Here is a 57,671-nt window from a genome sequence, read left to right on the forward strand (position 1 = left end):
TCTTTTGGGATGTACTGACCAGGGTGCAGCAGCTAACATTTAACTAAATAGCCATTTTTAAAAAATCGAACTCGCACCAAGGGGCAAGTCTGCCCAAAAATCGGTTTTCTCGCAAGACTCGTTTCAAATCGTCTCTAACTAGGCTATTTTTTCGATCTCAATTTCCCTTAGCGTTATAAATTTCATTAAATTCTCAAAGTTTTAGATTGCGGTGAATAATTCAGGTTAATAAATATGTTCATGAAAACTGGGGTACAAAGAAAATTGCCAATCACCTTAATAAAATTGGGAAACATACGAAAAACAATAAAGATTTTACTCAATCAACCGTAAACATCATCCTAAAAAATCCTATATACAAAGGATATATTCGATTTAACCAGTAATAAATTGGAAAAAGGCTAATAAAAGGTACAAACCCTAATCACATATTAGTTAAAGGAGTTCACAAACCAATTATTGATGAAGAAACTTGGGATAAAGCCGAGGCATTAATAGAGACGGGGGACAGTCACCTCGTCCCACCATTTTTCTGAAAAAAATAAGGAAAGATTCAGAGTTTGATCGTTCTTTCCTATTTTATGTCACCTCAATTGATCAAGAAAAACTACTGATACTTTAGAGCTGGTTGATATACGACATCGAAGTAGACAGAACGGTTTTATTGTACTAGCTAACTTTATTGAATTACGATCACAACTTTCCGCTTTATCATCATTTATGATACGGTTCACCGTGGTGGTCTAAGAGGCAAAAAATATTGACGTGGGATACTTTTCTCACGTCTTTTATTTGTCCATCCTTAAATTTTTCGCCTTTAAGTGCTAATAAAGAAAATAATGTGGACTTCATTTATAATAATAGGTAGATGAGTAATAGTCGAAATAATAATGCAACTAAATTGGACAGCTGTCCGTATACCTATTTGATGCAACTGCAATTTACCCAAAATTATAAAACAAACTACGTGAGGGTGACTTTGAGATGGATTTAATAAATAGTATTATCGCTGGTATTATTGCTACAGCTATTTTAGGGGGCGGTGTCGCATACAAAGTTATTTCAAAGAAGAGAAATAGCGGAATCATTCAAAGAGAAGGGACGAATCAAGTCGCACTCCAACGTTCCAAAAATAATTCTATTAATATTGGAGGTGATTCCGCTGATAAAGAAAACGGAAGTAAATCAAAGTAATGGACTTAATCAAATTGCAATCAGTAATTCGAACAACAATCAAGTAACAATCATCAATAGTATAAAAGATCATATTTCATATTTAATTAGAAGCGGAAAAAGGCAGGAGGCGGCCGATGAATTCGCAAAGGTAATTAAACAAATGGGGGAAATACATCCGCTTCATCCTCTATATACCTATAAACCTATTGAATTAGGTTCGAAAATTGTTTTTCAACATCAGCCACTTAATGCGGAAATAGCAAAGCAATATCCTATTAAGTATAGGGGAAGACTTTCAATTATTGATAAGGACATGAAATCGGGAGAAACCATTAATGATTTTTTAAGCCGAAAGCATTTTAGACAAGAAAAGATTCAAATAGATGTAAAATACATCGAGACATGGATTGGCAAGGAAAAAGTAATAGACCCACTTTCGTTTGAACAAAATGCCATCAAAGAAGGGAAATGGTACATGCTACCAGCACCCTTACCTCCCCCAATTAAAGCAAAATTAGTGGCCACAGGGCTTGAAAATAACGTCATTATCGACTACCTGGAATTAAGAACAACTAACATTAATCAGGAGGAAAACATTGGTGTAATCAGCAATGAACATCAAAAAAATTCCCCTGTAGTTTTTTCCCTTACACTTAAAAACTTTTTCAACAATGATCTCACTAATAACAGATTTGACATCGACATGAAATTTAAGATTAGAGAGGACTTTGAAAGAACCGTTATGGCGGAAATAATCTTCCTAAACTTTATAAAATGTACTATCAATAACAGTAGTATGATATTATCTGACTTGGAAAGTGGAGTTAATTTTTTCGAAGCCCAGCCTTCTGCTTCAGACACCGACTACGATATTGAAAGCATTGATGAAAGACTATCATTGCTAAATAACTTACGATCAATAGAACATTACTTTGGAGTGAAATTTCATCTCCCCGATAATATGGCAGATGAAGATTTTGTGAACCTTGAAATTTTAAGAGCAATCATGGAAGATAAGGAAGTCGTGACAGGGATTGGCGATTTAAGTGCTACTTTTAATGGTGTAGATGGATTAAAAAGATTAATTGATGATGCCGAAGAAAAGTCAATTAAAATTACTGCAGGTTCATCCAATCAATTAAATATCAATCTTTTCGGAGCGGAAATTAATAATATTAATATGGCATACACAGTAGAAGATATAAAAATAAAGAATCCAGAAAGAATTAGGGAAAAAATTAGATTATTTGATGAGGGTGAGGTTATTAAAGTCGATTTTATTCCTGGTGAAAAAAACAGATTATCGACCCGCTACAGTGTAAATTTGAAAACTTGATAATCAAGATAAAAGTTTCAAAACTACCAAAGCGGAGTGGCTATCCACAAGGTCTAAATTGACCTTAAGGATAGCCATTTTCAATTATCCAGTCCGTTTTTCTTAATAAACTTCTCAAAATCATTAGGTATTGGTTGTTGTATATAATACTGATTAAATTTATCTTCATCCCTGTTCCCTCGATTTGAACTATTCGGTTTCTCCGAATAGTTGATTGTTCATCGAGTTCCCACTCACTATAAATATTCTTAAACGGAATGATTCCACAAGGTCTATCTATAATATAACATCGAAATCGACAAGGAGGTGTACACATGAACAAAGACAGCTTCACTACAATGAGTAGCAAGGAACGGGTTGCAATCGTAAATGATCTTCTAAGTAAGGATGGCTTTGATTTACAAAAGGTGGCGGATACACTTAAACTGAATTACTCTACCTTTACAAAACTAATGCAGGAAGATGATTATGTATTTATTAAACGAGATAACCAGTATTACAAATTTATTCGGGATGAAAACCAAATTATAAGTGTTACTGCCCCCAAGGATCCCGAATTGGACTATATTAAGCAAAACTTCTTAGCCCTAAAATCATTAATTGAGCAATCTAAAAATAACAACGACTTCATTTTGGACAAGCGAATTTTCCAATCTCCTAAATTTGCAACGAAGAACTTCCGTATGTCGGACGAGTTGTATAAACAATTTGTCAAAACTTGCAAAGAGCATTTTCCCCAATACAAGCTACAAGATATAATCGCCCAGTTACTTTTCAACTTCAATGAAAAATACTCCAAAAACAATGGTTGAAATATTTAAAGGCAGTTCCAAAAGTTCAATGCTTATGGAAACTGCCTTTTCATTATTCACAATGTCGGTAAGAGTATCTTATTGGGTGGGTCATTTACTTCCAAAAAGAATTCTTTTGCAACCACTTATCACAACCACAGGAGGAGGGGGCATTTCAAAGGCTTTTACGTAACCTTTAGAAATTTGTTTACAACCTTCTTCCATTCAAATTTTTTTATAAGTTGTAAAAACCCTTTCTTTTACCCGCTCCCCTCCCTTGTGGTTGTACTTCAGATGTTACGACGAATCTTTATTCCCTTGAAAATGATCCGTTTGCTATTGGATTCTTCGGTTCTTAGTAGTTGTTTTGGATAATCATTTTGAAGCGATTTGTTGAATTTTGTTTGTGAGATGGGTTGTAATCCATTCTCAAGGCACATTTGCTTGTAATATTGATAAAGTTGGCGACTATATTCAAATTGCTCTGGGATAAGTTCGCAATGCTCTTCTACAAACCAAATGACGTTATTTGACTGTTTGCGATAGTCGGCGAGCAATGCCTTATTCGATTCGCTTTTCGTAAATTGAAATTTGTTTTTAATAAGACGATGAAGTCCTTCCAAAGCCCATTGAATGATTCCATCCAGCTCGTCTTGGAATTTTTGCAATAGAAAAGGATCTATTTCTGTTTCAGGCACTTGTCTTAAAAATGGGAGAATAATCAAACGGCGGTAAAAGCCGTCTGTTCGGTCAACATAATTGGAAGGTAATTCATTACAGGAGAAGACGAGTCTTGCTTTGTTTGAAAAAGAAAAGGGAGTGCCGAACTTTTCTTCTGCAACAATGGAATCTCCACTTACAAGTGTCTTGAAAACGCCTGTATCTTGAATGGATTTATTGGGGAGGTCAGCGTAGATATTTGCAAGTTTTCCAAGAAGAAGGCTTGCTTTAAATCGTTGGGATAGGTCTTGTAATGCCACGTTGCTAATCTGACTTTTCCCTAATATTTGCTCAATCACCTTTAGGAATGTTGATTTTCCACTACGTCCTGGTCCATACAAAATGAATGCCTTTTCGGCGGCCACGCTCGGAATTAACAAATAACCTACCGTCTGAGGAATTGAGGGATTCTTGGATAAACTTTTTGAATTGATGGCAAGTTGCAGATGGGTCGTATTGTGCGTTCACTTGAACGGCGGTATAAAAAAGAGGTGAGTGGGGAAGGAGAGTCTTATTATTCAAATCGTACACGCCATTTTTGAAGTTGATCATATTCGTCAAGTTGGGATTATCCATGAAATCCCCTTCATAAGCAATGCGGGTTTTCCATTGCTCCAAAGTATCCTGGATGTGATGGGTCTTGCTATGCTCATCTAACAAGTTTTCTTGTATGAGGCTTTTCACCTTGAGCAAAGGCATTTCCTTGTATACGCCATGTTCGTATTTAAAAAACCGTTCACTCGAATAAATGAAATTTGCGGTTTCAGCTAAGTGCTTTGCTAAAACTCCAGGTTTGAACCTCATTGATGTTTGTGTTTGCTCATACCACGCTGGTAAATCCTTTTTTGCATCTTTATTATCTACTTGCTTAGGTTTCGGAGTGGTTCGTACCTCATTTGCCGTAAAAACTACAGATGTCCCTTCTATTGCCTTATTAATCACTACTTCCCCGTAAGTTGAACCATCTGCATAGTGAATCTGATCCCACTTCTTCCGAAACAACCCAGATTGGCGGAACATTCGATCCATCTCATTAGCATCTTTCGCTGTGTAAAAAGCTAATGCATTACATAGGGCTAAGTCAGCCTCACTTTGCGAGGAATGATAGTTTTCCCAGTGTCCATCATACAAACTTCTTAACCGTTCACCTCCTTTACTTGAGAACATGATGTCTAATAATTGATCTTTCATCAGTGTATGGCTCGCTTTTTTATTTTTTGCTTCTGTTCTCATATGATTACCATCCACCTTTTTCATTAGATATTTTTCGCAAAGAGCCTGCAATTCTTTTTGGCAGTCAAAAAGAATTGCAGCGGAGCTTATTTGATTACCTGTGACTGTAAAATAGCGTTTCTTATCATATATTTCGATTCCTAACTCCGAGTTTTTAGAAGAACTTTCTGGCTTTCTTCCATTTGTAATCACATGAATTCCTTTTCCGCTCGGAGAAAACTCAATATACGCTTTTCCCTCAAACATTGAAATGACTTCTTGTGCAAGTGAGGAGAAATTACCTCTCTCGTCAACACAATAATCTAAGTCAATTCCAACGCAAGGATCAGATCCCGTAAAAACAAACCCAATTCCTGAAACATGCTCATTACCATTTCTTATTTCTTGGACTACTTCGTCAAAAGTGTACCAATTCTCCTTATTATTTATATTAATTGCCTTGCCATTTGAAGGATACACAGGAACTTTTGTCATCCTTTCACCTTTTGGGATTGACTTATAGCAAACCCATTGTTTTGTTTGTTTCAGTTCTAATGGTACTTTGTTGTACATAATAATACCTCCTTCCAAAATTGCTCACTTTAGTTATATCAGCTTGTCAACTACTTGAGAATGCAATTTCGGTTCGAGGGTGTTCGAGCATCTTTACATAAAAAAATTGTCTTACAATCGAATAACCGACTTGTAAGACAATCTTATATGAGAACTTGTTTTCAATTTTCTTTTCTAATGAAACGGGAATGATTAGTCTTCTAATATTTTATCAAAAATTTTCCCAACATAATCTCTATCCTCTCTCTGGAAGAATACATTTACTTCTTCAAAATGTTCTCTATCTCCCCAATGAGAAACTTCATTATACGATGTTCCAGCAATAATAAAAGAATTTAATATTATACTGTCATCATATTCTGTTAGGTTATATTCTATATCCTTAATGGTATGGGAAAGTTGAATTTTCCGATCATCTAATCCCCTTAGATTTCTAATCCCCTTAGGATCAATAAAGGTAATATACTGTTTCCTATCATAAACTAACCACATAATAAAATCTGGGTAAAAGTTACTTGCTTCAAAGAAACCAATTCCTGCCTTACTTTTATTACGTAATAGATAAAGCTCTTTATCGCTAAAGAATGATTCATTGCTCTTGAAGTATTCTTTTAAATCACAGACAAAGTTACGTTCTCCTTCATTTAAGTGAACAGGAGAAACTTCAATTTCGGTAGCGTTCTTCTTTATATAAATCAATGGATTATACAGATGTTCCCCAAAATCAAATGGCTCAAAATTAGCATGTTTAAATTTTTGAAAATCTATATCTTGTACTTTTCCACTTTCGAGCAATTCCTTTAATTGATTCAGTTTACTTATCAAAGAATCATTCTCTTCTGGCTTGTTAATAGTGAATACATATTTGTCTTCCTTGATAAAGTTCGCATCGTCTTCTGTTAATACGTAATAATTCAAATGAGGGAATTCCCATTCAGCCTTCTTATGCTTATAAAAGAAATCACAGTATTTCTTTAGTAACACGATTGCAATGTCTTGCCATTTTTTAAAGTTGCTAAAATCCGTAAATTCAAGTTCTTCCTTTGGAATTAACAGAGTGTACCAATCGGGATTCCTAAGTAGCTCCAGAATACCCTGCTTTGTAATATTAAGATTGTGCCACGATTTTAAATTCTTATAGCGTTGCAGTTCAAAGAAAATTTCATCAGCATTAATAAACGCAAGATGTTCCTCTTCTAATTTTCCTTGGTACATCGAACCAAAATCATTTGAAGTTCCCGAAGATGACTGTACCTGAATTTTTGGATACCAGTCAACAATTATTCTGTTGCTTATCTCTTCCAGAGTTGATAAATTCGGTTTGGGTCCTTGCTTCTTAAAATCCAATCCATCTTTAATCTTAAGGGTACGGAGCTTACTTAGATCCACATCTTTATTTCGGATAACAGGGAGTTCAATGAATTCCTGCTCTTCATCAATTTCAAGGTCTTCTTCTTTTAGGTACTCCTCAAATTGCTTCATATAGTCCGCTCTTATACCAAAAATATTAAGCGTTTCAAGAATATCAATATATTTTGGTATTGCTATCTCTGGTCTCTCTATTTTTATGAACTTACTTCTCTTTAAGCTGAACTCATATCCTTTTAAACGTACCCCTCTTCCGAATAGCTGAATAATCTCAGCACCTTCCGATTGCCCTACATTTAAAAGTCCCATCGTGCTAACACGCCAACTACTCCAGCCTTCTGTAAATTTCTTAGAACCAATTAGCACATTTATGTTTGAATTAGGGGAATTGATGTTCTGAAATAGTGATTGAGAAAATTCTTTTTCAGCAGTGATTAAACCATTTTCATCGCACAGCTTTACGAGTTTTTTATCATCTCCAACATTGATTACACCAAAATATGAATTTTCACCAACTCGAACACCAATCTCACCAGTTACACCTTTTAAATTCTCTACGTGCAGTTCTGCTCCAGGGGTATTGGAATTAAACACAGTTTTTAAAACATCCTTGAATACTTCTTCCGTACTGCTTGTCTGATTATTAATTAAGTATTTGAAAGAATCCTTAAAGATTTCTCTCCCCTTATTATCAAGCAATCCTGGACTTCCACCAAGCAACCGTTTTATTCGTTCAACACTTCTTTTCTCATTTTTTACAAAGTCAGAAAAGAATTTTAACACATCAACAACATCTGAAGCCTCTGTGTTTTTCTTCCCTTTTAGGACACTTGCCCCGACAAAGATAATTAAAGGATTATCCAATAAAAATGCAGAGAAATCCTTCTTTCGGTCTTCAAATAGCTTCTTTTGTTGATAAAACGTTAGCAAACATGCAGTAAGATAAAGTTGACGAACGTCTTCATTGCTATCATCTTGCAGGTTTAAGATATTATAATCTTTACCATATCCGTCACCATGAAAGTAGCGGTAGGAATAATCAAATAAAATACATTTAGCGTATTCTTGTATAAGTTCATTTTTACCAGATGCCTTCATAGCCTGTCCAAAGGTCGCTGAGTATTCAAAAGAGAAACCTGTTTCACTTAATTTATCCCGTTTCTCTTTCCAGACAAGCCCTGAAGCCCCTTTGTGACCCTCGTCAACCAGAACAAGGTTATTCCCTTCAAAAGAATCTATGGCTACGGTTTTGTCACCTTCTTGATCATCTATCTTGTGAATATCTATTATTTCAATTGTCGTTTCAGCTAATCTTAATAGCCCACCTTCCGACTTATCAAAAAGTTCAGCTTTTAAACCAGAGATTTTAAACTCTTCAAGATGTTGATTAGATAATCTCTCATTAGGCGTAAGGAGAATAACCTTATTAAGTTCATTCTCCTTACCTGATGCCTTTAAATAATGCAGATATTGAAGGATATTCACGTGCATAATGAGAGTCTTTCCTGACCCAGTAGCATTCCAAAATGCCAACTTTTTCAAATCTGAATTCTGATATAATTCAACTTTATCTGCATCTACCTTATCCCCATTGAACTTGTCAACATATTCATTTAGCGATTGAAGCAACTTCTCTCGTTCGTTAAAGTATTTATCAAGATATAACTCAGAAAAGAGGAGAGAAAGGTATTGAAAATACTTCCATGTGAAGCCCAAATCCCTTTTTTCAGAAATACGCTTTGTATGTGCTACGATATTATTGTCGTAATTTAACAGTTTATCTGGGCTTATTTTCACTTTATCCTTCCATTCATCGAGAAGGAAGTGATAAAAGTTGGTATTGTTATCCTCTGACAAACTTTCATATCTTGGCTTCTTCAATTCCTTCCCGATTTCTTCAAACTTTTCTATACCTAATAGAGAAAGAAAGTGCTGATTCAAAATCAATCGCTTATTAAATTTTAATTGAGGTGCTTTAGCCTTTTTTCCCTTTTTTGCTTTTGTTTCCATTTCAACACCCCCTTACACATCCTGTACGTCAAACATTAGCTTCTTAAATTCCTCTTCGATTAAAACAACCTTCCATCTTTCTTCATCCAATTTAAGATTTTGAAGGTTATTATCACCGTTCACATAAATACGATTAAATTCAAAATCTTGGGTGCTGTACTTTTTCTTTAGAAAATAAGCATCGAGGGCTGCATTATCCTTAACAATATCATCTGTTAAAGAACGCCATATAACAAGAATTTTCTCACCGTCTAAAGTTCTTCCCTCAATTTCTTTAAAAACATACTCTCCTTCTTTAGAAGAACTTAACTTAACTGCTCCTGGAACGTTACTATTTTTATCTTCTATAGCATTGTAGCGTTCTTTTCTTTCATTCCTAATGACTTCGATCCCTAATAGATAATTAAACGTCTCAACCAAGTCCAATGTAGTCACTTGAGTTTCCAATCCATTAGCAATTTTCATTTTATATTCAAATGGATTTTGAAACATATCTATATTCAAGAGAGACGTGCTATTCTCTGTTTCATTATTAAGCATATAGGAAAGCATATACTGCTCTCTTATATCAGGATTCTTTTCGAGTAACGATAACTGCTGGTCTGTTAAACGAATTTCAAGGTTATTTAATGCATCCTCATAGGATTCAAGCCTAATGTACTTAAAGATATGACTTACACCTTCTCTTGTAACTGGTTTTCCATCCTTCCAGTCTTTAGAATAAACTGCTTTCTGTACTCTTGGTTTAGTTGCTGTATCAAAATGTTTTCCCATTTCAACAAGGATATATTTTCGATTTCCTTCATCTTGTCTGTTTAGATTTATTGTAGCATGTGCTGTAGTACCTGAACCTGCAAAGTAATCTAAAATCAGTGCATTATTTCTTCCGTATGTTTGAGCCCATAAAGCTGTTTCAAGAGCATTAATTGACTTAGGATAATCAAAATTGTCTCCTAAGCCCATATCCCTCAGAAGATTTGACCCATGTGTTCCTGAATTGAATTTACTGTCAGTCCAATTGCTGAATAACACTTCTCTTTTTTGCTCATGATTTATTGTTTGATATACTGTACCTCTTTCAGAGATTACTAACTCTCCATTCTTAGCTCTTTCTCTTCCAGTAAGGTAACTTGACCTCCAAACTCTTTCCTCACCCTTTGAGTTTATTGGATATATTCTAACTAATCCATCTTCGGTATTTCCTATTGGGTATTCCTCATTTAAAGGCACAGGGTCCTCTACATCAACTATTTTATTTGTTTTAGGGTCTAACAATAAGGCATAGAAACTTTTCCATCTTCCATAACGATAATTATTTTCTGCTGTTCCACTTCTCATAAAACTACGGTCTTCTTGATAACTCTCCAATGGTTCTCCATGAAATGGAGGACAATTTGGCGGACTTAATAAAATATAATATTCATGTGTTCTTGATAATCTACCACCTGCACCTTGGGGATGATGATTTATTACTACTACGTTTCTTTCAAGATTTGGAAAAAAGGTATCTAATAGACCCGCTAAATTTACAAATTCGTAATCATCAATCGCCAAGCCAAATGAAAATTGGTTCTTCCAAAAAGTTGGTACTATTCTGGCTGTATTTGCAATCAAAGAAAGCCACGAAGAATGTTTAAATTGATTTTTATATAATATTTCTGAATGGGCTGTATTGTATGGAGGGTCAATATATACAGCGTCTACTTGTCTTTCATATCTTGTTCTTAGAAGATTAAGTGCCTGAAAATTATCACTATTTATCAATAGCCCATTTACTTTTTCATCTAAATTATCAATACTGGCTATAAGTTGCTCCTTAAAATCATTACTAAAAAACGATGTATCTAAAACTAAATAAGGGTTTTGTTTTAAGAACTCAACTGTCAAGGGTTCTGTATAACCAACTCTGGTTAAATCGTCTTTTATATCTTTGATATGGAATAACTCGACCCATTCTTGACGTTGCATATCATTATTTAAAATCTCAGGATAAAATTCCTCGTCTATATTATCCAAGGTTATACAATAGTTTGTTTCAACAACAAATTTTCTCTTAAGCCAAAGTTTCTTTTGAAAATCCTCTATTTGTTTAAGGAAGCTGATTATTTTACTCCCTATCTTCTTAATAACTTTAACTTTTGAAATATACTGTTCAATTCTCAATTCATTTTCAGTCTCTAAATCATCTAAAAACATTACTTCATTTTTAATATAAAAATCCAATTCTCTTGTCAAAAAACTTCCAAGGTCTCTATGGATAAAATAATCAAAGGTATTACGTGATGTATAATCCTCCAAATACTTTTCAATTAAGTTCCTTTTAGGATTTTTCTCTGTCGGTGCAATCGCTAATAAAGTTTGGAATTGTTTTAAGTCCATATTATTGTTAATGGACTGTGTAATTATCTCTACAGCCTGAATATTTAAGTCCTTTTGCTTGTCCTCATGAATTACATACTTAAAATGAATAAAAAGTTCTCCATTTTCAATAACTAAAGGTTCATCTTGTTCAATAATAAATCGTCTTTCTTTTCCTTTTTGAACCTTGTTATTATCTTTTTCCGTTTCAGCATCAACCAATTTAAAATGAACCTTTTTATCATCAGGAGTAGTAAAGGAATAATCCCTAAAATATTCTGCTGTTTTGATATAGTATTGGTCAGCATTTGCCCAATGCAGCTTTACTTCTTCTCCCTCATAAGGCATTGCATATACGTCTTTCTTGTACCTTCTTAAAGATATAAAATCTCCTCCACTGTAATAGCGTCTAAAAAAGTTTGCCAGGTGAGAGTAAACTTCATTTTCTGCAGAAGCCACATTTAACCCGTTATCAAGTTTAGATTTTAGAGCAACATATTTAGAGCTACTTTCCAATGCAACACCAGCATCTTCTAATTTTTCCGTAAGCTCTTTGAGTTCTTTCTCAACGCCTTTTTGCTCCACTGAAATATATTTTTCAAGTTCCGATTTCACTTGTGGAAGTAAGTCTTCATTTAAAAACTTTTCAATTTCATTCCTTTTATAATTCATAATTCTATAAATACCGAAATCTAAATCGGATTGGTCTAATTGAAACATTTCCTTCAATATTGCTATCAATTTTTGATAACTTTCATTCACAATAATCCCTCCTAAAAACTAAACAACTTCCCATTGTACCATAAAAAGGTCTTCCTTATCCGTATTTTGATGTAATCTGGATTCAAGTTCCTGGATTAGCTCGTCTCGTTTTTCAAGCACTTCATCTTCCACTTGGAAAATCTTCTTACGCATGGTTCTCTTCTTCTTTTCAAGTTCGCTGATTTGCACTTGAATCTGGTGCTGTTCCTCCGTATTTGTCGCCAGTCTTGCTTTCCTTGTCAATTCTCGAATGTTTCGCTTAATATCATTAAGCTCTTGTTCAGAAGCCAGAATTAAGTCATCTGCCCACTTTTGTAATCTATCCTGCTCTTCTCTAAAATATCTATTATTGTTTTCCATCACCATGCTGACTGTTGCCTCTGTATATCTTCCTACTTCTTTTAACAACTTTTTCTTATGAATTTCTTCAATATTATTTAATGGTATTGTATTGGCTTTACACTGAAACAGTTTTTCACACTGTTCTTGGTCAAGCATCTCCCCATCAAGCGTATATCCGCTAAATAACAAGTATTCACTTTTTTCAAAGGACTCAATCGTCAACTTAGAAAGAATAATATAGCCACTCTTCCCTTTTAATGATTCCACTAAAGAAATTTTTACTGGATGATTCGTTATATCAAATTTCAACTTGGCAGGGGGGGTTGATATTGAAATAGCCCTATCAATTACATACTCACCCAATGGATGTGATAAACGATATAGATTTGCTCCCTCAGTATTTTTCCGTTCCTTTGAGATCATTTCGTATTTCCCGACAGCTATTTGGTCGTTGATTTTACTATTTAAACGGAAACTCAAATGGTCATTATCAAACTGTGCATCATTATTCAAAATAAATCTTGTTACGTTCCAAAACATATTTTCGTATTTATTTAAGTGATCTTTAGTATGCTGTAGATTGAATTTCAATCGGTCATGGACATCTAAATCGAAATTTTCCAACAGTTTTTCTCTTGTCTTATCCATTTTTTGTTTTATTTTATCTTCCATCTCTTGTTGGAGTTGTTGGAAAGCATCTTCTATTTCTTCAGGACTTCTACAAGTTTGATATATATTCAAGATTCTTCTTTCAAAATCCACTCCAGATTCAACAGAGCCTAATACTTCGTCTGAACTACCCAAAACCCCTTCAAAAAGTCTAAATTTTTCATTCAGTAGTTCGTACACCCTTATATCAGCTTGATTTCGCTGATTGATAAAGTTTATTACAACAACATCATGTTTTTGTCCATAACGGTGACACCGCCCGATACGTTGCTCTATCCGTTGTGGATTCCAAGGCAGATCATAATTAATAAGAAGGGAGCAGAATTGCAAATTAACCCCTTCTGATGCCGATTCTGTGGCTATCATTATTTCAGCTTCATCTCGAAAGTATTCAATAAGTGCGTTTCTCTTATCAGCAATTTTTGACCCACTGATTCTGCCATTATCCTGGTTCTTCTCGACCCACTGTTTATATATCTCGGTTGATTCTTTATCAGAATTTGTTCCATTAAACAAAACTATTTTTCCTCTATATCCATTAGATTCCAAGAACTCTTTCAGGTACTCTTGTGTTCGCTTTGATTCCGTAAATATGAGTGCTTTTTTATTTGCACCTAAATCTCTCATTCTATTGAAACCAATGGTTAAAGCCTTTAATAATGCCTCTGATTTTGTATCAACTTGTATTTCACTTGCCATACGTATAAAACTATCAATTTCTAAAATCTCTTGATTAATTTTTTCTATATTAACTTTGTACTCTTCATTTTCTACAACTTCATGGTCGTCTCTATCTTCTTCAAGTTCATCTTCTGTCTGCTGTATAATTTCTAATTCATCTTCATCAACCATTTCTTCAAATAAAAGATTACCTGTCGTTAATCCTTCTTTTATATCTACTAATCTCTTTTTAATCGTATGTAATGTTTGAAGGACAGCACTTGTAGATGACGCAAGTAATTTTCTTAAGATAAGTGTGGTTAAGACTCTTTGACTCTTTGGGATTGCATACGTTCCTTCTGTTTGAAGAAAATCAGAAATTGCCTTATATAGTTCTTGTTCTTTATCACTTGATGTAAAAGGTTGAGTTAAGGCATGTCTTTCAGTGTAATTGATATATTCAAGAACATCTTTTCTAAGTGTTCTTTTTACAAATCCATTTAACCTCTCTTTCAATTCTTCTATATTCCCATCATTTACATAATTAGTCCTAAATGCTCTTAAGTCTCCAAAAATACGGTCATCAATTATTGTAGATAAACCATAAAGTTCCAACAGAGAATTTTGAAGTGGGGTTGCTGTTAATAATAGTTTCTTTTTATCTTCAACAGCCCATTTTATTCCTTGTCCAATTCGGTTACTTTTTCGATAAGCATTTCTTAGCTTATGTGCTTCATCTATTACAGCTAAATCCCAATTAACTGCTTTTATATCATTCTTTCTACGATTGGCAAAGTTAAAAGAAGTAATGACAACACAAGACTGGTTAAAAGGATTACCATTGCCTTTTCTAAGCTCTTCATTATAATTTTTTGTTTCCAATATAATACTCGGTAGATTAAACTTCTCTTGTAGTTCCAAACTCCACTGTTTTCGTAATGAAGAAGGACATATAACCATAAGCCTTCTTTTTCTTTCTGCCCAATATTGACATAGAACCAGACCAGCCTCTATCGTCTTACCGAGTCCGACTTCATCCGCCAATATAACTCCTTTTGATAATGGAGATTTAAAAGCAAATAGAGCAGCATCAACCTGGTGCGGATTTATATCTACTGACGCATTAAACAAAGACATAGAAAGTTTATCAATATCATTTGAAGCGGATCGGTTTATTAACTTATTAGCAAAATATTTTGTATGGTAGGCTGTATTCACAACGCATCCCTCAATTTAAAAATTTTATAGTTACATCGTTTATTAAAATATCCCTTATACAAAATAGTATCACACTTACCATACTTAACGACTTGCAATTTTCCTACATATAGACATTAAGGATACGGAACAAATTAACCCGTATCCTTATTACATTACTTCTTTCAACTACGTTATAGCCTCACCAACTTGTTTCAATTCCTCAAGCATGGTATAGCCTGTCCATTCGGAAACCAAAATTTCTTGGATAATAAGAAGTATAGCGTCATTAGCATCTGATGTTAACGTCTTCATTTTGTATAGAAATTCATTGGATAGAATATTTCTTCCATTGTTACAGTCCTTTTATCCTTCTTTAGTTCGTTGCTTATTAACTCAATCACATTAATTTCTGAAGCTTCTCCCATTTTGACAAAGATCGGGAAACTTGGTCTTTTTCTTTTTCGAGTACAAAGGAAGAGTTCTAAGTCTACAATGTTTCTACCAAGAAACTCCCACTGAACCTATTTGGCGAATAATCCAATATTTTTAAAATTGCAAATTGAATTGCTTCTATACCTTTTTATTCCTGCCCACGTGTAACCTTAATATCTTTTCCACCATATAAGTATGGACTAAAGAATTGAATAAACAGCTCAAATATCTCAGCAATTTTTTCAAACGTTCCCTTATACGTTTCCAATGGTTGAAAATAAACACCGATTCTCCGATTTTCAAACTGAATTTGCGGATGCACTTTCTGACGAATGGTTTGTTCCATCTTCGTAAATTCCTCATAATCATCTTCTCTCGATGAATCAAAATACAGCTCTACAAATGCTAATGATTTTGCATTTTTGACTGAAGTGCGATAAGAGATATTGCTCCGACCTGAACCGACCGTCAGCACATGATCATGGAGATTTGCTTTTTTCCGATAGTGGAAGTTTAAGTAATACGGCATCCTCTTATTCAGTACGGACAAAAGCATTTTCTTAACATCATCTGATCTGGAGAAATCATAAATTGGAGGTTCAATCGGTACGCTTCCGCAATGGGTTTTGTGTAAATTTATCAGTTTATATTCCACCTGCAAAAGATTGTCTATGTCATTTAAAACGGGCATCTTGTTATACACATCAAGTTTATACAGTTGATTTAAACTATGTAGTTCTTTCAATGCTTCTTCAGAAATAGTGAGTGCGTAGAAGTCGATGTACTGTTTATTGTGCTTTGCCATCCAATCCTCTAACTCTTGCAATAACGCTTTGTCGAAAGAATGAGCAACCCAAATAATGACGGATTCATGGTATCTATTCATCATGGTTTGTATTCGACGCAGATATTTTTTATTGGCTTTAGTCAATTGAATCTCCATGTAAATACCCAATCTTCGTATAAGGTTTACTGCTGACAGATCAATATTGCTATTTGCATGACGCTGTTCTAACACAATATTCGATAATTCAAAGTCTAAAAGTTCTTTCCAACCTTTGTAATAGTCTTTTAAGTAAATGGCGAAAATGGCTTCCTTGTTACTTCCCTTTTTACTCATTTCAACATTCCTCCTATTATCGACGAATATTTTTGTCATTTATTTTTTACAAAAAAAGCACCCACCATTTCTTCTCTGGTAAGTGCTAATTTTTTTCGTATATACTTTTCAAAGGTGATAAATGATCGTCTCATTTCCCATCCAACCCTTTCATTTTATCAGATTATAAAAGAGAATATTTGTTCTTGTCAAACGAATTTGGTAGTTATATAACATGTATATATCAATTGCATATGTTATCTATAACCTTATAGACATTTATCCAATATTCTTGGTGTTATTGCCCTAACCGTATACATACATAATATTGATACTGTATTTACTTTATACATATACCATATGTACAACGGAAAACCATCATTGGCTCCGTTGATGATGAATCACGATTCTTTCAACTCGCAGATTAACATTCCAATTTTCTTCAATGAATCCATCAAAAGTTCAACTGGTGTTGCTTCTGTTTCTAATGCCTCCTGGATGATATCCAATAGCACTTCCTTTTGATCAGCAGTTAACTGTTTGCCTCCAAACTCTATTTCATTGGTAAAAAACAATTCTTCCAATGAAAGTGGTTCATTTGTATCCTTTGCATCTAATCCAAGCAGAACATTAACATCTACGTCAAGTCCTTCTGCAATATGTTGAAGTACCGAGAAAGTAGGTGTCTTTCGTTCACCACGCTCAAGCCTGTTTAAATATGAAGGCGTAACGTTACTTCGATCTGCTAATTGTTGCAATGAATAACCTTTGGCTAACCGAAGTTTTTTCAGCAACTTAGCAAAATCATCATTCAATTGTTTTCTACCTTTTCCCATTTCAATCTACTCCTTTTTTGATTTTTTCCATCTGGAAATCCTATTTATTGATCAGAAGATCTTTATCATTATAGATTGGGAAAAGGGTTTGATAACCTCATTTAATATATTGAAACTTCAATGTTCGGGTTTCTAAATAAAAAGAACCACCCGAAGCCTGGTAAGCGGAGTGGTTCTAACATGGATCTACTTATTGCCTTACTGAACTTCAAGTTCATGTTCAGCAATGTTACACGATACTCACAATATCGTGCTTACCTACTATTATAACCATGAGTGACCATACATCAACTATAACTCTCCAAAAAACTTGAAACTGTTTTACCATAAAAAATTATCAAGGGGATTGCTTAAAGTTGTTGGTGCTTTTGGGTAATTTTTTGGGATGGGAATTGGATTGATGCCAATTTGACTCAACATTTCCAATCGGTTTCGAAATGTGGCTTTTGTCATGGATTTCAGCGGGGTATCAATACTGTGAGAAGATACTTGTTTTAAAAATACAATCAGCTTATTTTTATTGGAATCAGAGAGGGAGGAGTTTCTTATACATTTTCTTGCTTCATCTAACTTATAAAATTCTCCAGGATGATAAATCGGGGACATATATTTGCGAAAATAACCTCGGTAGACTTCCTCTTTCATATATTCTATTAATTTCTTAGGTCGAAAATTCCCTTTGTCTTGTCGAGCCATATAATTAATATGATCTTGTAAAATCCGTACTTCAAATCTTAATACGTTTTTTTCATACTCCTGGATTTCTTCCTTTTTGAACATTCGTTCTTCTTCTTTAGAATAAACTACAGCTTGTACCGATTTAGATGAATGATAAACTGTCGTTTCATACTTTTGAAAGACACCTTCTGCATCAAGCTTACCTATATACTTTTTTTGATAACGATGTGATTTAGTAAGCTTCTGATACAAGTGGAGCAGAAGCTCTCGGTGGTGCTTTTCCTTTACAATCACATCGTATCGGTAATCAATTCTTTGCAAAATATGATGTTTGAAATGCGAAAAATGTCTAAAGAGAATCCAAAGAATATTTTTTATCTCTTGTTCTATTAAAGGATAGTCATCTTCCGTCAGATCAGACTTACCAAGAAGAAGAATCGCATCTATGAACATATATAATTTCCATTGTCCGTTCCCTTTGTTTGAAATATGAATAGTGACTCCTTTGAACCTACCGCCATAGTGATCAGCGAAGTAATCATTCAAATGCCTGTAGTAAATATTAAACCTCTTTTGTAAATCCGTCACTTCATAGTATTCGATAGGGAAAAACAACTTAATTGTATGAATCACCTTCTCCACCTCCAAGTGAATCTTGGGAGGCTGGAAATCTTTGTACACCAAGGGTTTACTGTTACATTTTTGCTCCCAGCCCCACTATATTTATCCTTCCTTGCCCCCAAAATCAAATGGGCTACTGACAATATAGCGAAGAAGTCAAGTTGAAATAAATAGGTTTTATGTTCGAGCTGGTTCGAGCTGTTGATTCCATTAATTGTTGTAACACTCAATTAACTATTGACATTAGGCAAAATATTTCTTATTATAGTTTATAGAAATTTTTATATAACATATTTTGATAGATTATAGACTGTTTTACTTAGATACATGAACAATTCAATAGGTGTATTTGTTTCAAGGGGAGGAGTACGCCCTCTTGCTTAACTACCTATTGTGATTTTTTGTATATCTAAGTAATGCAGTCTTTTTGTTTTTATGCTGAAAGTGAATAATGTTAGTTTATTATCGGCTCGTCCTTACTTTAATACTTTAGCAAGCGAAACCTCAGACACATTTGCTATTTACTTTTTTTCATAGACTCCTATAATCTGAGCTGTAAATGTCATAACCTCTTTGACGACGCACTATCCCCGAAACAAAACCCCGAAAGAAAGGAAGATTCATTTGCAAAACAACTATATCTTTGACTTCGACACCCATTATAAAGAACTGATTTTTGGCGAAAAAGATAAACAAAAAATAAAGGCAAATAACTTTCTACACCTACTTGTGGATTTGATTATCGACAATCTCGATGAATATCAAAAGACAACAGAAAGAAAGGAGAAAGTATCTTGAAAAAAGCAGTTGGTTATTTAAGGGTAAGTACAGATATTCAACTTGATGGCTATTCTATTCCTAAGCAAGATCGGGAAGTAAGAAGACATTGCGAGTATGCCAATTTTGAATTACTGAAAATCTACAATGAGGGATCAGGTTCTGGATCTTCTATAAAAGAAAGACCTGAATTTAGGCAACTCCTTCATGACGTTCTTTCTAATGAGAAGGAATCTATCTATATTGTTGTATGGAAGCTGGATCGGTTTGCTCGTAATTTGAAAGAAGCAATGTGTTTATTAGATGAAATCCACAAAAAGGGTCACTACTTGGTTAGTATTTCTGAAGGAATTAACACTGAAACGGAGGGATCTATACTTTTACTCCAGGTTTTATTTGCAATGGCAGAGAACGAACGACGGAACATTTTATTCCATTGTAAAAATGGAATGAAAGAACGTGCGGAAAAGGGCCTTTTTAACGGCGGAAGGGTGTTTGGTTATTCTTCTACACCTGCAAAGAAGCTTCAAATTAATGAAGCTGAAGCGAAAATTGTTAGATTTATTTTTGATAGGTATGTGGTAGATGGATGGGGATATAAAAAAATCGCCTCCTATCTGAATAACCATTATACTTCGGATGAAGATAATTCAAGAAGTTGGAGTATCTTTTCTATAAAATCAATCGTAACCAACCCTATTTACGCTGGTTTTATACGATGGGGTGAAAAAGGGAAAGAACGGAAAATTTACAAAGGGCAACACCACGCAATTATTAGTGAAGAGCAATGGTTTAAAGCACAAAGCTCTTATAGTAAACGTAGCTATCAGCCTGTTAAAATTCATAAGGGTTCATACTTTTTATCTGGTTTCCTTAAATGTCCAGAATGCAATTCTTCAATGGTTCAGCACAAATCATCAGGTGGCAAATATCTTTATTATCAATGCAGTCAAAATAAGAATAAAGGTTTATGTAAAGCAAATTTAATCAATAAAAACGATGCTGAACAGAAAGTCCTCACTGAACTATCCTCGAAATTAAAAGCCACCGAAATAAGAATATTCCTATCTTCGAAATTATCCTCCCAATTAAAGTTAGATATACAACCCAAACATGAGCAAATAAAATTCTTTAAAAAGCGATTAAAGGAATTACAAACAAATAAAAAGCAGTTATTCGATTTATTTTACAAACAGATAATTGACGAAGACGCATTTTCCGATCAACTTAGTCATTTACAAAGTTCCGAGAGGGATATCAATGATAAACTAAAAAGAGTGGAATCAAGCATTGAATTAGAAAATAATTTGAATGTAGGGTTAATTGTTAATAACATTTTAGATAACTTTGAACAGTTTTTTCAGTCATTAGATGATATAAAGAAAAAGGAGCTATTGAAGGAAATCATTCAAGATATTCAAGTTACAACCGTTCCCCTTGGGAAAAAGAGAGTGAAAAGGGTCGTGAAACAAATCAATTATCACTTTGAAATAAATTCTATTTCAAAACTTGTGTCATAATATAATTTCTCTGTTGGGAAAGAGAACATTCTTTCCCTTTTTCTTTTTCCATTATACACTGTTATCGAAAGGAGGCATTTTAATGAATGAAATAAAACGAGTCGCAATTTATTGTCGTGTCTCTACGGAAGAGCAGGCAACAGAGGGTTACAGTATTACAGCTCAACTACAAACCCTTCGCAATTATGCAGGTCTGTATGGTTGGCAAGTGGTAAAAGAATATGTCGATGAAGGGGTCAGTGGTAAAAACATTTCAGGTCGCCCCGCTATGCAACAATTGGTGGTTGACGTGGAGAAAGATGAGTTCGATGCCGTTCTTGTTTGGAAAATCTCTCGGCTATCCCGTAACATGTTAGATACACTGACTGTGCTGGATAAGTTTGAAGAAAATAGTGTTAAATTTATCTCTTACTCAGAGAACTTTGACACTGGAAGTCCCATCGGCCGACTTGTTGTGCAATTAATGGCTTCCATTGCCGAAATGGAACGCAATACACTGTCAGAAAATGTAAAACTTGGCATGAAACAGCGTGCTTTGGAAGGGTCCTGGAACGGCGGGGTCTGCTTTGGCTACGATTCTGTTAAAAAGGAACTTGTTATCAATGAAAAAGAAGCAAAAGTTGTACAACTTATCTATGAGCTATACCTTTCAGGAAAAGGATTAAAAGCAATTGCAAACCACTTAAACAAGCATGGCTTTCGGACAAAAAGAAACAGATACTTTTCTATCAATGGGGTCGCTCAAATATTAGATAATCCCATTTATGTTGGAAAGATCAGTTGGCTTAAAGTTGAAAACTGGGATACAAAGCGACGGAAAGGTAAAAATCCCAATCCTATTCTTGTAGATGGCAAACACGAAGCCATTATTACCGAGGAACTTTGGCATTTGGTGCAAGCCAGAAGAAAGAGCAAGTCATTTAAGCAACGCCAATCAAATGAGCCGTTTTTATTAAGTAGTCTTCTTCGTTGTCCTAACTGTGGGCAAGGTATGGTTCCTTCTATTACTACCTATACACGCAAAGATGGGACAAAACGAAAACATCGTTATTATGTCTGTTCTGACTTCCATAATAAAGGGTCATCTGCCTGTAGATCTAATGGTATCAAAGCATATGAAGCGGAAAATCAAGTGTTTGAGCGAATTGTAAATTTCCTTGCCAACAAGGAATACTTCGTCTCAACAATTCAATCTTTAAATAAGCAATCTATTCACTCCATTTCCGTACTTAAGAGGGATTTAGAACAAATTGAAAAGAAACTAATAGACATACAACAGCTTCAAGAAAAGTATTTAGAAGCATTTGAACAAAACCTTTTCCCTGTTGCCATCCTACAAGAACGACTTCAACAGGTTGCGAAAGAAAAAATGCAATTGGAACAAAAGAAAAATGAACTCAGTACACAACTAAGTTCATCTGATGCAAAAGTCATACCACATGAATTGGTTCACTTTCTATTAGAAAAGTTTTTAGAAGTCTATCAACACTCTTCAAGAGAAGGAAAAAAGCAGTTGCTCCAGCTACTCGTAGATAAAATTTCAATACGACAACTGGAGAATCGTTCAAGAACTATTCATCAGGTTCAACTGGATTTCGATTTTACGGAGATCAATATATCGAAGACGTTTACACTGATACATCTATTGTTTCGTGAAACTGATAATGAAGTTGCATTTTCCCAACCCTTACCCGCTTCCGACAACAAAATACCACCATATCTACATCTTTTTTTGCCTCTATTTGTGATACGGTTCCCCCCTCACAATCCGAAACGCTCGATACACTTGTTCCACTAAAATCAGCCTCATCAGCTGGTGTGGAAAGGTCATCTTGGAAAAAGAGAGGCTTTCGTTTGCTCGCTTCATGACTTCTTCGCTTAGTCCTAGGGATCCGCCTATCACAAAGGCGAGTTTGCTTTTTCCGTAGGTGGCCAATTGGTCGAGGGTGCTTGCTAGTTCTTCGGATGTTTTCATTTTTCCTTGGATGGCAAGGGCGATGACGTGGGTGTCGTCGCTAATTTTGGCTAGGATGCGTGCTCCTTCTTTTTGTTTAATTTGGGTCATTTCGACTGCGCTTAGGTTTTCTGGGGCTTTTTCATCTGGAAGTTCGATGATATTGATTTTGGCATAGGCTGATAATCTTTTTAAATATTCGTCGATTCCTTGTTTTAAATATTTTTCTTTTAATTTTCCAACGGTTACGATTGAGATATTCACAAGTTCTCCTCACTTTACAAACAATATATCCACAGGACTTATCCACATATCCACATTTTCTATCCACATTCTGTATAGGAATATTAGTTCCCCACAAGATATACGGCTCTATTTCGACAATATTCACAGGTTGTGGATAAATTTCCGCCTTCTTCGACCTTTTCGATTATTGGGGCCACTTCATGCTCATCCACAACAATATCTATAGCTAATTCCACATGTTCTTCACAGCAATAAATCATGACATAACGCACCTTCCTTCTTTAAAGTATTTATTTCTTTTGCCCATACATTCGCTCGCTTTTATCCTTCGCCATCTTATCATACAAAAAAACAGAAAAAAATAAGCAGAAAGGAAATTTACTTCTTTTCTGCTTATCCATCTATTCTTATAACGTTTTTTCAGATGTTAGTTTGACCGTTGCTTCTTTCAGCTTGCCACCACGATAAAACTTCACTTGAATGCTGTCCCCAACATCTTTCTTCGTATATAAATATTTTCGTAATGAAATGATATCCTGGACCTTATGATCATCAAGACCGACGATCACATCTAATTCCTTTAATCCCGCTTGAGCTGCAGGTGAATTAGGAACAACTTGCTCTACCATAACACCTTCTTTCACATTAGAAGGAAGTTTCAATGTTTCTTGTTGATGATAGGCTGAGATCTCGTTCACATTTCGTAAAGTGACTCCCATAGCAGGTCGCTTTACTTCCCCATACTTTTCTAAATCCTCAATGATCGGTCTGGCAAAATTAATTGGAATAGATAATCCAATCCCCTCGACAGCTTGTTGGGCGATTTTCATTGAATTGATTCCAACCACTTGACCAGCAATATTTACAAGTGCTCCACCACTATTACCAGGATTGATGGCTGCATCTGTTTGGATAACTTCTGCTTGCCAATCTTCCACTCCATCTCGGTTAATATCAACCGGAATCGTCCGTTCCAAACCAGATATAATTCCATTTGTTACTGACCCAGAAAAGGCTAGTCCCAATGGATTTCCAATCGCAATAACAGGTTCTCCAGGCTTTAATGAATCAGAATTGCCAAATTGCGCTATTTTATTAATCTTTTTACCGTCTACCTCAAGAACAGCCAAATCGGTCCAAATATCTCCACCGCGAATTTTCGCAGGGATTTTGGTTCCATCGGATAAAGTAACTTCCAGTTGTTCCGCTCCCTCTATGACATGAAAGTTTGTCACTATGTACGCTTTATCTCCCTCTTTTTTGTAAATGACTCCAGAACCAGTACCTGCTTCTTTCTGTCCTTCATCCCCCCAAAAACTAGCTGATTGCATATTAGAGATTCCGACTACGGTATCTTTTGCTTTTTCTACCGCATCTGTTACATCGGTTGTTACATCAAGCTTAACGTGTTTTACTTGTTGATGTTTATCTTTGTCCGTTTCCTCTAAATTATAATCAGGGTTTGCATCATAGGGTAAAAGATTATAACCAAATATTTTCGGTAACACAACGATGACAAGGATCGCACCCAAAATCACTCCGACTAGACTCGCTAATACATACCCACCTTTACTTCCCTTTTGGCTTCGATTTCTGTTATCATCTCCGTCGTAATAGCCCACATCAACCATCCTTTCTCTAATCAATCTCTCTTAGAAAAAATTATAACTCGAATGATAAATTTTTCAATTAATGCGCTTAAAACTCCTTCTTGTTTAGTGTTACCCAATCATCCTTTTACATAAATAAAAAAAGAAAAAGAGTAAGACCTAATAAAAAACTCTTTCTCCTTTTCTTTTGATAATTAAAATGTTAAACAGCTGTTAAAGCGGTGGGGTTTTTGGGATCTGTGTCACATAATTCAACTTGTTCACCAACGATAATTCCCTTATGTTCTAGCGTTTGGGAGACACTCATTCTTGCTAGATCTTTCATATTATTATCCAAACTTAAATGAGCTAAATAAATTTGCTTCGTATTATCTCCAATGACCTCACTCATCGCAATCGCTGCGTCTTCATTGGAAACATGTCCAATATCACTCAAAATTCTGCGTTTAATATTCCATGGATATCGACACATCCGCAACATTTGCACATCATGGTTGCTTTCAAATATGTAAATATCTGCGTCACGAATCGTCCCTTTCATCCGATCACTTACATACCCTGTATCGGTAATCAGCACTAATTTTTTTCCTCCCTGACGGAACACATAAAACATCGGCTCTGCTGCATCATGTGACACTCCAAATGATTCAATATCACAATCTCCAAACGACTTAACAGATTCCATATTAAAGATAAATTTCTGTTCTGTTGGCACGTCCCCAATTAACCGATCCATCGCCCGCCAAGTTTTTTCATTCGCGTAAATGGGCAACTTATATTTCCGAGCGAGTACGCCAACTCCTTTAATATGGTCACTATGTTCATGAGTAACAAAAATTCCTGATAAATCACTTATTTTCCGGTCAATTTGTGAAAACAAAGATTCCATCTTTTTTCCGCTAAAGCCTGCATCGACTAAAAAGGAGTGTTCTTCCGTTTCAATAAATGTTGCATTTCCCGTACTTCCGCTCGCAAGAACACTAAACTGCATTCCCATTACATTCACTCCATTATTTAAGACTCTTTTTCCTTTTGATTAAGAGAACCATCAAATGCATTAATAAAATAATGCTCCACGTCCCCCTTGTATTTCACCGCAAAATGCCATGTAGGTGATAACACTTGTGATTCCGTGAATTGAACTAATGTATAATACCCTAAATCCACTTCGGAAATTTCACTATTAGGCTTCAACATGCCATTCTTATACAATGTTTTCACTGCTTGAATGGCTGGAAGAACTTCCTCTTTCCCGTTTTCCTCCATGCCTTCTAGGAGGGTTTGTTCATACCCAATAATTTCGTCATCGTCCGATAATTTCAACGTTAGCTGTCCACTTATATTTATGAAAAGAAGATGTCCCTTGAAATGTTGGTATAAAGTAATTTTCTTTAAATCTTTATCGTAGTCCCAAAGTTGATAATGCTCCCCATATAAAACAAAATTTTTCACAAAAGATTCAATCTCGTCTTTTTTTAGTTTGTTTAATTTATAGGGCTTGTCTAACTTTGCTGACAAAATCGTTTGATCATTGGATAATGTGATCTTCTGCCTATTTAAGAGTTCTATTTCCTTCTTCGTAAATGTTTTGGTTTTTGCCGTAATTAATGGGGCTTTCCCCACTTCATTTTGCAATGTCTTGTTGTAGTCAATATTATCCACTTTCAGTTTATCTTCAATGGATGTTTCCGTAATAATTTCAAATTGACTTGCACTATGTTTCTTAATAAAAACAGTTAGCAGGAAAATATCCAAAATCAAAAAAACGATAATAAAGATGGTTTTCGTTTTACCCCATTCCATTTTGGTTACCTCCCATCTCCTCATTCGTTACAACCGGCAACCATTTCTCATTGTATTTATAAAACCAAGCTGGTTCCAATACAAGAATTTTTGGAGTTTGTGGATCATGCATCAGCTTATAACCTATGGTAATGTCCTCTAACATACTAGGATTAAATCCCTTCTGATTCTCCACCATCTTAATGACTTCACTTCCTGGAGGTAACTCCATTTCCGTGTCTTCTGTTGGCAAAAATGTATCCAATATAAAATATGGGCGTACATATTTATAAATCTGTTCTTTCCCCCAAAATTGTAAAATCTCCGCCATGCCTTCCTCATTAAAAACTGGATAACCTTCAATAAACAACCGGTAGCTAACAATGGGATCACCTGGATTCACATCAAATAGGCGATATTTATCTGACCAACCTGCATGTTCATTCACAAACTTTATACTTTTCTCAATTAATTCATTTGAAGGAGTTTGCTTTTCTGCTTCTATCTCCTGGGCAGGATTCACATAGAAAATCATATTATTCGTATAATTAACACGCATCAAACTATAACTATCTGTATATTCTTCTCCATTCGCTTTGACCGCCCTTTTTACATAATAAGGGTTATTAAAAAGCGCATCTTTAAATTTTTCAGGGTCCAAACTATTTGGGATCGATTTATTTCTAGTTAATGTTTGTGCTTTTTCAGGTAAATAAATCGTATAATGATCGTGCACCTTATAATCCATGTATTTCGAATACGTATGGGCCTTGTTCATGAACCTATTTTTAAAATTAGCCAAAGTTGAAGAACTCACATTACTTTCAAAAACCGTTCGATCTTTTAAGGAAATAAAATAAACAACGGTTTTGTTTTCATTGATCCCAACAGAATTAATCGCAATTCGATCAAAATGAGCCTTTGGAAGGTTTCTATCCTCAAAATTCAATACCCCTTTATACGTTTGTAACGGAATGGGGGTAGGAAAGATGATTTCCACTTGGCTCCTTTCAGTCATCAATCGATGGAAATCCCGTTCAGATAAAGTATTCGTAATATTTCGGAAGTTATAAAATCCCCATTTGTTGATTTCGCTAAGGATTCCATCGATATCTCGCTCTTTTACCGTTCCATAATGAGCATCATTTAAGTGAAAAATCACTTTATAGGGCTTTATTAAACTGGAGATATCACGACTTTCACTAATGGGGGCATCATAGACATACCCATTATCAATCGTCTCATAATTAGGCTGATACGTCCAAATATTCCATGTAAGTGAAATACTAATGATGACTAAAATGGTGAGGAGCATTGATTTGATTTTTTCATATTTCATCATCGTCCCTCCCCTTCAGAAGGCTCATATGGAAGTGTAAAATAGATGGTTGTTCCTTTCCCTTCCATACTTGTTGCCCAAATTTGGCCTCCATGAGCTGTAATCATTTCTTTTGCAATGGCAAGACCTAAGCCCGTTCCCCCCATTTTACGAGTGCGGGCTTTATCGACACGATAAAATCGTTCAAAAATCCGGTCTACATTTTTCTTCGGTATTCCCATTCCTTGGTCTTTCACGCTAATTTCAATGAATTGTTGGCGCTTCTCTACACTAAAGGTCACTTTTCCACCCTCAGGAGAATATTTTAACGCATTCGAAATAATATTATCGAGAACCTGTGTTAATTTATCCTGATCGATCTTTACATAAATCGGTTTTTGAGGGAGGTTTCGTTTAAATGTTACATTTTGTTCTTTTGTCATTTCAAAACGCTCAATAATTCCACTGAAAAACTTCACGAAATCCACTTTTGTTTTCTGAAATTGATAATCCTTGCTGTCCATTTTGGATAACTGTAATAAATCATTCACAAGTCGGATCATTCGTTCGGTCTCATTTTGCGTTACATTTAGAAAATGGGGAGCGATTTCTTCATCTTTCCAAGCTCCATCTGCTAATGCCTCTAAATAACTTCGCATCGTTGTTAATGGAGTTCTTAATTCATGAGAAACATTGGCCACAAATTCCCGCCGCTCCATTTCGATTTTTTCCTGTTCAGTAATATCATGAAGCACTGTGATCAGTCCATTCACAAACCCTGTTTCCTTTTGAAGAATCGAAAAATTTGCCCGGAGGATATAAGGGCCTTCTTGCGTACTATAATCCAAAATGACAGAGTCCTGTTCATTCAACAAATCCTCAAAGCTATAATGCTCTTCTAACCCAAGTACGGGCAAAATTGGTTGGGAAATAAGCGTTTCACGTGAAACATTTAAGAGCTTAGCGGCTGGTTCATTGATTAAAATAATTCTTCCTTTTCGATCGGTCGCAATGACTCCATCCGTCATATAGGATAAAACAGAGGAAAGTTTACGTCGTTCTCCTTCTGTTGTTGCTTGAGCTTCTTGTAGTTGTTTCGTCAAATGGTTAAAGGAAATAGCGAGTTGTCCAATTTCATCCTGTCCATACACCTTAACTTTTCGAGAGAAATTTCCTTTCCCCATAGCAACTGCTTGCTTTTTCATGTCACTTATCGGTCTTGTGATCGTACGAGCAACTAGAAATCCTAATACAGCCGTTACCCCAAGTGCAATGATCGTTGCAGAAATAAAGATTTCATTAATTTCACTCATTTGTCCGAACACATTTTCTACCTTTGCAGCAACATAAATGACACCGATGACTTCTTTGTTGTACACGATTGGGGAGGTATATACCCAAATTCGATGATGGGTCTTTTTATCAATAAATATTTTATCTTCTTCTTCCCCGACCGCAATCGTTCGTTTGATCGCAATTTCTGTCATCCGTTGACCTACTATATCTTGTCGGTTTTCATCAGACGTCCCAATAATTCGATAGCGACCATCAATCACACGAACCTCAGAAATATCTGGGGCGGCGAAATCGCCTAAAATGCTTCGAATATCCTGTTCCAAAGTAGGCGATTCTTCATCGCGTTCCTTCACCATTTCTTCACGCAAATTATATTCGAGTAAATTCACCCGTTCTTTTAATGCCGTTTTAAAATTTGTCACCAATTTCTGCTCAAGTTCTTGTACAAAATATACGCCAATCGTCTGCAAGGCAAACAATATAAGAAGAACGTATATTAAGACAAATTTAAATTGAATGGACCGCAAAAATTTGAATCTTCTCATATAGATTACTCCTGTTCAGGATTACGTAGATAGTAGCCAACACCTCTTCTAGTCACGATCCATACCGGATGACTAGGGTTATCTTCAATTTTCTCGCGCAGTCTTCGGACAGTTACGTCGACTGTTCGAACGTCTCCAAAATAATCATAGCCCCAAACTGTTTGCAACAAGTGTTCCCTTGTCATGACTTGTCCAATATGCTTGGCTAAATAATGTAATAACTCAAACTCCCGATGGGTTAATTCAATCATTTCCCCTCGTTTTGAAACAATATAAGCATCTGGATGAATGGTTAAAGAACCAACTGTAATTTCATTCGTCTCATCCTCTTCTGCAGTTTGGGAGGCATTATGTTGATGGCGGCGCAGATTTGCTTTTACCCTTGCAATTAATTCTCTTGTACTAAAAGGTTTTGTCACATAATCATCCGCTCCCAGCTCTAACCCAAGTACTTTGTCAATCTCCGAGTCTTTAGCTGTTAACATGATAATAGGCATTTCATATTTTTTTCGGATTTCACGGCACACTTCCATCCCATCCCGCTTTGGAAGCATAATATCTAATAACACCATATCTGGTTGAAATTCCTCCACTACTTGCAATGCCTCATCTCCGTCATATGCACATTGAACTTCATATCCCTCTTTCTTCAAATTAAATTGAAGAATATCCGCAATCGGCTTTTCATCATCTATCACAAGAATTTTCTTATCCATACAAAACTCTCCTCATTTCTATTAAAATCTGTACATTCATCCTCATATATTTAAACGATATTCATTTTTTAACGAATGACTTTTTTCTAAAAAACTATGTCTAAAAGGGATAAAGATATGGCAATAGACATAATCAAAATTCGATCTTTACTCTGGACTAATCGAGCTTCTCATTTTAAGTTGGATTACTTTTTCTACTAATAACGCCTGGTTGATAACCACAATCTTATATTGAGACCCTTATATAAGTATATCAGTTTCATCGCATTTGAACATAATTTCATTTCTAAACTTATTTTTTCCTTTGTCTTAAATCATGATCCATTTATTATAATGTAAAACATTATTTAGATGAGAACCTAGTCCATTAAGTTGGGGTGGAACAAAAAAAGTCCTGTCAATTTTGCAAGGGAATTTTGGGGTTATTCGATATTTCTCAGGAAATAATGACCCGAATCGACACCCTTCCCGACAAAAAACAACAGGAAGAGGTTTTAATATGACCTAGCCTCCAATCAAATACAATATAGCTAACCTTTACTTTATATAAAGGTAATAGAACAAATCAAAAAGCCGATAGATGCTGAAGACTTGCCATGGACCATATTTTTAAAGGCTTATTCACAGTTCAAAATTTTATAGTTTCCTAGAAAGTAAAAAAGAAGCATTACGAGAGACTTGTCATCGCAATGCTTCTTTGAAGTGGCTCAGGACGGAATCGAACCGCCGACACAAGGATTTTCAGTCCTTTGCTCTACCGACTGAGCTACTGAGCCAACATTTATATAAATTCCCTTTTTCTATGAATCATAGAATCTCAGTGAAAAAGGAAAGTAGAGTGGCGGTCCGGACGGGACTCGAACCCGCGACCTCCTGCGTGACAGGCAGGCATTCTAACCAGCTGAACTACCGGACCTAAAAGTTTACTTGTTGTTCATCCCAATAAATATCATGAACATGACCCGTACGGGATTCGAACCCGTGTTACCGCCGTGAAAGGGCGGTGTCTTAACCGCTTGACCAACGGGCCAAAAGATAATGGTGAGCCATGAAGGACTCGAACCTTCGACCCTCTGATTAAAAGTCAGATGCTCTACCAACTGAGCTAATGGCTCATACTATGTACTGTGTCAACTATCGGAAATTAAAATTTCAGAATGTGACGACGTTTCTAATAATACCATGCATATATAGAAAAGTACAATAGTTTTTTGTCGAAATATAATATTTTTTATAATATCATGTTTTATTTCATATTAAATTGGTGAATTTTTAAGAGAAAAACACCGTGATTCTTCCCTTTTAGAATGGGTTTGGTGCATTTCTCTAAGGAACTTATAAAATGCTATAATTCTCATCTCTCACATCGCTAATAAACATATGGCCCGGAGCATGAGTAATCATAATTGTTGGTTTACTTTGTAAGGCGACGGCTTGTGGCGTAACTCCACAAGCCCAAAAAACCGGAATTTCATCTTCTTTCATCGGTACTGCATCACCAAAATCAGGGGAATTTAAATCTACTATCCCAATTTCACTCGGGTCACCAATATGAATCGGTGCCCCGTGCACAGAAGGAAAACGGCTCGTAATTTGTATCGATCTAATTGCATTCTTATATGTCATTGGACGCATACTCACTACAAGTGGCCCTTCAAATAAACCAGCTTTTTCACAAAGAATATTCGTTTTGTACATTGGGACATTGCTATTTTCATCTATATGTCGAATTGGAATGCCATTTTCGATTAATGAACCTTCAAACGTAAAGCTGCACCCAATCAAAAATCCAACCATATCATCCTCCCACTCATCGATGATCTGGGTCGTCTCTTTGATAAGAACCCCATCTCGGTAAATTCTGTATTTTGGCAAATCTGTACGAATATCCCCATGCTTCGCTAGTTTAACAGGATGATAATTCCCTGGTTCTGTTACATCTAGCAATGGACAAGGTTTTGGGTTTCGTTGACAAAATAGTAAAAAGTCGAAAGCATCTTGCTTTTTCAAAATAACTAAATTCGCTTGTGTATACCCTTTTGCCATCCCGGCAGTTGTACCTGTAATCTTCTGTTCACGTATTTGTTTTCTTATTTCACTCGGATGCATGTCTTCAAACGGTTTCATGTCAAATCCCCCTTTATAATGAAGGTCGTCTATTTAAATAATAAAGGAATTTGTTCAAATAAAGTCATGATTCCCAAATATCCCATGATTACGACGACAAGACCACCTGAAATAGTAAGCCATAATGGGTGCTTATATGTTCCGACAATCTGCTTCTTATAGGCAGCAATTAATAACGTTCCTAATGCGACTGGTAAAATTAACCCATTTAATGCTCCTGCAAGTATCAGCACTTTAACAGGTCGTCCAATAATGGCAAAAATAAATGTAGAGATAAAGATAAACAGAATGATGATCCAATTATGATATTGTTCTAATTTAGGGTGGAAAGTACGAATAAAGGAGACAGAGGTATAGGCGGCTCCTACGACAGATGTGATGGCAGCTGCCCACATAATTACTCCAAAAATTTTATACCCAATATTTCCAGCAGCTAATTGGAATACAGATGCTGGAGGATTAGAAGGATCAATTTGTAGACCTTGGGATACAACCCCTAAAACAGCTAAAAACAGTGCAAGACGCATAATTGTGGCAATTACAATTCCTGAAACGGAACTTTTCGTCACTTCTGGTAAGGATTCAACTCCTTTAATTCCTGCATCTAAAAGGCGGTGTCCTCCTGCAAATGTAATATAGCCACCCACTGTCCCCCCAACAAGTGTTACTATTGCAAGGATACTAATTTTTTCTGGTTTAATAGCGTTGATCACAGCTTCCCCAACAGGAGGAGAGGTTGTAAAGGCGACAAACACCATTAAGATAATCATGACAAACCCAGCAATTTGGGCAATTCTGTCCATTGCCTTTCCAGCTTCTTTTACAACAAAAATAAAAATGGCAAAGGCAGCACTAATCACAGCTCCCCAAACAGGATCGATCCCAAGCATGGCATTGAGCCCTAAGCCTGCACCCGCGACATTTCCAATATTAAAGGCGAGTCCACCAAATACAATCAGAACAGCTAAAAATATCCCTAAGCCAGGTAACACCATATTAGCAATCTCTTGCCCTCGCTTACCTGATACGGCAATAATTCTCCATACATTCATTTGAGCAAAAATATCTAAAAGCAAAGCGATTAAAATAACAAAGGCAAAACTAGCTGCTAATTCTTGAGTGAATACAGTCGTTTGCGTTAAAAAACCTGGTCCAATAGCAGAGGTGGCCATCAAAAAGGCTGCCCCTAATAGAACGCCCCGATTATTCCTAATACTTTTCTTTGCAGTTTCTTGTTTTTTCATATGATGCTCTCCTTTCTAAGCTTGAAATGCAGAAACTGTAACCCTATTTTTTTCCAGAGTCCCTCGAATATACTGGGCAAAGGAAAGTGCTTGTTCTCCGTCCCCATGAAGACAAACTGTATCAGCTTTCAGCGGAACTTCTGTCTGCTGTTGAGAAATCACTTTTCCCTCTTTGACCATTTTCACTACTTGTAAGACTGACTTCTCCTTATCTGTTATTAAGGCATCTTGCTGTGAGCGGGACGTTAAACGGCCATCCGCTTGATACGTACGGTCAGCAAATACTTCATGAGCGGTTTGGAGTCCAATCTTCTCTCCCGCCTTTGTTAATTCACTTCCAGACAAACCGAATAATATGATCGATGGGGAAACATCATATACCGCTTGGGCAATCGCCTTTGCTAGTTTAGGATCTCTTGCTGCCATATTATAAAGAGCACCATGTGGTTTGACATGTTGCATTGTTGCATTGTGGACAGATAAAAAACCTTGAAGTGCCCCTATTTGATAAATCACCATATCATAGGCCTCATTAGGGGTAATGTTCATTTCTCTTCTTCCAAATCCATTCAAATCAGGGAGCCCCGGGTGAGCACCAATCTTTACATGATGGTCTAGTGCAAGTTTTACTGTCTCTTTCATGACACTAGGATCCCCTGCATGAAATCCACAGGCAATATTAGCCGATGTCACATACTTCAGTATTTGTTTCATTTCCCCAAGTCGATATCTCCCAAAGCTTTCTCCTAAATCACAATTCAAATCGACTTTATACAAGGCCATTCCTCCTCTTTTGAAGATGTTCGTTCCTTTATTCAGATGTAATAAACCAGAATATTTTACCCATTAAACAGAAGGATGATCATTCATACTGTTGTTCCGATTTACGGAAATTGAGTTTTGAATAATAAAATAATTTTATCATAAATTATTTTTAGCGAATAGTACCCAAATAAAAAATTATCAGATAATAATTAGAATACACTTGTTTTTTCCCATTTCAGATTTATATAATATTTTTATAAAACCAAAATAGGGAACTTCAGTACCGTTATATGAAACAATAGGAGGTTTTTACATGAGTGATCACCAAGAGAAGCTACTAGCAGAAGCCGTTTTTAAACCATTAGGGGATTCAGCATTGATTGTTCAAATTGGTATTGGAATACATCCCAATATTCAAAAGAGGGTATATGCCTTATCAGAATGGATGAATTGTCACCCTTTTACAGGATTTATTGAGTCTGTTCCCGCTTACAATAATGTGACAATTTTCTACCATCCAATTATTGTCTGCCAAAATGCCCCCGCGAATTTAACTCCATATGAATTCGTCTGTCATTATGTGAAGAAAGTGATCAAACAATTAGATATAGAAACAAATCAACAAGAAAGATGCATCGATATTCCTGTACTATACGGTGGTAAATATGGGCCGGATTTAGAGTATGTAGCTCAATATCATAATCTTTCAGTGGAAGAAGTCATTATGATTCATTCACGAGAGGAATATCTTGTATATATGCTTGGATTTGCCCCAGGATTTCCTTTTCTAGGAGGAATGGATGAAATAATTGCCACCCCTCGAAAAAAAACCCCCCGTTTATCGATTGAGCAAGGGTCTGTCGGAATCGCAGGGAAGCAGACTGGTATTTACCCTCTAAAAACCCCTGGTGGATGGCAAATCATCGGTCGAACACCGCTTTCATTATTCCACCCAAGTAAATCTTCCCCTACATTATTGCATCCCGGGGATAAGATTCGATTTGTGTCTATTTCCCAAGAAGAATTTGACCGCTATAGGGAGATGAGTGAATGTCTATAAAAATATTAAATCCAGGTGTACTCACAACCGTGCAAGATTTAGGTAGAATGGGGTTTCAAAAATATGGCGTGGTAGTTGGGGGAGCAATGGACAGTTATTCTCTTAGACTAGCAAACTTATTAGTTGGTAACTCTGAAGAAGAAGCTGTACTTGAAGTCACCTTATTCGGCACGAAAATCCAATTTGAAAAGGACATGGTGATTGCCATAACCGGGGGAGATCTCCAAGCTACTATGGACGGAAAGAAAGCTGTCATGTGGAGACCGATTTGGGTGAAAAAAGGATCGACCTTACATTTTAAATCTGCGAAAAAAGGGTGTCGGGCATATATCTCATTCGCAGGGGGACTTTCTATCTCAAATATTATGGGAAGTAAAAGTACTTATTTACGTGCTGAGATAGGTGGATACAAAGGGAGAGCACTTCAAAAGGGGGATGTTATTGAATGTAATAAATTAGGGAAGGCACAACAAGATCTATTAAAGGAAATTCAACATAGTGGCAACCATTGGATGGTCAATTATCATCCGCTCATTCATACAGAACAAACCCAGCAGATTCGGGTCATAAAAGGTACGGAATTTGACCATCTACAGGCGAAGAGTAAAGAGGAGTTCTTTCATCATCCATTCAAGGTCACTTCTAATGCCGATCGCATGGGCTACCGAATAGAAGGACCTTCCCTTTCCCTTACAGCGGAGGTAGAAATGCTTTCAGAAGGGGTTACATTTGGAACGATTCAGTTGCCACCAAGTGGTGATCCCATCATTTTAATGGCCGATCGTCAAACTACAGGAGGGTATCCGAAAATCAGCCATGTGATAACGGCTGACTTATGTCATCTTGCCCAATTACAACCGATGGCCACCATTTACTTTGAAGAGGTATCACTTTTGGAAGCCGTACAACTCATGCTAGAAAAAGAAAAAATGATGGACGAAATTAAAGTTGGATTACGTCTTAAAAGAACAAAAGCATAAGCGCCACATGACTGGCGTACGGATTTCAAAGACTTATTCTAAGTTAGAATAAAAACACCCTCCGACACTATAAGAGGGTGTCCTTGTCATCCAAGGTAAAGATCGTCTACTCGAACTTTGCTATTCTTTATATCCTAATCGTTTTGAAATTTGTCTAGCTGCTTCTTTTACCTTTTCGATTAGGACTTGAACATGACCTTTTTGGTAATTCGCTTCAAGTCCTGCAATACTGATCCCGGCAGCTATGTCGCCTTTATGGTCAAAAATAGGAGCTGCTACTGCTGCCGTATGATTTTCAAGCTCTGAATAACTAATGGTATATCCATTCTTTTGTGCCTCAAAAATCGTTTCATATAATTGCTTTTTGTCGGTAATCGTGCCGTTTGCAAAGGCTTCCAATTGAATCGATTCTATATAATGACGAATCTCTTGCTCTGGTAAATAAGATAAGATGACCCGTGAGCAAGCGCCTGCATATAAGGGACTTCTTCTTCCTATTGCTGTATATAAACGGACTTTTTGATTTGTATCAATTTTTTCAATATAAATGGCCTCATCATTTTGCTTAATGATGAGATTGACCGCTTCTCCTACATCATCATGCAAATCTTTCATGATCGGGTACGCAATTTGTCTAATATCCAATCTTGAGGAAACAAGATGACCAAATTTGAGAAGTAGTAAACCTAAACGATACTTCGAGTCTTCCCCTTTTTCTAGAAAGCCCATTTCTTCTAACGACATAAGCATTCGATAGACAGATGTCTTCGGGATACCAGACAGATCAATAATCTCTTGAAATGATAATTCAGCATGGTCCATAAATAAGTTTAAGATCGCCATTGAACGGACAACGGTTTTATTTTTATTATTCATTTTACCTCCAAAACTCTTGTTCAACATTATTTTTTCTTAATTATACCATGCTGAATTCACTGGGTATGAACAAATGCGGAAGCGCCTTGATCATCGGCGTACGAATATCGCAAGTTTAGACTGAGATAAAGGAAACACAGCGAGTGATTTTTCGAGCTGATGTTGACTTATCGTAGGGAGAAAACGCAGAAATTCGCTAGCCGATAGGCGCTGAAGCTAGACGTCATCAAATGCGGAAGCGCCTTGATCATCGGCGTACGGATTTCGCAAGTTTAGACTGAGATAAAGGAAACACAGCGAGCAATTTTTCGAGCTGATGTTGACTTATCAGAGGAAGTAAACGGAGAAATCTACACAATAAAAAAACATGCCAATGATAAAAATTGACATGTTTTAGTCCTTCGTATTCCTTTTTAACTCCATGCACTGCGAACGACATTTGTTTGTGTGCGGTCAGGCCCAACTGAAAACATCGATAATGGAATCCCTGTTAATTGGGAAATTCTTTCTACATAATGTCGGGCGTTTTCAGGTAATTCATTAAGAGATTTGCAACCGGTAATATCTTCTGTCCATCCAGGTAGTTCTTCATATACAGGCTCACATTCCGATAAAACCTTTAAATTAGCAGGATATTCATCGATGAGTTCCCCTTTATAACGATAGGCTACACAGATTTTAACAGTTTCAATTCCGGTTAAGACATCGATCGAATTTAGCGACAGATCCGTCAGTCCACTAACACGACGGGCATGTCGGACGACGACACTGTCAAACCAACCAACGCGACGTGGACGACCTGTTGTTGTCCCGTACTCCCGACCAACTTCACGAATTTGATGACCGATCTCATCTTTTAATTCTGTTGGAAATGGGCCGTCACCTACACGGGATGTGTAAGCTTTACAAACTCCCACTACATGGTTAATTTTTGATGGACCTACCCCAGATCCAATCGTGACTCCACCTGCCACAGGGTTCGATGATGTCACAAATGGATATGTACCTTGGTCAATATCCAACATAACCCCTTGCGCTCCTTCAAAAAGAACACGCCGACCTTCATCTAGTGCATTATTTAATACGACAGAAGTATCACATACATATTGTTTTACTTGTTGTCCATATTCATAATATTCATCTAATATATCCTCTAATTGAAAGCCTTCTGTTTCATAAAAACGTTCCAATAAACGATTTTTCTCTTTTAAATTACGAGATAGCTTTTCTTTAAATACTTCATAATCTAATAAATCGGCCATACGGATTCCAATCCGTGCAGCTTTATCCATATAGGCCGGTCCAATTCCTTTTTTCGTTGTGCCAATTTTATTATCACCTTTACGTTCTTCTTCTACTTCATCAATTTTTAAATGATAAGGCAAAATAATATGGGCACGATTACTAATACGTAAATTGTCTGTTGTAATATTACGCTCATGTAAATATTCCAACTCTTGTACAAGGGCTTTCGGATCAACAACCATTCCATTTCCAATCACGCAAATCTTTTCATTATAAAAAATACCAGAAGGAATTAAATGTAACTTATAGGTTTCACCATTAAAGCGAATCGTATGTCCAGCATTGTTACCACCTTGATAACGAGCAACTACTTCAGCATTTTCTGAAAGGAAATCTGTAATTTTTCCTTTCCCTTCATCTCCCCATTGCGTTCCAACTACGACTACAGAAGACATGGATCTGCACCTCCAAAAGGTCCTTATAAAGATTTAATTGACTCAAGCATTGTTATTTTAACAGGAAAAACAGAGGATAGTCAAACAAAAACACGAACATTTTTATAATTTACTCATCATTCATTCGTGATATTAGCAGTTTCATAGTCTTTTTTTCTAAAAAAAACTTTTTTATATATTCATCATGAATATACAAAAAAGCCTAGCATCCCTTATCTCAAAATTCATGAAGGATATAAGACCATTCATGAAACTTTAGATCACAAGATTGCTAGGCTGTTTACTTATGAACCTCAAGCACCAGGAGGTACTGATGCATCATCAAATCTTCTTTCTAAGTTAACAAATTTATTATATTCTTTCACAAAAGCAAGCTGAACAGTACCAACTGGACCGTTCCGTTGCTTTGCGATAATGATTTCTATAATATTCTTATTCTCAGACTCTTTGTCATAATAATCATCACGATAAAGAAAGGCGACAATATCCGCATCTTGCTCAATAGACCCTGATTCACGAATGTCAGACATCATCGGACGTTTATCCTGTCTTTGTTCAACTCCACGAGATAGCTGTGATAGGGCAATTACTGGCACTTCTAATTCACGGGCAAGCGCTTTTAATGATCGGGAAATTTCAGACACTTCCTGCTGCCGGTTTTCCTTGGAACGGCCACTCCCTTGAATCAATTGAAGATAATCGATTAAGATCATTCCTAAGCCATGCTCTTGTTTTAGACGCCGACATTTTGCTTGAATTTCACTAATTCTAACTCCGGGTGTATCATCAATATAAATCCCTGCATTTGAAAGACTTCCCATTGCCATCGTCAGCTTCTTCCAATCTTCATCTGTTAGAGCCCCTGTACGTAGGTTTTGAGCATTGATATTTCCTTCCGCACAAAGCATACGCATCACAAGCTGTTCCGCTCCCATCTCCAAGCTGAAGATCGCGACATTTTCATCCGTTTTTGTCGCAACATTTTGTGCAATATTAAGAGCAAAAGCGGTTTTCCCGACAGATGGACGGGCAGCTACAATGATTAAATCATTTCGTTGGAATCCAGCTGTCATTCGATCTAATTCAGCAAAACCAGTCGGAATTCCTGTAACATCACCCTTACGATTATGAAGCATTTCAATATTATCATACGTACGAACAAGGACATCTTTAATCGCATGAAAGGAGCCGCTATTTTTCCGTTGGGCGACTTCCATAATACTTTTTTCAGCATCTGTTAATAAATCTTCCACTTCATCTTCTCTAGAATAGCCATCTTGCGCGATTTGAGTTGCGGTACGTATTAAACGGCGTAATAATGATTTTTCTTCTACGATTCTAGCATAATATTCAATATTAGCCGCTGTAGGAACCGATCCTGCTAATTCAGTTAAATAGGATACACCACCGATATCCTCCAAGTCTTTAGAAGCGGCTAGTTCCTCCGTTACCGTAATCACATCAACGGCCATTCCTAGATCATTTAATTTTAACATCGTTTGGAAAATCTTTTGGTGAGCATTCCGGTAGAAGTCCTCTGGAATTAATACTTCAGACGCAACCGTAATCGCACTAGGTTCTAAAAATATAGCCCCTATTACTGCCTGCTCAGCTTCTATATTTTGCGGCGGGGTTCGATCGACAAAAAGATCGTTCATTTATTCAAAGCCTCCTAAAAATGAGAAGGATGATCTCTACAATGATACCTATAGAAAAAATGTGATCAGTTAAATGATGACCACATTTTTTCGACTAACCTATTGTAACACAAAGCAGAACTTCATACAGTGGCTGTTCTTTCCATCAAATGCGAAAGCGACTGCTCATCGGCGTACGAATTTCGTAGTTTTCGACTGAGATAAAGGAAACACAGCGAGCGATTTCTCGAGCTGATGTTGACTTATCGTAGGGAGAAAACGTAGAAATTCGCTAGACGATAGGCGCTGAAGCTAGACGAAACCAAATGCGGAAGCGCCTTGTTCATCGGCGTACGGATTTCTCAAGTTTCGACTGAGCCTTAAACAGAAAAAAGCCACAATGCCACGTTTCACTATAAAATTAATTTCCTTCTACAACATGAACTTTTAATGTTGCTGAAACAACTGTATGAAGTTTTACAGGAACATTCGTATAACCTAACGCACGGATAGCATCTACTAATTCTATTTTCCGTTTATCAATTTTTATATCATGGGTTTTCTTTAGTGCATCGGCAATTTGTTTACTTGTAACAGAACCGAATAGTCTACCACCTTCACCTGATTTAGCTTTGATTTCAACCGTAAGCTGCTCCATTACTTCTTTTAATTTTTTTGCTTCTTCCAATTCCTGTTTCGCTAATTGTTCTTCTTTTTTCTTTTGATTATCTAATGATTTCATATTTCCAGAAGTAGCTTCAACGGCTAATCCCTTTTTTAATAAAAAGTTATGAGCATATCCATCTGCTACATTTTTTACTTCGCCTTTTTTCCCTTTACCTTTTACATCCTTTAAAAAAATGACTTTCATGATGATTGACCCCCTTGAATAATTGTATCAATTACTTCTTTAAGCATTTTTTCAGCTTCTTCAATAGAAACATCTGAAATTTGCGTTGCAGCATTTGTTAAATGACCGCCTCCGCCCAGATCTTCCATAATCACTTGAACATTTACGTCTCCCAAAGAACGGGCACTAATCCCGATGGTATTTTCATCACGTTTTCCAATGACAAAGGAGGCACTTACCCTATCCATTGTCAGAATCGTATCTGCTGCTTGTGCTATAAGCACTTGATCATGAATCACATCATCCGAGCCAGTCGCAATAGCAATTCCCTCACCATAAAAATAAACTGTTTCAATAATTTTGGAGCGTTTAATAAAGGTTTCAATGTTTTCCTTGAGAAACTTTTGTACAAGGACAGTATCCGCTCCTTGTGCCCTTAAATAGGAAGCAGCATCAAATGTTCTTGAGCCCGTTCTTAAAGTAAAACTTTTCGTATCGACAATTATTCCTGATAATAAAGCCGTTGCCTCTAACATCGAAAGTTTTTCATTTTTTGGTTGGTATTCTAGCAACTCTGTGACGAGTTCACAAGTCGAGGAAGCATACGGTTCCATATATACAAGCAATGGGTTTTTAATAAAGTTTTCACCGCGACGATGATGGTCAATGACCACAACCTTTTCCATTTTATTTAGGAGTTTCTCATCGATCACAAGAGATGACTTATGAGTATCGACCACAACGAGTAAAGTATTATCCGATGCAAGGTCTAAAGCTTCCTCAGGTGTGATGATTCTACGATATAAATCATCTTCCTTCTTCGTTTCACTAAGAAGTCTTTTGACACTGTTATCGATTTCATTGAAATTCAACACGATAAAACCTTCACGTTTGTTCATCTCGGCCACTTTTCGAATTCCCATTGCGGCACCTATCGCATCCATATCTGGATATTTATGCCCCATGACGATCACTTTGTCACTTTCCAAAATTAATTCCTTCAACGCATGGGAAATAACTCTTGCACGGACTCGAGTTCGCTTCTCCATTGGATTTGTCTTCCCACCGTAAAATTTAACTTTCCCATTTGTTTGTTTAATGGCGACTTGATCCCCACCGCGACCAAGAGCTAAATCTAAACTAGACTGTGCAATATCCCCTAAATCAGGCAATGGGAGGTCTCCTTCTCCTACACCAATACTTAAAGTCAGTGGAACATTTTGCTTTCCGGTCATTTCTCTTACTTCGTCTAAAATAGAGAATTTATCTTTAGCTAATGTTTTTAAAATTTTATCATTAAACACGGTAATAAAGCGATCAGAATTAATTCTTTTCATAAAGATTCCATATTCTTTTGCCCATTTATTTAAACTTGAAGTGACTAAACTATTTAATTTACTTCTTGTAGGATCATCCATTCCTTGGGTTATATCATCATAGTTATCCAAATAAATGATGGCTAATACGGTTTTTTCCTCTTCATACTTTTTCACAATTTGCTGTTGTTCTGTTATATCAAAAAAGTATAGAAGACGGTCTTTCGGCTTTAAAATAACGGTAAATTGCCTTTCCCCTAATGAGACAATCTCTTCACTCACCTCTTGCTTGACAATGGGGACAACAGGTTCAGCAATATCATATAGTGATCGACCTATAATGGTTTCCTCTTCAAACCAAGAAGCAAAATAATGATTTGTCCATTCAATATATAAATCATCATTAAATAATAAAATCCCTATTGGCAATTCCATTAAGGCTTCTTCCCCGACGTGCTTTAAGCGGTATGAAAGTGTCGAAATATAGTTCTCTACATCCTGATGCATCTGCCTTTCTAAATAAAAGATCAATCCAAACAAGACAATCATCAATGCACAACAAATGACACTGAACCAAAAATATCGAAAGGCGAGCACTGATAACAGCGCCGCCGACACGATCATTAATCCATACAAGGGGAAGCGAATTACTCGCCTTTTATAGTATGAAAGCATGATTTCAGCTCCTAATATTTAAAATAATTCGCTTGTTAAGATTTTTGTTGAAGGCGCTGCCGTAAATGAAATCCTAAGTCAATTATACCTAATAATCGAATGAAATAAAGAATTGGTAAAAAAAGAATCGATACAATCGTGATGATGATCGGGATCGCCTTTGTCCAATTTTTGTAATGACCATAAAAATAAATAAATGCTAAACCTTGAATATAAAAACAAAGCTGAAGCATAAACATCAAATTGACAGACGCTATGTACCAAGTAGAACCGGGCTCTGGAGCCACAATCAAATTCCCTAATAATAAAATTAAATAGTACCACAAAACACTTTTGGGAACTTGCCATTCCCTAAATGGCGCCCAATTTGGAACCTGAATCCCTAACCGTTTAGCGATAGGAAAATTAACGATCATCATTAAAAGAACAATTAGAAAGGAAGCTAACACTAATAAACTTGGCATTAATATTTGTATTAAATTCAACATTTCATTGAACTGTTCCATCATATTATCCGGAACTGGCTGTCCTAATTGTTTCATTAAATTAATCGACTGTGTATAGGATTCTTTGAACATTTTTGTAAAATCTTCAATAAAATTGATTTGAAAAAATGCGATGGCGATCACATATTGTAAAATGGTATTCACTAAAAATGTTAAACTTCCTGCCATATATATGGCGAATTTTCCCTTCTTCATTTGGACAAAGTATCCCATAACAAGCCCCGTCGTCCCATAAGCTAATGCTAGTCCGATTGAAAATACCCCACCAATGATCATTGAGATCACGCTACTGGCCAACACCATTAAAGTTGAATATTTTTGGGGATATTTTGCACTGTAAATGAAAAACGGCAAAATGAGAAACAGCATGGAGATTATCCACAAAACGGGTATGTAAATGGATACTAATAAAAGCACTGTGAAAATAGCTACCATCAGTGCGCCCTCTGTTAAAACTCGGGTATCTCTCACATCAACACCTCAATTTTTTTAATCTGTCATTCCTATGATCAATAGAAACTATCATACACTTTCGCACAGAAACCCTATTTTCCATGAGGGTGATTTGTCTCTATATTTTAACACATATCACCATTTTATCCCCGATTCCTTTTCAATTCAACAATTCCATATACAACAAACGTATTATATTCCAATTATGGGGATTTGGAAATTTCCCAAATTAAAGGATCAACAGGTGGGAGAGGATTGCAAGATTGTTAGACAGTTCTCTACTAAGTGGATTTTTGATCAAAGGGGATGTTCATGAAAAATTAAAGTTGGGAATTCCTTTAAGTACCAAGCTTCATCCCGTTGATGTACCTAGCTCTAATCTTATGGAAAAACCCCAACTTTTTTTATTTTAACTTGTTTTAAATTGATTGATTTCCTTCTGTAATTGAATACTTAATTCTGTTAGATCTCTCATGGCCTCAGAAACAACTGTTGTGGAATTAAGTTGATTTTCCGTGTAGGAATGTACTTCTTGGCTTGCTGCTGCCGCTTCTTGTGAAATATATGCAACCTCTTTTACGACTTCTAGCATTTCATCTTTTTTTCCCGTTACTTCTTGAACTTCTACATTTACAGCGGAAATTGATTGTTTGATTTGGTGAATGAACTCTGAAATTTCTTGAAACGAGCTATTGGTTTGTTTCACAACATCTGTTTGTTGATGGAAACTATTTTTCGTTTTAGACATTTGCTCGACCGCATGTTTTGTACTCATTTGGATATTTTGAATAATAGTCGTAATTTTTTTCGTTGCTTCACTAGATTGTTCAGCAAGTTTTCGAACTTCATCGGCTACAACAGCGAACCCTTTTCCGTGTTCACCAGCACGAGCTGCCTCTATACTAGCATTTAGTGCTAATAAATTTGTTTGAGACGCGATTTGGGTAATCGTTTGCACAACGACTTCAATCGTTTCTACTTTATCGTTTAGATGAATCATCACCTCTTGCATATGATCCACTACTTCGCTTGAGTTCTCATTTGATTTTTTTAATAGAGACATTTGTTGAAATCCTTTATCACTAGTTTGATCGGCCTTTTGTAATAAAGAAGACATTTGATCGGTTTTAACTGAAATATGATTGATCCTATTTCCTAAATCATGAAATTGCTGGTCTGCCTTGTCCGACATTTGGGCGGAATCAGTCGCTCCCTCCGAAATACTTTGAACGGCTGCTGCTGTCTGTTCTGTCGAATCCTTTGTCATCTCCACTATTTCTTGTAACCTTCCAACCGATTCACGTACATTTTTAGCCGTTATATTCATCACTTTTATAATATTTTTCATATTTGTCATCATGTAATTAAAATGATGGGCCAATTGACCAACTTCATCTTTGCTGTGAATGTCTACTTGAATATTTAAATGGCCCTTTGTCACCATTTGAATTGATTCTGTTAATTTTCCTAAAGGTTTTGTAATTTTAGCGGATAACAAAATGATCGCTATGATGATAAGGAGTAGTACCGTTAAAGCCACAACTAACAAGAAATCTTGAATCGATTGCGAAACCTTTTGTAATTCTTTTTGGTGATAAATAGCCCCAACCTTCCAATTCGTATTTTTCACTGTGTCAAAAACAAGTTTATTGCTTTCATTATATTGGTCAAATTGAATGATTCCGGATTTATTAGAGTGTTGAAATAGTTCCATAATGTATGGGAGATTTTTTATATTTTTTCCTTGTTTCTCATCATGAACAATTGCCACTCCTGTTTTCGAGATTAATATCGGAAATCCATGATACCCGATATTCAAATCATTCATCCAGTTCGTTAAACTAGTTAAATTAATATCGGCCGCGATCACTCCTAGAAATTGCTCCCCGCTATACACAGCTTTTGAAATGGTAATGACGGAGGTCTTCGTTGCTTTATGAATGTATGGTTCACTCCAAACAGCCGTTTTCGATTGTTTCTTTGCTTCCTTATACCATTTTTGCTCAGTGAAATGATAATCAGAAGGAAACTGAGAAACAGGAGCAGCTTTTAATCTATTAGTAGGGGAAACAAAGTAGACAGACGCAACATCTTTATAATGCTTCGTATAACGATTAAAGCTTTTTTGAACACTTCGATCAAGTAAACTTAATTCCTCATGATCGACCTTATCCTGAACCCCTCGTGCAAATTGAATTAATTCATCACTCTCAGATAACATAAGTAGACTAGTTTCGTGCTTTTCTAAAAACACTTGAGTGGAATGGTTCGCTTCTTTAACAATTCCATCTATTTGTTCCATTACATCCGTTTCCATTATTTTTTCCATTTTCCAATTCGTAAAAAAAATAATGATTCCAAATGAAACCATTAACAAAATAGTTATAGGAATAATTAGTTTGAATTTGATTGATCTCAAGAACATCACAACCTTATATATACTACTTTTAGTATAAGACTTAAGATGTATAGATTAGGTTATCGCAATGTAAAGATTTTATTAAAGTTGGAGTGAGGGAAGTGGGTAAGCACACAAAAGGACTCGAAAAGAACAAAAGCGGAAGCGCCTGTCCATCGGCGTACGTATTTTGTAGTCTTTGACTGAGATAAAGGAAACGAAAGCGTGGCCTTTCACGAGCTGATGTGGACTTATCGGAGGGAGAAAACGGAGAAATCCGCTAGACGTGGACAACCCCTTTCAAAGGAGGATATCCACAGTTCTAAATTTTATAATTTTCTAGGAAAACGAAAGAAAGACAGCAAGGCAAAGATCCCCACTGTCTTTTTTATATTATTTTTCTTCTGCAACATATGGAAGAAGAGCCATTGTACGAGCGCGTTTGATTGCTAAAGTCAAACGACGTTGGTATTTAGCGCTTGTTCCTGTTACACGACGTGGAAGAATTTTTCCGCGTTCAGAAATAAACTTTTTAAGTAAGTCTACATCTTTATAATCAATATGAGTGATGTGGTTAGATGTGAAATAACACACTTTCCGACGTTTACGTCCACCTCTGCGTCCACCTGCCATGTTCAATTCCCTCCTTTACTTGTTATTTAAAACTTATCATCAAAATGGGAGATCATCATCTGAAATATCGATCTGTTGACCGTCATTTGCAAATGGATCTTCATCTATACGTGTGAAACCATTATTGTTTCGATCTTGTTGATTCTGACTAAAAGGATTGTCTTGATGTCTTTGGCTACCGCCAAACATCCCACTGTCATCGCGTCGGCTATTTCCTGCCGAAGCATTACGTGGTTCTAAAAACTGTACACTTTCAGCCAAGACCTCTGTAACGTATACACGTCTACCATCTTGTCCTTCGTAATTCCGCGTTTGAATGCGGCCATCGACACCAGCAAGGCTGCCTTTTTTCAAAAAGTTTGCAACGTTTTCCGCAGGTCTGCGCCAAACAACACAATTAATGAAATCCGCTTCTCTCTCACCTTGTTGATTCGTATAATTACGATTACAAGCAAGAGTAAAAGAAGCAACAGCAATGCCATTCGGTGTGTAACGAAGTTCAGGGTCTTTTGTTAAACGACCGACTAAAACAACTCGGTTCATCATCAGAATCAACCCCTTCCTTCTTAATTAACGTTCCACGTGAAACATTAATCGAAGAATTTGTTTGTATGATTGAACGACTACTTTTCAAAAAGTAGAAGCTATTTTACTAAACATTTCAAATGAATTATTCTTCTTCTTTAACGACAATGTGGCGGATAATATCGTCACTAATCTTTGCTAAACGATCGAATTCTTGAACAGCTTCTGGTTTAGATTGAACATGAACTAATTGATAGAAGCCTTCACGGAAATCGTTAATTTCGTATGCAAGACGACGTTTACCCCAGTCTTTAGAATCGATGAGTTCCGCACCGTTAGAAGTTAAGACATTATCAAAACGCTCAACAACTGCTTTTTTAGTATCTTCATCTACATTTGGGCGGATGATGTACATTAATTCGTACTTTTTCATCTTTCTTTCACCTCCTTATGGACTATACGGCTCTTTCCTTTTAAAAAGAGCAAGGAGCAATGTTTTCATTACTCACAGGAAGAAATTATACCATAATGGTATCTTAAAAGCAATGAGTCATCCCCAAAAATAGATTTCAATAGACTTAAAACATAAAGGTAGAAAAAGTAATCGCTGTAAATGTTCCTAATAATGCGCCAACAAGAACATCTGAGGGATAGTGAACACCTAACACAATTCTAGAAACGGCTACAAGAAGGGCAGCTGGCAGTAAGTAAGGTAAAAGGGATGGATAGACAACAAGATAAGAAATAACTATGGAAAAAACAGCTGTCGTGTGGCCGGATGGAAAAGAGTAGTCCTTGAATAAATGACCATGTACCATTGCATTAGGCAAGGCTAAATACGGACGGATTCTTTGAAAAGTCTTTTTAATTAAAACAGCTACTACATGACTGACAACTAACGATACTAAAGCAAGCAATGCAACCTTTCTCAATGTTTGATTACTTGACATTAATAATATAAGTTGCAATCCAATTGTAAACATCGCTCCCCCAAGATGGGTAATATGTTTAAAAAAAGACACGCATAATTTCGAGCGGCGATTAAGAAAGTAAAAATAGGCTTGATCTTGTTTGATAAACCATGATTTTGCCCTTTCCACTTGAAAAACCCCCTCTAAACTTCATTTTCTTTTAGTGTAAAAGATCATTATTAGTTTATACGAAGGATTTTGTAAATTTTCTGTAATTCTCTTGATTATTTTCACCAAAGTGGTTCTTCTTTATTCCGTAATTGGTACAATCTTGGTACTAACAAAAGAACCATCACATAGGCGATCAACTCTATCACTAGAATAACTGAAATAGGGACATGAAAGATGGTCAATGGAAACCAAAGAAGAATGGGCAAAGTCGTAAAAACCGACGCTTTTTTTCTCGATTTAGCTGACACGTATTGTATATGCTGACAGTAAGGACACGTCCATCCATAGGAAAAAGAAAATGATTTCAAAAGAGTTTCTTTCCACTTCCATTTACTTTGACAATTTTGGCAAATAGGCATAACCATTTCCCCCTTTTTAGAGAATACGATTCAATAAACTAAAAGGTTTCACAAAACAGAAACATAAAGGAATTTAAATTAAAAATTCAGAAAATAAAAATAGACACAAAAGGAAGACTGAATTATACTTAACTAAAGCGGAAGCGCCTTGGTTATCGGCGTACGAATGTTGCAGATTTCGACTGAGATAAAGGAAACACGGCGAGGAAGTCCACGAGCCGATGTTGACTTATCGTAGGGAGAAAACGGAGACATTCGCTAGACGATAGGCGCTGGAGCTAGATGTACAAAAGCGGAAGCGCCTCGATCATCGCCGTACGGATTTCTCAAGTTTCGACTGAAATAAAAGAAACGAGAGCAAGGTCCTTCTTGAGCTGATGTTGACTTATCAGAGGGAGTAAACGGAAAAATTCGCTAGACGACAGGCGCTTGAGGCTTGCCGTGGTCAACATTTTTAAAGGGTGATCCACAGTTCTATATTTTAAAGTTTTCTAAACAACAAGTGAATATTCCTTTTTTAAACAGGTGCTATATTTTACTATAGCTTAAAAGGGAAGTTCGGTGTAAATCCGACACGGTTCCCGCCACTGTAATTCTGAGCGACCTGCTATTTGTCACTGTTTCAAAATGAAATGGGAAGACGCTGGAAACGATGAAGTTAAGTCAGGAGACCTGCCTGTTTAATAAGCGCAATAATTCCTACGGGTAATAGGGAGGTGTCTGTGAAGAATTCATATAGAAGAAGTCTATTCTTTTTTCTATACGATGATGTTTGAAAGAAACTATTCTGAGCATTCGGCCCTTGGTCCGAATGCTCTTTTTTTATCGTTCAATTTCTCATAAAAGAGAAGGGGTGGGGGAAGTGAAGATTGTTTCTGATCCAGAGGAAGTATTCCGACACTTAAAATATAACCATTTCCATCCAGATTTAAATAGATTTCGAGAAGCACATCATCAACAGCAAACATTAACACAAGTAATGGAGACGGAACAGGCATTTATGGCTTTAGCTATCGTGGATTCGCAAATCATTGGTTATACAATCATACTTTCACCAGAGGAAGAGGAGAGATGGATTAAATTAGATTTTCTGAAAGTACTAGGGGTCATTGAAGTGGCTCCCACTTTTCGAAACCGAAGCATTGCCAAAAAATTATTGCATTCTATCTTCACCCAACAGGAGTTGGAACATTATATTATTATTTCTCTAGAATATTGCTGGCATTGGGATTTAAAACTCACCAATGGCGATCCTTATTTGTACAGAAATATGTTAAGAAAGGTGCTTGAGTCTGCTCGATTTGTAGAATACAAAACAAATGACCCTGATATTAAGGCTTCTGAAGTCAATTTTCTCATGGCAAGAATAGGAAAGGCTATAACAAGCGAACAAGTTTCGCAATTTATCCGTCTAGCAAAATATAATAAGTAAAAGGAGAGAGAATCATGCAAGAAAAGAAGATCAATCATTATATTAATAGTCTAGGTGCTGTTTTCGTCATTTATTCTTCCAAGGAAAAGGTCATAGAAAAATATATGGAGTTAAAAGCAGCTATCTCCGAACTTGAAGAAAACAAAAAAGAGCAGCAACTCTATTTAGATAAAGCATTACAAACGGTTATATTGGGCCGATAATTCGAAGGTTTCCTTTATATTTTGAACGATGTAAAAACGGAATAGAAAAACGGAGCGTTGTATTTCTCAACACTCCGTTTTTCTTATTCTTTTACACATTAAAACGGAAATGGATAACATCCCCGTCCTGAACAAAATATTCTTTCCCCTCAAGTCGGACCTTTCCTGCTTCTCTAGCCGCTCCCATTGAACCTGCATTTAATAAATCCTCATAGGAAACAGTCTCGGCACGAATAAATCCACGTTCAAAATCGGTATGAATAATTCCCGCACATTCTGGTGCTTTCATCCCTTTTCGGAATGTCCAAGCACGTACTTCTTGAACACCTGCAGTAAAGTATGTAGCTAGCCCAAGTAAGCTGTATGTTGCACGAATTAATTGGTCAAGTCCAGATTCTTCAATTCCTAATTCTTGTAAAAACATTGCCTTTTCTTCGTCATCTAATTCAGCAATTTCAGATTCAATTTTAGCACAAACGACGATGACTTCAGCATGGTCCTTATCGGCAAATTCGCGAACTTGTTGTACATAAGGATTTTCTGAAGGATCGACAACATCGTCCTCTCCAACGTTTGCCACATAAAGTACTGGCTTAATTGTAAGTAGATGTAACCCTTTCACAACTTTCATTTGCTCTTCTGTGAATTCGACAGTTCGAGCTGGCAATTCTGATTCAAATGCCTCCTTTAATTTCACAAGGATTTCATGTTCGATCATCGCATCTTTATCTTTTTGTTTCGCCATTTTTTCTACACGGCCAACTCTTTTATCCACTGTTTCTAAATCGGCCAGTATTAATTCTAAGTTAATCGTTTCGATATCAGAAATAGGGTCTACCTTTCCTGAAACATGGGTGATATTTTCATCCGCAAAGCAGCGGACGACATGACAGATCGCATCCACTTGGCGAATATGAGATAAAAATTTGTTCCCTAAGCCTTCCCCTTTACTAGCCCCTTTTACAATTCCAGCGATATCTGTAAATTCAAAAGCGGTCGGAACCGTTTTCTTTGGTTGTACTAACTCTGTTAATTTATTTAACCGTTCGTCTGGTACTTCTACAATCCCAACATTAGGATCAATGGTACAAAAGGGATAGTTGGCAGATTCTGCCCCCGCTTTTGTAATGGCATTAAATAATGTTGATTTTCCTACGTTCGGTAAGCCAACAATTCCGGCTGTTAACGCCATACTTCGTCACTCCTCTATTCATAAATAATTGTCTATACACACAAACCATCCTTTAAAATTCTGGAAAGACTTAGACTTTCACAAAACAGGAAAGGCATCATTCAAGCAAAGATACTTATCTTTTATTCAGAAAAATTGAATATAAACCTTTCACAATTATAGATATATGGTGGAAAAAAGACAAGGGATTCTAGCGTTCCCAAAAGAATATCTTTGGGAAAAGGGCGAAAAAAAGAAAGAGGACTGATCCTTAAGGCAAAGTATAATGAACCTTAAGGACCATCTCTTTATTCTTCAGTCGCTGTTTCAAGTACTTTCTTCATTTTCTTAACAAAATCTTTGCGGGGAAGCATCACACTATGCTGACAACCTTCACATTTTATTCGAATATCCATTCCGATACGGATTACCTTCCAACGATTCACCCCACAAGGATGGGGTTTTTTCATCTCGACAATATCATGTAATTGAAAGTTTTTTTGCTCCATTTCCTTTCTCCTCCCTTATTCGCCTCCGTGTTTTACTTCCACAGGTTTTTCCTGTTGTTCTTTCCTTGAGTACGTAACAAGTCGTGGGTATGGGATTTCGATTCCATTCTGGTCTAGACATAATTTGATTTCTTTACGAATCATTCGGGCAATATACCAATGGTTTGTCGGTAGAGTTTCGGCTGTAATTCTTAATACAATATCAGATGCAGCAAGATTCTGTATTCCTAAAAGTTGTGGAGGGGCAACGATTTCTTCATATTTGCCCGGCAAAACTTGCAATAATTCTTCTATTACTTTTTCAGCTTTTTGAATATCCGATTCATAAGCAATACTCACATCGATGATCGCAATGCTATTATGAATAGAAAAGTTCGTTACCTCAGTAATACCTCCATTAGGCAATACATTTAACTCACCATTGATTCCTTTAATTTTCGTCGTTCTCAACCCAATTTCCTCAACGGTCCCTTCAAATTGCCCAATTCTTACATAGTCCCCAACCGAGAATTGATCTTCAAAAATAATAAAAAATCCTGTAATCACATCGCGCACTAAGTTTTGAGCTCCAAAACCAATAGCTAATCCAACAACTCCTGCACCAGCAAGCAACCCTTTAATGTTAAAAGTTAGTATTTCTAAAATATTGATAATCGCCATAAAATAAACTACATAGGAGATAATATTCTCTAGCAATTTCAGTAATGTATTTTCCCTTCTTTCAGACACGGTTAAAGGAGATTTAGACCGGAGTCTGAAAAAGTTACGAAGGATAATCCTTCCAATCCTTACAACAATTCCAGCTAACAGTAAGGTAATTATTATTCTTAATGATCCTTCCCCTATCGCTATCCATGTATCTTCACTTGAGAACTTTTCCCATAGTTTATCAACCATTTTTTCATATACGTTCATGATTATTTTCTCTCCCTTTTCCTCATCACTGAGAGCATGTATATTTTATCAATTTTCATTTGACTTTTGTAGTACTAAACTTTTTCAATTCAATTTATTTCCATATTACTAAAACAATTATTCCATTTTTATGTATAGAAATTTCTTCATATCCGTATACTATTACTATGATTGAAAAGGAGTGGATCTAATGAAGCTTAAAGGGATCTTTGACCGAAAACCTGAACCAATGAGAGTTGAATATACAGACCATATTGCAACGAAAAAGATTTCCCATGAAATATTATCACTTCTCCCAGCATCTGCTGGACGCCCAATCATTTTCGTTTGCATCGGAACAGATCGGTCAACAGGTGACTCCTTAGGTCCACTCACAGGAACTTTTCTTGCCGAAAGCGAGCTTTCTCATTTTCACATCTATGGCACTTTGGATGATCCCGTCCATGCAGTAAATTTGCAGGAAAAGCTCGATTCCATCCATAAGGAACATGTGAATCCTTTTATTATAGGGGTGGATGCCTGCTTAGGAAAATTAAAAAGCGTCGGAATCATTCAAATTGCGAATGGACCTGTCAAACCAGGAGCCGGTGTCCAAAAAGAACTTCCGCCTGTTGGTGAGGCCCATATTACTGGAATTGTCAATGTCAGTGGTTTTATGGAATTTTTTGTTCTACAAAACACACGATTAAATCTTGTCATGAAGATGGCAAAAATCATTTCAAAAAGCATAGTAGAAGTCTCTCGTAAATATCAACGAAGATTAGAATTACATCCACTTGTAACAGATGAAGAGAGGACACTATAAAGTGAAACTTCATTCAGTGGGGGTTTTACTGCCCGTTAAGGCGGGATAAATGCGAAACCTTATCTTAGTGTTGGTTGAACGGTCTAGGAAACAAATACCACTATCTAATTGAAGGCCCTTGCCATTCATCATGCGGAATAAAATCTGATTGCTTTTGCACTCGGATTTTTTTGCTTTATCATCAACTTATCAAAAAGCATGAAGACATCCGACTATGACTGCAACGATGAGTATACTCGGTAATAAATTTGCAACGCGAATTTTGGTTAGACCTAATACATTCAAGCCAATGGCAAAAATCATAATCCCCCCAACAGAAGTCATTTCTAAAATAAATTGATCCATTAAATTTTGAGGGATCAAACGATTAATCTGTGTGGCAAAGATAGCGATGATCCCCTCATAAAGAAAGACAGGAATAGCTGAGAAAAGCACGCCAATCCCAAATGTTGTCGTTAAAATCAATGCTGTAACCCCATCTATGATAGACTTTGTCAATAGAACATCATGATTCCCCCGAATTCCACTGTCCAATGCTCCAATCACGCCCATTGCGCCAATGACAAAAATTAACGTAGCTGTCACAAAACCTTCCGAAATGCTAGCATTCCCCTTTTCTTTAGATCCAATTTTATTTTCTAGCCACCTTCCCATTTGATTTAATCGTTCTTCTAAAGCCATGAACTCGCCTATAGCCGCTCCAACGACCATGCTAATGATGACAATTAAAAAATTCTCACTTTTAAACCCCATTTGTAAACCTAATACAATCACAGCTAATCCAATTGCTTGCATCACCGTGCCTTTCATAGCCTCAGGGATCCGGTTAAGGAATTTCCCTATCGCTGCCCCTAACATAATCGTGGCCCCATTTACAATCGCCCCAGTCAGTACCATCTGTATTCATTCCCTTTTACTAGATTTCTGAACTTTTAGAATACTACTAAAATAACATGAACTAGATGATATTTCGATTATGAAACATAAACTCCTACTCAATTCAAAAAAAAGAAACAAAAGACGGCCGAAGAGATTCCGACTAACTTTTGTTTACCATGTACCCTTGTTTCACTTCTTCTTAAGAGAAGAGGAGAGAATCAAAAAATCACTTTCCTAATGACTTGTTTACAATGAACGTTATCGATCAAGTAAATCAAGAATTCGCTGCAAGTCTTCTTGATTAAAAAATTCAATCTCAATTTTCCCTTTTTCTTTCCCTTTTAGTTGTTTAATTGTAACCGTTGTTCCCAATGTTTCTCTTAAAACATTTTCTTGTTCCTCAAGAAAAAGATTCTTTTCTTCCTTTGCAACTTTTGTTTCACGTGGAACATTTTCATTCAACTGTTGAATCAATGTTTCAAGTTGACGTACATTGATATGTTCCTTTACGACTTTTTTCACCAATGATGATAAATGTTCTTTTTTTCTTAACCCTAATAATGCTCTACCATGCCCCATGGAAATAATTCCATCGGATATATGTTGCTGAATTTCCGCCGGTAAGGATAATAATCGAATATGGTTGGCAATATGTGGACGGCTTTTTCCTAATCTTTTTGCTAATTGCTCTTGTGTTAGATCCAGTCTTTCTATTAGCATTTGGTAGGCCGTTGCTTCTTCAATTGGGGTTAAATCTTCACGTTGAAGGTTTTCTAGAATGGCCATTTCCATCATTTGTTGATCTGATAATTCTCGGACCACAACTGGAACTTTTTCTAGGTTCGCCTTTTTAGCAGCACGGTATCTTCTTTCACCAACCACTATTTCAAACCCTTTAATACTTTCTCTCACAATAAGTGGTTGGAGGATTCCATGTTGCAAAATAGATTCTTTCAGTTCATCAATCGCTTCTTTTTGGAACACTTTACGAGGCTGATAAGGATTGGGACGTAATTGGTTAATTGCAACTTCTTGAACGACCTCTTCCTTTTTACCTGTTTTCATATTCGGAAAAAGTGCATCGATTCCCTTTCCAAGTCCTCTAGCCATTTACGACCACCTCCTTCGCAAAATCTAAATATACGTCAGCCCCTCTTGATTTGGGGTCATATATAATAATAGGTTCACCATGGCTAGGCGCTTCACTTAAACGAACATTTCGGGGAATGATCGTGCGGTACACTTTGTCTTGAAAATATTTCTTCACTTCTTCTATCACTTGAATTCCAAGATTTGTTCGGGCATCCAGCATAGTTAATAACACCCCATCAATCATTAAATCATGATTCAAATGTTTTTGGACAAGTCGAACTGTATTTAATAATTGACTAAGTCCTTCTAATGCATAGTACTCACATTGAACAGGGATAATGACGGTATCAGAGGCAGTTAATGCATTTATCGTAAGCAATCCTAATGAAGGTGGGCAATCAATGATGACAAAATCATATTGATGCTTGATTACTTCTAATGCTCTCTTTAATCTCACTTCTCTTGAAATAGTTGGTACAAGTTCAATTTCAGCACCAGCAAGTGAGATCGTTGCAGGAATGACATAGAGATTCTCCACTTTTGTCGCAAGTGTCACTTCTTCAATACTCGTGTCATCAATCAGAACATCATAAATACATTGTTGGATGTCTCCTTTATCAACTCCCACACCACTCGTCGCATTTCCCTGTGGATCAATGTCCACAAGCAAGACTTTTTTTCCTATGTATGCTAAACAAGCACCTAAATTAACAGACGTAGTCGTTTTTCCTACCCCACCTTTTTGATTAGCAATGGAAATGACTTTCCCCAATAGTTTTCACCTACCTTTAATGTCCAAGTAAATTAGTGAT

49 protein-coding genes, 4 tRNA genes and 1 riboswitch are annotated in these 57,671 nt (G+C 36.3%); of the genes, 12 read left to right on the forward strand and 41 right to left on the reverse strand.

Features of this window, described 5'->3' with window-relative positions; translation table 11 throughout:
* Positions 1-218: 218 nt before the first annotated feature.
* The 4 genes from J2S13_RS16895 to J2S13_RS08780 all read left to right on the forward strand — a co-directional run bounded on the left by J2S13_RS16895 (position 219) and on the right by J2S13_RS08780 (position 3,324).
* Positions 219-386: a recombinase family protein gene (locus tag J2S13_RS16895; protein ID WP_370874007.1), complete on the forward strand. Its 168-nt coding sequence runs from the start codon at positions 219-221 to the stop codon at positions 384-386.
* A 598-nt stretch (positions 387-984) separates the two neighbouring features.
* A complete protein-coding gene (locus J2S13_RS08770; RefSeq protein ID WP_307257360.1) occupies positions 985-1,194 on the forward strand; it encodes a hypothetical protein in 210 nt (69 codons plus the stop codon).
* Between the two features lie 142 nt (positions 1,195-1,336).
* On the forward strand, positions 1,337-2,512 hold the full coding sequence (locus J2S13_RS08775) for a hypothetical protein (protein WP_307257361.1): 1,176 nt from the start codon (positions 1,337-1,339) through the stop codon (positions 2,510-2,512).
* A 314-nt stretch (positions 2,513-2,826) separates the two neighbouring features.
* Positions 2,827-3,324, forward strand: coding sequence for a hypothetical protein (locus tag J2S13_RS08780; RefSeq protein WP_307257362.1), 498 nt, complete (start codon positions 2,827-2,829; stop codon positions 3,322-3,324).
* Positions 3,325-3,593: 269 nt separating this feature from the next.
* On the opposite strand, the gene J2S13_RS08785 is transcribed toward J2S13_RS08780, so the two are convergent.
* From J2S13_RS08785 to J2S13_RS08820, 8 genes are all read right to left on the reverse strand, one after another.
* Positions 3,594-4,364 carry a DNA primase family protein gene (locus tag J2S13_RS08785; RefSeq protein WP_307257364.1) on the reverse strand — a complete coding sequence of 257 codons (771 nt, stop codon included), beginning with the start codon at positions 4,362-4,364 and terminating at the stop codon, positions 3,594-3,596.
* Positions 4,345-5,808, reverse strand: a complete 1,464-nt coding sequence (locus J2S13_RS08790) for a phage NrS-1 polymerase family protein (RefSeq protein ID WP_307257365.1) — start codon at positions 5,806-5,808, stop codon at positions 4,345-4,347. The genes J2S13_RS08785 and J2S13_RS08790 overlap by 20 nt, the downstream gene beginning before the upstream one ends.
* Before the next feature lie 192 nt (positions 5,809-6,000).
* Positions 6,001-9,186: a DEAD/DEAH box helicase family protein gene (locus tag J2S13_RS08795; RefSeq protein ID WP_307257366.1), complete on the reverse strand. Its 3,186-nt coding sequence runs from the start codon at positions 9,184-9,186 to the stop codon at positions 6,001-6,003.
* A 12-nt stretch (positions 9,187-9,198) separates the two neighbouring features.
* Complete coding sequence (locus tag J2S13_RS08800) at positions 9,199-12,306, reverse strand: DNA methyltransferase (protein WP_307257368.1); 3,108 nt, start codon at positions 12,304-12,306, stop codon at positions 9,199-9,201.
* Positions 12,307-12,324: 18 nt separating this feature from the next.
* Positions 12,325-15,195 (reverse strand): SNF2-related protein, encoded by a 2,871-nt coding sequence (locus tag J2S13_RS08805; protein ID WP_307257369.1) that lies wholly within the window; start codon positions 15,193-15,195, stop codon positions 12,325-12,327.
* Between the two features lie 562 nt (positions 15,196-15,757).
* Complete coding sequence (locus tag J2S13_RS08810; RefSeq protein WP_307257370.1) at positions 15,758-16,729, reverse strand: nucleoside triphosphate pyrophosphohydrolase family protein; 972 nt, start codon at positions 16,727-16,729, stop codon at positions 15,758-15,760.
* A 380-nt stretch (positions 16,730-17,109) separates the two neighbouring features.
* Positions 17,110-17,544 carry a helix-turn-helix domain-containing protein gene (locus J2S13_RS08815; protein WP_205180078.1) on the reverse strand — a complete coding sequence of 145 codons (435 nt, stop codon included), beginning with the start codon at positions 17,542-17,544 and terminating at the stop codon, positions 17,110-17,112.
* Between the two features lie 321 nt (positions 17,545-17,865).
* Positions 17,866-18,855 (reverse strand): phage/plasmid replication domain-containing protein, encoded by a 990-nt coding sequence (locus J2S13_RS08820; protein ID WP_307257373.1) that lies wholly within the window; start codon positions 18,853-18,855, stop codon positions 17,866-17,868.
* Positions 18,856-19,467: 612 nt separating this feature from the next.
* On the opposite strand from J2S13_RS08820, the gene J2S13_RS08825 reads away from it, so the two are divergent.
* The 3 genes from J2S13_RS08825 to J2S13_RS08835 all read left to right on the forward strand — a co-directional run bounded on the left by J2S13_RS08825 (position 19,468) and on the right by J2S13_RS08835 (position 22,938).
* Positions 19,468-19,641: a hypothetical protein gene (locus J2S13_RS08825; protein WP_205180075.1), complete on the forward strand. Its 174-nt coding sequence runs from the start codon at positions 19,468-19,470 to the stop codon at positions 19,639-19,641.
* The gene (locus J2S13_RS08830) at positions 19,638-21,140 is read left to right on the forward strand and encodes a recombinase family protein (protein WP_307257376.1); all 1,503 of its coding nucleotides are present in this window, start codon (positions 19,638-19,640) and stop codon (positions 21,138-21,140) included. Before J2S13_RS08825 ends, J2S13_RS08830 begins: the two co-directional genes overlap by 4 nt.
* Before the next feature lie 82 nt (positions 21,141-21,222).
* Positions 21,223-22,938, forward strand: a complete 1,716-nt coding sequence (locus tag J2S13_RS08835; RefSeq protein WP_307257377.1) for a recombinase family protein — start codon at positions 21,223-21,225, stop codon at positions 22,936-22,938.
* On the opposite strand, the gene rlmH is transcribed toward J2S13_RS08835, so the two are convergent.
* The 15 genes from rlmH to J2S13_RS08910 all read right to left on the reverse strand — a co-directional run bounded on the left by rlmH (position 22,879) and on the right by J2S13_RS08910 (position 34,755).
* Positions 22,879-23,358 (reverse strand): 23S rRNA (pseudouridine(1915)-N(3))-methyltransferase RlmH, encoded by a 480-nt coding sequence (gene rlmH / locus J2S13_RS08840; RefSeq protein ID WP_307257378.1) that lies wholly within the window; start codon positions 23,356-23,358, stop codon positions 22,879-22,881. The genes J2S13_RS08835 and rlmH overlap by 60 nt on opposite strands.
* An 83-nt stretch (positions 23,359-23,441) precedes the next feature.
* Positions 23,442-23,600 (reverse strand): CxxH/CxxC protein, encoded by a 159-nt coding sequence (locus J2S13_RS08845; RefSeq protein WP_307257379.1) that lies wholly within the window; start codon positions 23,598-23,600, stop codon positions 23,442-23,444.
* 147 nt (positions 23,601-23,747) lie between these two features.
* Positions 23,748-24,962 (reverse strand): S1C family serine protease, encoded by a 1,215-nt coding sequence (locus tag J2S13_RS08850; protein WP_307257380.1) that lies wholly within the window; start codon positions 24,960-24,962, stop codon positions 23,748-23,750.
* A gap of 190 nt (positions 24,963-25,152) precedes the next feature.
* The gene (gene yycJ, locus J2S13_RS08855) at positions 25,153-25,947 is read right to left on the reverse strand and encodes an exodeoxyribonuclease YycJ (RefSeq protein WP_307257381.1); all 795 of its coding nucleotides are present in this window, start codon (positions 25,945-25,947) and stop codon (positions 25,153-25,155) included.
* A 17-nt stretch (positions 25,948-25,964) separates the two neighbouring features.
* Entirely contained in the window at positions 25,965-26,753 is a 789-nt protein-coding gene (locus tag J2S13_RS08860; RefSeq protein WP_307257382.1) for a two-component system regulatory protein YycI, read from the reverse strand.
* On the reverse strand, positions 26,740-28,071 hold the full coding sequence (locus J2S13_RS08865; RefSeq protein WP_307257383.1) for a YycH family regulatory protein: 1,332 nt from the start codon (positions 28,069-28,071) through the stop codon (positions 26,740-26,742). The genes J2S13_RS08860 and J2S13_RS08865 overlap by 14 nt, the downstream gene beginning before the upstream one ends.
* On the reverse strand, positions 28,071-29,891 hold the full coding sequence (gene walK / locus J2S13_RS08870) for a cell wall metabolism sensor histidine kinase WalK (RefSeq protein ID WP_307257384.1): 1,821 nt from the start codon (positions 29,889-29,891) through the stop codon (positions 28,071-28,073). Before walK ends, J2S13_RS08865 begins: the two co-directional genes overlap by 1 nt.
* Before the next feature lie 5 nt (positions 29,892-29,896).
* Positions 29,897-30,607 (reverse strand): response regulator YycF, encoded by a 711-nt coding sequence (gene yycF, locus J2S13_RS08875; RefSeq protein WP_307257385.1) that lies wholly within the window; start codon positions 30,605-30,607, stop codon positions 29,897-29,899.
* Positions 30,608-31,310: 703 nt separating this feature from the next.
* Positions 31,311-31,383 (reverse strand) — tRNA-Phe (locus J2S13_RS08880).
* 63 nt (positions 31,384-31,446) lie between these two features.
* Positions 31,447-31,523, reverse strand: a tRNA-Asp gene (locus J2S13_RS08885).
* A 42-nt stretch (positions 31,524-31,565) separates the two neighbouring features.
* A tRNA-Glu gene (locus J2S13_RS08890) sits at positions 31,566-31,637 on the reverse strand.
* Between the two features lie 9 nt (positions 31,638-31,646).
* Positions 31,647-31,722 (reverse strand) — tRNA-Lys (locus tag J2S13_RS08895).
* A 220-nt stretch (positions 31,723-31,942) separates the two neighbouring features.
* A complete protein-coding gene (locus J2S13_RS08900) occupies positions 31,943-32,734 on the reverse strand; it encodes a putative hydro-lyase (RefSeq protein ID WP_370874004.1) in 792 nt (263 codons plus the stop codon).
* Between the two features lie 29 nt (positions 32,735-32,763).
* On the reverse strand, positions 32,764-33,978 hold the full coding sequence (locus J2S13_RS08905; protein ID WP_307257387.1) for an NRAMP family divalent metal transporter: 1,215 nt from the start codon (positions 33,976-33,978) through the stop codon (positions 32,764-32,766).
* A 15-nt stretch (positions 33,979-33,993) separates the two neighbouring features.
* Positions 33,994-34,755, reverse strand: a complete 762-nt coding sequence (locus J2S13_RS08910) for a LamB/YcsF family protein (protein ID WP_307257388.1) — start codon at positions 34,753-34,755, stop codon at positions 33,994-33,996.
* Positions 34,756-35,056: 301 nt separating this feature from the next.
* On the opposite strand from J2S13_RS08910, the gene pxpB reads away from it, so the two are divergent.
* Positions 35,057-35,803 (forward strand): 5-oxoprolinase subunit PxpB, encoded by a 747-nt coding sequence (gene pxpB, locus J2S13_RS08915; protein ID WP_307257389.1) that lies wholly within the window; start codon positions 35,057-35,059, stop codon positions 35,801-35,803.
* Complete coding sequence (locus tag J2S13_RS08920; protein WP_307257390.1) at positions 35,794-36,783, forward strand: 5-oxoprolinase subunit C family protein; 990 nt, start codon at positions 35,794-35,796, stop codon at positions 36,781-36,783. Before pxpB ends, J2S13_RS08920 begins: the two co-directional genes overlap by 10 nt.
* A gap of 120 nt (positions 36,784-36,903) precedes the next feature.
* Here the strand turns inward: J2S13_RS08920 and J2S13_RS08925 are convergent, their stop codons facing one another.
* The 12 genes from J2S13_RS08925 to J2S13_RS08980 form a co-directional block, all read right to left on the reverse strand.
* Complete coding sequence (locus tag J2S13_RS08925) at positions 36,904-37,659, reverse strand: IclR family transcriptional regulator (protein ID WP_307257391.1); 756 nt, start codon at positions 37,657-37,659, stop codon at positions 36,904-36,906.
* Positions 37,660-38,072: 413 nt separating this feature from the next.
* Entirely contained in the window at positions 38,073-39,359 is a 1,287-nt protein-coding gene (locus J2S13_RS08930) for an adenylosuccinate synthase (protein WP_307257392.1), read from the reverse strand.
* A gap of 293 nt (positions 39,360-39,652) precedes the next feature.
* On the reverse strand, positions 39,653-41,017 hold the full coding sequence (dnaB, locus tag J2S13_RS08935; RefSeq protein WP_307257393.1) for a replicative DNA helicase: 1,365 nt from the start codon (positions 41,015-41,017) through the stop codon (positions 39,653-39,655).
* 400 nt (positions 41,018-41,417) lie between these two features.
* Complete coding sequence (gene rplI, locus J2S13_RS08940; RefSeq protein WP_307257394.1) at positions 41,418-41,867, reverse strand: 50S ribosomal protein L9; 450 nt, start codon at positions 41,865-41,867, stop codon at positions 41,418-41,420.
* The gene (locus J2S13_RS08945) at positions 41,864-43,837 is read right to left on the reverse strand and encodes a DHH family phosphoesterase (protein WP_307257395.1); all 1,974 of its coding nucleotides are present in this window, start codon (positions 43,835-43,837) and stop codon (positions 41,864-41,866) included. The genes rplI and J2S13_RS08945 overlap by 4 nt, the downstream gene beginning before the upstream one ends.
* Before the next feature lie 35 nt (positions 43,838-43,872).
* On the reverse strand, positions 43,873-44,778 hold the full coding sequence (locus tag J2S13_RS08950) for a YybS family protein (protein WP_307257396.1): 906 nt from the start codon (positions 44,776-44,778) through the stop codon (positions 43,873-43,875).
* Between the two features lie 427 nt (positions 44,779-45,205).
* The gene (locus tag J2S13_RS08955) at positions 45,206-47,215 is read right to left on the reverse strand and encodes a methyl-accepting chemotaxis protein (RefSeq protein ID WP_307257397.1); all 2,010 of its coding nucleotides are present in this window, start codon (positions 47,213-47,215) and stop codon (positions 45,206-45,208) included.
* A 372-nt stretch (positions 47,216-47,587) separates the two neighbouring features.
* A complete protein-coding gene (gene rpsR, locus J2S13_RS08960) occupies positions 47,588-47,827 on the reverse strand; it encodes a 30S ribosomal protein S18 (RefSeq protein WP_307257398.1) in 240 nt (79 codons plus the stop codon).
* A 39-nt stretch (positions 47,828-47,866) separates the two neighbouring features.
* Complete coding sequence (ssb, locus tag J2S13_RS08965) at positions 47,867-48,373, reverse strand: single-stranded DNA-binding protein (protein ID WP_307257399.1); 507 nt, start codon at positions 48,371-48,373, stop codon at positions 47,867-47,869.
* 124 nt (positions 48,374-48,497) lie between these two features.
* Positions 48,498-48,785, reverse strand: coding sequence for a 30S ribosomal protein S6 (gene rpsF, locus J2S13_RS08970; RefSeq protein ID WP_307257400.1), 288 nt, complete (start codon positions 48,783-48,785; stop codon positions 48,498-48,500).
* A gap of 145 nt (positions 48,786-48,930) precedes the next feature.
* Positions 48,931-49,452, reverse strand: coding sequence for a phosphatase PAP2 family protein (locus J2S13_RS08975; RefSeq protein WP_307257401.1), 522 nt, complete (start codon positions 49,450-49,452; stop codon positions 48,931-48,933).
* A gap of 101 nt (positions 49,453-49,553) precedes the next feature.
* Positions 49,554-49,853 carry a TIGR04104 family putative zinc finger protein gene (locus J2S13_RS08980; RefSeq protein ID WP_307257402.1) on the reverse strand — a complete coding sequence of 100 codons (300 nt, stop codon included), beginning with the start codon at positions 49,851-49,853 and terminating at the stop codon, positions 49,554-49,556.
* Between the two features lie 506 nt (positions 49,854-50,359).
* Positions 50,360-50,547: riboswitch (cobalamin riboswitch) on the forward strand.
* Between the two features lie 168 nt (positions 50,548-50,715).
* Between J2S13_RS08980 and J2S13_RS08985 the strand changes: the two genes are divergently transcribed.
* Together J2S13_RS08985 and J2S13_RS08990 are read left to right on the forward strand one after the other, a co-directional pair.
* Complete coding sequence (locus J2S13_RS08985; RefSeq protein ID WP_307257403.1) at positions 50,716-51,285, forward strand: GNAT family N-acetyltransferase; 570 nt, start codon at positions 50,716-50,718, stop codon at positions 51,283-51,285.
* Positions 51,286-51,299: 14 nt separating this feature from the next.
* Entirely contained in the window at positions 51,300-51,488 is a 189-nt protein-coding gene (locus J2S13_RS08990) for a hypothetical protein (protein ID WP_307257404.1), read from the forward strand.
* A 91-nt stretch (positions 51,489-51,579) separates the two neighbouring features.
* Here the strand turns inward: J2S13_RS08990 and ychF are convergent, their stop codons facing one another.
* The 3 genes from ychF to J2S13_RS09005 all read right to left on the reverse strand — a co-directional run bounded on the left by ychF (position 51,580) and on the right by J2S13_RS09005 (position 54,083).
* Complete coding sequence (gene ychF, locus J2S13_RS08995; protein ID WP_307257405.1) at positions 51,580-52,680, reverse strand: redox-regulated ATPase YchF; 1,101 nt, start codon at positions 52,678-52,680, stop codon at positions 51,580-51,582.
* Positions 52,681-52,967: 287 nt separating this feature from the next.
* Positions 52,968-53,168: a DUF951 domain-containing protein gene (locus J2S13_RS09000; protein WP_307257406.1), complete on the reverse strand. Its 201-nt coding sequence runs from the start codon at positions 53,166-53,168 to the stop codon at positions 52,968-52,970.
* Between the two features lie 15 nt (positions 53,169-53,183).
* Positions 53,184-54,083: a mechanosensitive ion channel family protein gene (locus J2S13_RS09005; protein WP_307257407.1), complete on the reverse strand. Its 900-nt coding sequence runs from the start codon at positions 54,081-54,083 to the stop codon at positions 53,184-53,186.
* A 190-nt stretch (positions 54,084-54,273) separates the two neighbouring features.
* On the opposite strand from J2S13_RS09005, the gene yyaC reads away from it, so the two are divergent.
* The gene (gene yyaC / locus J2S13_RS09010) at positions 54,274-54,888 is read left to right on the forward strand and encodes a spore protease YyaC (RefSeq protein ID WP_307257408.1); all 615 of its coding nucleotides are present in this window, start codon (positions 54,274-54,276) and stop codon (positions 54,886-54,888) included.
* A gap of 189 nt (positions 54,889-55,077) precedes the next feature.
* Here the strand turns inward: yyaC and J2S13_RS09015 are convergent, their stop codons facing one another.
* The 3 genes from J2S13_RS09015 to J2S13_RS09025 form a co-directional block, all read right to left on the reverse strand.
* Positions 55,078-55,785 (reverse strand): DUF554 domain-containing protein, encoded by a 708-nt coding sequence (locus J2S13_RS09015; protein WP_307257409.1) that lies wholly within the window; start codon positions 55,783-55,785, stop codon positions 55,078-55,080.
* A gap of 240 nt (positions 55,786-56,025) precedes the next feature.
* Positions 56,026-56,877 carry a ParB/RepB/Spo0J family partition protein gene (locus tag J2S13_RS09020; RefSeq protein WP_307257410.1) on the reverse strand — a complete coding sequence of 284 codons (852 nt, stop codon included), beginning with the start codon at positions 56,875-56,877 and terminating at the stop codon, positions 56,026-56,028.
* A complete protein-coding gene (locus J2S13_RS09025; RefSeq protein WP_307257411.1) occupies positions 56,870-57,631 on the reverse strand; it encodes a ParA family protein in 762 nt (253 codons plus the stop codon). Before J2S13_RS09025 ends, J2S13_RS09020 begins: the two co-directional genes overlap by 8 nt.
* Positions 57,632-57,671: the final 40 nt, after the last annotated feature.

The sequence above is a fragment of the Oikeobacillus pervagus genome, assembly GCF_030813365.1.
Lineage (GTDB): Bacteria > Bacillota > Bacilli > Bacillales > DSM-23947 > Oikeobacillus > Oikeobacillus pervagus.

Bases quoted from the DNA above. Each gene is read 5' to 3' on its own strand.
- J2S13_RS08770 (WP_307257360.1), top strand. From the start codon at position 985: ATGGATTTAATAAATAGTATTATCGCTGGTATTATTGCTACAGCTATT.
- J2S13_RS08775 (WP_307257361.1), top strand. From the start codon at position 1,337: ATGGGGGAAATACATCCGCTTCATCCTCTATATACCTATAAACCTATT.
- J2S13_RS08780 (WP_307257362.1), top strand. From the start codon at position 2,827: ATGAACAAAGACAGCTTCACTACAATGAGTAGCAAGGAACGGGTTGCA.
- J2S13_RS08790 (WP_307257365.1), bottom strand. From the start codon at position 5,808: ATGTACAACAAAGTACCATTAGAACTGAAACAAACAAAACAATGGGTT.
- J2S13_RS08795 (WP_307257366.1), bottom strand. From the start codon at position 9,186: ATGGAAACAAAAGCAAAAAAGGGAAAAAAGGCTAAAGCACCTCAATTA.
- J2S13_RS08810 (WP_307257370.1), bottom strand. From the start codon at position 16,729: ATGAGTAAAAAGGGAAGTAACAAGGAAGCCATTTTCGCCATTTACTTA.
- J2S13_RS08815 (WP_205180078.1), bottom strand. From the start codon at position 17,544: ATGGGAAAAGGTAGAAAACAATTGAATGATGATTTTGCTAAGTTGCTG.
- J2S13_RS08835 (WP_307257377.1), top strand. From the start codon at position 21,223: ATGAATGAAATAAAACGAGTCGCAATTTATTGTCGTGTCTCTACGGAA.
- J2S13_RS08845 (WP_307257379.1), bottom strand. From the start codon at position 23,600: ATGATTTATTGCTGTGAAGAACATGTGGAATTAGCTATAGATATTGTT.
- yycJ (WP_307257381.1), bottom strand. From the start codon at position 25,947: ATGGGAATGCAGTTTAGTGTTCTTGCGAGCGGAAGTACGGGAAATGCA.
- J2S13_RS08860 (WP_307257382.1), bottom strand. From the start codon at position 26,753: ATGGAATGGGGTAAAACGAAAACCATCTTTATTATCGTTTTTTTGATT.
- J2S13_RS08865 (WP_307257383.1), bottom strand. From the start codon at position 28,071: ATGAAATATGAAAAAATCAAATCAATGCTCCTCACCATTTTAGTCATC.
- walK (WP_307257384.1), bottom strand. From the start codon at position 29,891: ATGAGAAGATTCAAATTTTTGCGGTCCATTCAATTTAAATTTGTCTTA.
- yycF (WP_307257385.1), bottom strand. From the start codon at position 30,607: ATGGATAAGAAAATTCTTGTGATAGATGATGAAAAGCCGATTGCGGAT.
- J2S13_RS08900 (WP_370874004.1), bottom strand. From the start codon at position 32,734: ATGAAACCGTTTGAAGACATGCATCCGAGTGAAATAAGAAAACAAATA.
- J2S13_RS08905 (WP_307257387.1), bottom strand. From the start codon at position 33,978: ATGAAAAAACAAGAAACTGCAAAGAAAAGTATTAGGAATAATCGGGGC.
- pxpB (WP_307257389.1), top strand. From the start codon at position 35,057: ATGAGTGATCACCAAGAGAAGCTACTAGCAGAAGCCGTTTTTAAACCA.
- J2S13_RS08920 (WP_307257390.1), top strand. From the start codon at position 35,794: ATGTCTATAAAAATATTAAATCCAGGTGTACTCACAACCGTGCAAGAT.
- J2S13_RS08925 (WP_307257391.1), bottom strand. From the start codon at position 37,659: ATGAATAATAAAAATAAAACCGTTGTCCGTTCAATGGCGATCTTAAAC.
- J2S13_RS08930 (WP_307257392.1), bottom strand. From the start codon at position 39,359: ATGTCTTCTGTAGTCGTAGTTGGAACGCAATGGGGAGATGAAGGGAAA.
- dnaB (WP_307257393.1), bottom strand. From the start codon at position 41,017: ATGAACGATCTTTTTGTCGATCGAACCCCGCCGCAAAATATAGAAGCT.
- rplI (WP_307257394.1), bottom strand. From the start codon at position 41,867: ATGAAAGTCATTTTTTTAAAGGATGTAAAAGGTAAAGGGAAAAAAGGC.
- J2S13_RS08945 (WP_307257395.1), bottom strand. From the start codon at position 43,837: ATGCTTTCATACTATAAAAGGCGAGTAATTCGCTTCCCCTTGTATGGA.
- J2S13_RS08950 (WP_307257396.1), bottom strand. From the start codon at position 44,778: ATGGTAGCTATTTTCACAGTGCTTTTATTAGTATCCATTTACATACCC.
- rpsR (WP_307257398.1), bottom strand. From the start codon at position 47,827: ATGGCAGGTGGACGCAGAGGTGGACGTAAACGTCGGAAAGTGTGTTAT.
- ssb (WP_307257399.1), bottom strand. From the start codon at position 48,373: ATGATGAACCGAGTTGTTTTAGTCGGTCGTTTAACAAAAGACCCTGAA.
- rpsF (WP_307257400.1), bottom strand. From the start codon at position 48,785: ATGAAAAAGTACGAATTAATGTACATCATCCGCCCAAATGTAGATGAA.
- J2S13_RS08980 (WP_307257402.1), bottom strand. From the start codon at position 49,853: ATGCCTATTTGCCAAAATTGTCAAAGTAAATGGAAGTGGAAAGAAACT.
- J2S13_RS08990 (WP_307257404.1), top strand. From the start codon at position 51,300: ATGCAAGAAAAGAAGATCAATCATTATATTAATAGTCTAGGTGCTGTT.
- ychF (WP_307257405.1), bottom strand. From the start codon at position 52,680: ATGGCGTTAACAGCCGGAATTGTTGGCTTACCGAACGTAGGAAAATCA.
- J2S13_RS09000 (WP_307257406.1), bottom strand. From the start codon at position 53,168: ATGGAGCAAAAAAACTTTCAATTACATGATATTGTCGAGATGAAAAAA.
- J2S13_RS09005 (WP_307257407.1), bottom strand. From the start codon at position 54,083: ATGAACGTATATGAAAAAATGGTTGATAAACTATGGGAAAAGTTCTCA.
- yyaC (WP_307257408.1), top strand. From the start codon at position 54,274: ATGAAGCTTAAAGGGATCTTTGACCGAAAACCTGAACCAATGAGAGTT.
- J2S13_RS09015 (WP_307257409.1), bottom strand. From the start codon at position 55,785: ATGGTACTGACTGGGGCGATTGTAAATGGGGCCACGATTATGTTAGGG.
- J2S13_RS09020 (WP_307257410.1), bottom strand. From the start codon at position 56,877: ATGGCTAGAGGACTTGGAAAGGGAATCGATGCACTTTTTCCGAATATG.